The organism is Streptomyces sp. NPDC059851 (assembly GCF_042732005.1).
In the GTDB taxonomy this organism is placed as follows: domain Bacteria; phylum Actinomycetota; class Actinomycetes; order Streptomycetales; family Streptomycetaceae; genus Streptomyces.
Genome location: NZ_JBHWJJ010000019.1, coordinates 1 through 56,471, shown reverse-complemented (window position 1 = coordinate 56,471; position 56,471 = coordinate 1). Strand labels below are relative to the sequence as shown.

Annotated in this window: 49 protein-coding genes, 1 pseudogene and 1 riboswitch (1 of these 51 running past the window's edge); of the genes and pseudogenes, 20 read left to right on the top strand and 30 right to left on the bottom strand. The window is 72.3% G+C overall.

Features of this window, described 5'->3' with window-relative positions; translation table 11 throughout:
* The 6 genes from ACFV7Q_RS09400 to ACFV7Q_RS09375 form a co-directional block, all read right to left on the bottom strand.
* Positions 1–319, bottom strand: the 5' end (the start) of a protein-coding gene (locus ACFV7Q_RS09400; RefSeq protein WP_385425781.1) for a glycosyltransferase family 4 protein. It extends 824 nt beyond the left edge of the window; only the first 319 of its 1,143 coding nucleotides appear in the window; it begins with the start codon at positions 317–319; its stop codon lies off the left edge, out of view.
* Between the two features lie 65 nt (positions 320–384).
* Entirely contained in the window at positions 385–1,590 is a 1,206-nt protein-coding gene (locus ACFV7Q_RS09395) for a hypothetical protein (protein ID WP_385425778.1), read from the bottom strand.
* 25 nt (positions 1,591–1,615) lie between these two features.
* The gene (locus ACFV7Q_RS09390) at positions 1,616–2,668 is read right to left on the bottom strand and encodes an NlpC/P60 family protein (RefSeq protein ID WP_385425775.1); all 1,053 of its coding nucleotides are present in this window, start codon (positions 2,666–2,668) and stop codon (positions 1,616–1,618) included.
* Positions 2,669–2,880: 212 nt separating this feature from the next.
* A complete protein-coding gene (locus tag ACFV7Q_RS09385; protein WP_385425773.1) occupies positions 2,881–3,906 on the bottom strand; it encodes an NlpC/P60 family protein in 1,026 nt (341 codons plus the stop codon).
* 266 nt (positions 3,907–4,172) lie between these two features.
* Positions 4,173–5,537, bottom strand: coding sequence for an NYN domain-containing protein (locus tag ACFV7Q_RS09380; RefSeq protein ID WP_385425870.1), 1,365 nt, complete (start codon positions 5,535–5,537; stop codon positions 4,173–4,175).
* A gap of 42 nt (positions 5,538–5,579) precedes the next feature.
* Positions 5,580–5,819, bottom strand: coding sequence for a hypothetical protein (locus ACFV7Q_RS09375; RefSeq protein ID WP_385425770.1), 240 nt, complete (start codon positions 5,817–5,819; stop codon positions 5,580–5,582).
* Positions 5,820–5,946: 127 nt separating this feature from the next.
* Here ACFV7Q_RS09375 and ACFV7Q_RS09370 point away from each other — a divergent pair, with 127 nt between their 5' ends.
* Positions 5,947–6,669 carry a rhomboid family intramembrane serine protease gene (locus ACFV7Q_RS09370; RefSeq protein WP_385425767.1) on the top strand — a complete coding sequence of 241 codons (723 nt, stop codon included), beginning with the start codon at positions 5,947–5,949 and terminating at the stop codon, positions 6,667–6,669.
* A complete protein-coding gene (locus tag ACFV7Q_RS09365; RefSeq protein ID WP_385425765.1) occupies positions 6,666–6,947 on the top strand; it encodes an Lrp/AsnC family transcriptional regulator in 282 nt (93 codons plus the stop codon). Before ACFV7Q_RS09370 ends, ACFV7Q_RS09365 begins: the two co-directional genes overlap by 4 nt.
* 303 nt (positions 6,948–7,250) lie before the next feature.
* Here ACFV7Q_RS09365 and ACFV7Q_RS09360 read toward each other — a convergent pair whose 3' ends face one another.
* The 6 genes from ACFV7Q_RS09360 to ACFV7Q_RS09335 form a co-directional block, all read right to left on the bottom strand.
* Positions 7,251–8,726 carry an aminotransferase class V-fold PLP-dependent enzyme gene (locus ACFV7Q_RS09360; RefSeq protein ID WP_385425762.1) on the bottom strand — a complete coding sequence of 492 codons (1,476 nt, stop codon included), beginning with the start codon at positions 8,724–8,726 and terminating at the stop codon, positions 7,251–7,253.
* A 243-nt stretch (positions 8,727–8,969) separates the two neighbouring features.
* Positions 8,970–9,086: riboswitch (SAM riboswitch) on the bottom strand.
* A 92-nt stretch (positions 9,087–9,178) separates the two neighbouring features.
* Positions 9,179–10,243 carry an anthranilate phosphoribosyltransferase gene (trpD, locus tag ACFV7Q_RS09355; protein WP_385425759.1) on the bottom strand — a complete coding sequence of 355 codons (1,065 nt, stop codon included), beginning with the start codon at positions 10,241–10,243 and terminating at the stop codon, positions 9,179–9,181.
* Positions 10,244–10,390: 147 nt separating this feature from the next.
* Positions 10,391–12,016 (bottom strand): cytochrome bc complex cytochrome b subunit, encoded by a 1,626-nt coding sequence (locus tag ACFV7Q_RS09350; RefSeq protein WP_385425756.1) that lies wholly within the window; start codon positions 12,014–12,016, stop codon positions 10,391–10,393.
* On the bottom strand, positions 12,013–13,071 hold the full coding sequence (locus ACFV7Q_RS09345; RefSeq protein WP_385425753.1) for a Rieske 2Fe-2S domain-containing protein: 1,059 nt from the start codon (positions 13,069–13,071) through the stop codon (positions 12,013–12,015). Before ACFV7Q_RS09345 ends, ACFV7Q_RS09350 begins: the two co-directional genes overlap by 4 nt.
* Positions 13,068–13,877 carry a c-type cytochrome gene (locus tag ACFV7Q_RS09340; protein ID WP_385425750.1) on the bottom strand — a complete coding sequence of 270 codons (810 nt, stop codon included), beginning with the start codon at positions 13,875–13,877 and terminating at the stop codon, positions 13,068–13,070. The genes ACFV7Q_RS09345 and ACFV7Q_RS09340 overlap by 4 nt, the downstream gene beginning before the upstream one ends.
* 78 nt (positions 13,878–13,955) lie before the next feature.
* Entirely contained in the window at positions 13,956–14,576 is a 621-nt protein-coding gene (locus tag ACFV7Q_RS09335) for a heme-copper oxidase subunit III (protein WP_385425747.1), read from the bottom strand.
* A gap of 187 nt (positions 14,577–14,763) precedes the next feature.
* On the opposite strand from ACFV7Q_RS09335, the gene ACFV7Q_RS09330 reads away from it, so the two are divergent.
* Positions 14,764–15,165: a hypothetical protein gene (locus ACFV7Q_RS09330; RefSeq protein ID WP_360632573.1), complete on the top strand. Its 402-nt coding sequence runs from the start codon at positions 14,764–14,766 to the stop codon at positions 15,163–15,165.
* A gap of 108 nt (positions 15,166–15,273) precedes the next feature.
* Here ACFV7Q_RS09330 and ACFV7Q_RS09325 read toward each other — a convergent pair whose 3' ends face one another.
* The 4 genes from ACFV7Q_RS09325 to coxB form a co-directional block, all read right to left on the bottom strand.
* Complete coding sequence (locus ACFV7Q_RS09325; protein WP_385425744.1) at positions 15,274–16,521, bottom strand: Ig-like domain-containing protein; 1,248 nt, start codon at positions 16,519–16,521, stop codon at positions 15,274–15,276.
* A 129-nt stretch (positions 16,522–16,650) separates the two neighbouring features.
* Positions 16,651–17,049, bottom strand: a complete 399-nt coding sequence (locus ACFV7Q_RS09320; RefSeq protein ID WP_385425741.1) for a cytochrome c oxidase subunit 4 — start codon at positions 17,047–17,049, stop codon at positions 16,651–16,653.
* Positions 17,046–18,770: a cytochrome c oxidase subunit I gene (gene ctaD / locus ACFV7Q_RS09315; protein ID WP_385425738.1), complete on the bottom strand. Its 1,725-nt coding sequence runs from the start codon at positions 18,768–18,770 to the stop codon at positions 17,046–17,048. Before ctaD ends, ACFV7Q_RS09320 begins: the two co-directional genes overlap by 4 nt.
* Complete coding sequence (coxB, locus tag ACFV7Q_RS09310) at positions 18,767–19,738, bottom strand: cytochrome c oxidase subunit II (RefSeq protein WP_385425735.1); 972 nt, start codon at positions 19,736–19,738, stop codon at positions 18,767–18,769. The genes ctaD and coxB overlap by 4 nt, the downstream gene beginning before the upstream one ends.
* A 282-nt stretch (positions 19,739–20,020) precedes the next feature.
* Between coxB and ACFV7Q_RS09305 the strand changes: the two genes are divergently transcribed.
* Positions 20,021–21,400: a cysteine desulfurase/sulfurtransferase TusA family protein gene (locus ACFV7Q_RS09305; RefSeq protein ID WP_385425732.1), complete on the top strand. Its 1,380-nt coding sequence runs from the start codon at positions 20,021–20,023 to the stop codon at positions 21,398–21,400.
* A gap of 112 nt (positions 21,401–21,512) precedes the next feature.
* Here ACFV7Q_RS09305 and ACFV7Q_RS09300 read toward each other — a convergent pair whose 3' ends face one another.
* On the bottom strand, positions 21,513–22,490 hold the full coding sequence (locus ACFV7Q_RS09300) for a carbohydrate kinase family protein (RefSeq protein WP_385425729.1): 978 nt from the start codon (positions 22,488–22,490) through the stop codon (positions 21,513–21,515).
* Between the two features lie 133 nt (positions 22,491–22,623).
* Here ACFV7Q_RS09300 and ACFV7Q_RS09295 point away from each other — a divergent pair, with 133 nt between their 5' ends.
* Both ACFV7Q_RS09295 and ACFV7Q_RS09290 read left to right on the top strand, forming a co-directional pair.
* A complete protein-coding gene (locus tag ACFV7Q_RS09295; RefSeq protein WP_385425726.1) occupies positions 22,624–22,839 on the top strand; it encodes a hypothetical protein in 216 nt (71 codons plus the stop codon).
* An 81-nt stretch (positions 22,840–22,920) separates the two neighbouring features.
* Entirely contained in the window at positions 22,921–24,390 is a 1,470-nt protein-coding gene (locus tag ACFV7Q_RS09290; protein WP_385425723.1) for a hypothetical protein, read from the top strand.
* 201 nt (positions 24,391–24,591) lie between these two features.
* Here ACFV7Q_RS09290 and ACFV7Q_RS09285 read toward each other — a convergent pair whose 3' ends face one another.
* Entirely contained in the window at positions 24,592–25,170 is a 579-nt protein-coding gene (locus tag ACFV7Q_RS09285) for an HD family hydrolase (RefSeq protein WP_385425720.1), read from the bottom strand.
* Between the two features lie 178 nt (positions 25,171–25,348).
* Here ACFV7Q_RS09285 and ACFV7Q_RS09280 point away from each other — a divergent pair, with 178 nt between their 5' ends.
* Together ACFV7Q_RS09280 and ACFV7Q_RS09275 are read left to right on the top strand one after the other, a co-directional pair.
* Positions 25,349–26,593, top strand: coding sequence for a helix-turn-helix domain-containing protein (locus tag ACFV7Q_RS09280; protein WP_385425718.1), 1,245 nt, complete (start codon positions 25,349–25,351; stop codon positions 26,591–26,593).
* Between the two features lie 91 nt (positions 26,594–26,684).
* Positions 26,685–27,017 carry a DUF6415 family natural product biosynthesis protein gene (locus ACFV7Q_RS09275; protein ID WP_385425715.1) on the top strand — a complete coding sequence of 111 codons (333 nt, stop codon included), beginning with the start codon at positions 26,685–26,687 and terminating at the stop codon, positions 27,015–27,017.
* Positions 27,018–27,464: 447 nt separating this feature from the next.
* Here the strand turns inward: ACFV7Q_RS09275 and ACFV7Q_RS09270 are convergent, their stop codons facing one another.
* Entirely contained in the window at positions 27,465–27,821 is a 357-nt protein-coding gene (locus tag ACFV7Q_RS09270) for an iron-sulfur cluster assembly accessory protein (RefSeq protein ID WP_360632526.1), read from the bottom strand.
* Positions 27,822–28,118: 297 nt separating this feature from the next.
* Between ACFV7Q_RS09270 and nadA the strand changes: the two genes are divergently transcribed.
* A complete protein-coding gene (gene nadA, locus ACFV7Q_RS09265; RefSeq protein ID WP_385425712.1) occupies positions 28,119–29,306 on the top strand; it encodes a quinolinate synthase NadA in 1,188 nt (395 codons plus the stop codon).
* A gap of 145 nt (positions 29,307–29,451) precedes the next feature.
* Here the strand turns inward: nadA and ACFV7Q_RS09260 are convergent, their stop codons facing one another.
* The 3 genes from ACFV7Q_RS09260 to ACFV7Q_RS09250 all read right to left on the bottom strand — a co-directional run bounded on the left by ACFV7Q_RS09260 (position 29,452) and on the right by ACFV7Q_RS09250 (position 34,369).
* Positions 29,452–32,586 (bottom strand): efflux RND transporter permease subunit, encoded by a 3,135-nt coding sequence (locus ACFV7Q_RS09260; protein WP_385425709.1) that lies wholly within the window; start codon positions 32,584–32,586, stop codon positions 29,452–29,454.
* A gap of 201 nt (positions 32,587–32,787) precedes the next feature.
* Complete coding sequence (locus ACFV7Q_RS09255) at positions 32,788–33,489, bottom strand: response regulator (protein WP_385425706.1); 702 nt, start codon at positions 33,487–33,489, stop codon at positions 32,788–32,790.
* 46 nt (positions 33,490–33,535) lie between these two features.
* Positions 33,536–34,369 (bottom strand): adenosylcobinamide-GDP ribazoletransferase, encoded by an 834-nt coding sequence (locus ACFV7Q_RS09250; protein ID WP_385425703.1) that lies wholly within the window; start codon positions 34,367–34,369, stop codon positions 33,536–33,538.
* Between the two features lie 113 nt (positions 34,370–34,482).
* On the opposite strand from ACFV7Q_RS09250, the gene ACFV7Q_RS09245 reads away from it, so the two are divergent.
* Complete coding sequence (locus ACFV7Q_RS09245; protein ID WP_385425700.1) at positions 34,483–35,256, top strand: hypothetical protein; 774 nt, start codon at positions 34,483–34,485, stop codon at positions 35,254–35,256.
* A 64-nt stretch (positions 35,257–35,320) separates the two neighbouring features.
* Here ACFV7Q_RS09245 and ACFV7Q_RS09240 read toward each other — a convergent pair whose 3' ends face one another.
* Both ACFV7Q_RS09240 and ACFV7Q_RS09235 read right to left on the bottom strand, forming a co-directional pair.
* A complete protein-coding gene (locus ACFV7Q_RS09240; RefSeq protein ID WP_385425697.1) occupies positions 35,321–35,599 on the bottom strand; it encodes a hypothetical protein in 279 nt (92 codons plus the stop codon).
* A 13-nt stretch (positions 35,600–35,612) separates the two neighbouring features.
* The gene (locus ACFV7Q_RS09235; protein WP_385425694.1) at positions 35,613–36,407 is read right to left on the bottom strand and encodes a PspA/IM30 family protein; all 795 of its coding nucleotides are present in this window, start codon (positions 36,405–36,407) and stop codon (positions 35,613–35,615) included.
* A 268-nt stretch (positions 36,408–36,675) separates the two neighbouring features.
* Between ACFV7Q_RS09235 and ACFV7Q_RS09230 the strand changes: the two genes are divergently transcribed.
* On the top strand, positions 36,676–37,275 hold the full coding sequence (locus tag ACFV7Q_RS09230; protein ID WP_385425691.1) for a DUF3043 domain-containing protein: 600 nt from the start codon (positions 36,676–36,678) through the stop codon (positions 37,273–37,275).
* 101 nt (positions 37,276–37,376) lie between these two features.
* On the top strand, positions 37,377–38,084 hold the full coding sequence (locus tag ACFV7Q_RS09225) for a class I SAM-dependent methyltransferase (RefSeq protein WP_385425688.1): 708 nt from the start codon (positions 37,377–37,379) through the stop codon (positions 38,082–38,084).
* A gap of 170 nt (positions 38,085–38,254) precedes the next feature.
* On the opposite strand, the gene ACFV7Q_RS09220 is transcribed toward ACFV7Q_RS09225, so the two are convergent.
* Positions 38,255–38,467 carry a hypothetical protein gene (locus tag ACFV7Q_RS09220; protein WP_385425685.1) on the bottom strand — a complete coding sequence of 71 codons (213 nt, stop codon included), beginning with the start codon at positions 38,465–38,467 and terminating at the stop codon, positions 38,255–38,257.
* A 93-nt stretch (positions 38,468–38,560) separates the two neighbouring features.
* On the opposite strand from ACFV7Q_RS09220, the gene ACFV7Q_RS09215 reads away from it, so the two are divergent.
* From ACFV7Q_RS09215 to ACFV7Q_RS09195, 5 genes and pseudogenes are all read left to right on the top strand, one after another.
* The gene (locus ACFV7Q_RS09215; RefSeq protein WP_385425682.1) at positions 38,561–39,775 is read left to right on the top strand and encodes a bifunctional adenosylcobinamide kinase/adenosylcobinamide-phosphate guanylyltransferase; all 1,215 of its coding nucleotides are present in this window, start codon (positions 38,561–38,563) and stop codon (positions 39,773–39,775) included.
* 219 nt (positions 39,776–39,994) lie between these two features.
* The gene (gene cobT / locus ACFV7Q_RS09210; RefSeq protein WP_385425679.1) at positions 39,995–41,059 is read left to right on the top strand and encodes a nicotinate-nucleotide--dimethylbenzimidazole phosphoribosyltransferase; all 1,065 of its coding nucleotides are present in this window, start codon (positions 39,995–39,997) and stop codon (positions 41,057–41,059) included.
* 86 nt (positions 41,060–41,145) lie between these two features.
* Positions 41,146–43,125 carry a phosphatidylglycerol lysyltransferase domain-containing protein gene (locus ACFV7Q_RS09205; protein ID WP_385425676.1) on the top strand — a complete coding sequence of 660 codons (1,980 nt, stop codon included), beginning with the start codon at positions 41,146–41,148 and terminating at the stop codon, positions 43,123–43,125.
* Between the two features lie 20 nt (positions 43,126–43,145).
* Positions 43,146–43,618, top strand: a pseudogene (locus ACFV7Q_RS09200) (hypothetical protein); the annotation flags it as partial.
* Positions 43,619–43,822: 204 nt separating this feature from the next.
* Positions 43,823–45,046 carry a sensor histidine kinase gene (locus tag ACFV7Q_RS09195; RefSeq protein ID WP_385425673.1) on the top strand — a complete coding sequence of 408 codons (1,224 nt, stop codon included), beginning with the start codon at positions 43,823–43,825 and terminating at the stop codon, positions 45,044–45,046.
* Positions 45,047–45,090: 44 nt separating this feature from the next.
* On the opposite strand, the gene ACFV7Q_RS09190 is transcribed toward ACFV7Q_RS09195, so the two are convergent.
* The 5 genes from ACFV7Q_RS09190 to ACFV7Q_RS09170 form a co-directional block, all read right to left on the bottom strand.
* On the bottom strand, positions 45,091–45,918 hold the full coding sequence (locus ACFV7Q_RS09190) for an endo alpha-1,4 polygalactosaminidase (RefSeq protein ID WP_385425670.1): 828 nt from the start codon (positions 45,916–45,918) through the stop codon (positions 45,091–45,093).
* A 23-nt stretch (positions 45,919–45,941) separates the two neighbouring features.
* Positions 45,942–46,589, bottom strand: a complete 648-nt coding sequence (locus ACFV7Q_RS09185) for a spherulation-specific family 4 protein (RefSeq protein ID WP_385425867.1) — start codon at positions 46,587–46,589, stop codon at positions 45,942–45,944.
* A gap of 127 nt (positions 46,590–46,716) precedes the next feature.
* Positions 46,717–48,288 carry a hypothetical protein gene (locus ACFV7Q_RS09180; protein WP_385425667.1) on the bottom strand — a complete coding sequence of 524 codons (1,572 nt, stop codon included), beginning with the start codon at positions 48,286–48,288 and terminating at the stop codon, positions 46,717–46,719.
* Entirely contained in the window at positions 48,285–49,871 is a 1,587-nt protein-coding gene (pelF, locus tag ACFV7Q_RS09175) for a GT4 family glycosyltransferase PelF (protein ID WP_385425664.1), read from the bottom strand. Before pelF ends, ACFV7Q_RS09180 begins: the two co-directional genes overlap by 4 nt.
* A 112-nt stretch (positions 49,872–49,983) precedes the next feature.
* The gene (locus tag ACFV7Q_RS09170) at positions 49,984–51,987 is read right to left on the bottom strand and encodes a hypothetical protein (protein ID WP_385425662.1); all 2,004 of its coding nucleotides are present in this window, start codon (positions 51,985–51,987) and stop codon (positions 49,984–49,986) included.
* Positions 51,988–52,372: 385 nt separating this feature from the next.
* On the opposite strand from ACFV7Q_RS09170, the gene ACFV7Q_RS09165 reads away from it, so the two are divergent.
* The 3 genes from ACFV7Q_RS09165 to ACFV7Q_RS09155 form a co-directional block, all read left to right on the top strand.
* A complete protein-coding gene (locus ACFV7Q_RS09165) occupies positions 52,373–53,902 on the top strand; it encodes a leucyl aminopeptidase (RefSeq protein ID WP_385425659.1) in 1,530 nt (509 codons plus the stop codon).
* Between the two features lie 318 nt (positions 53,903–54,220).
* Positions 54,221–55,609: a dihydrolipoyl dehydrogenase gene (lpdA, locus tag ACFV7Q_RS09160; RefSeq protein ID WP_385425656.1), complete on the top strand. Its 1,389-nt coding sequence runs from the start codon at positions 54,221–54,223 to the stop codon at positions 55,607–55,609.
* 55 nt (positions 55,610–55,664) lie between these two features.
* On the top strand, positions 55,665–56,471 hold an 807-nt coding region (locus ACFV7Q_RS09155), incomplete at its 3' end, for a biotin/lipoyl-containing protein (RefSeq protein WP_385425653.1).

Sequence of the window (56,471 nt, the reverse complement as noted above, 5' to 3'; positions counted from 1 at the left end):
GCGCCGGTCCCATCAGGCCGAGCGGGGCGGCGGCTCCGAACCACACCGATTCGCAGCCGTGTTCGCGCAGCAGCCCCACGGCCCGGCGGGTGACCCGCGGCGTCGGCAGGAGCATCGTCGTACGGTCGCGCACGACCTGGAACGGCTGCTCGGCGTCGAAGGCGGCGGTGGCCTCGCGGCCCTCCGCACCGTGCTTCCAGGTGGAGGCGTAGACGACGATCCGGTCGGGGTCCAGGCGCAGTGCCATGTTGTGCAGGAAGGCCTGGATGCCGCCGGGTCGCGGCGGGAAGTCGTTGGTCACGATCAGCGTCTTGTGCATCGCCTGCCGACAGTACCGGACCGTCCCGCCGGCCCCGCCGCTGCCGTCGGGAACGGGCCGCCCCGCTACTGCGCCGGTGCGGCCACGTCGCCGAGCTCGGCCTGCAGGGAGTCCCGCCAGGCCGCGGTCAGGGCGGTCTCGTCCGTCCCGAGGACCTCCCGCAGGGCGTGCGGGAGCGGTGCGCGGCCCGTGCGGGCGTACAGGTCGACGAGGGCGGCGTCGCCCCACCTCCGCGCGACGAGCCGGCAGGCCAGCCAGGCGCCCTCGTACCCGCGGGCCAGCGCCTCCGGGTCGCCGCCGAAGGCGAAGTCCTCGTTGCGCGGCAGCCGGGCGGGCGGTTCCCCGCGCCGCACCGCCCGGCCGAGCGCCGGCGCGGCCCGCCCGGGGGCGGGGTCGGTGCCGCGGTACGCCGCCCAGTCCGCGAAGCCCTCCGACAGCCACAGCGGGGTGGTGGTCGAGGTCGCCGAGCGGGTGGCCACATGGGTGGCTTCGTGGGTCAGGACGACGGCGCGGCCCTCCGCGGTGAGTTCGGCGTACCCCTCAGGGTTGACGACGATCCGGTCGGCGGGGGCGGGGCCGCCCCCGACACGGCCGGTGGTCACCGCGGCCATGCCCCGGTACTCGGCGGCCCGCCGCCCCAGCAGCGCCGCCATCGCGTCCACCGAGCCGGGTACCAGCACCACGATCCGTCCGGCCCACGGCTGCGGCCAGGCGGCGTTCACCGCGGGCACCGCCCGGTCGGCCTCGGCCGCGACGGCGGACAGGGCTCCGGTTCCCCCTCCGGGGCCGGTGCCGAGCACGAGGCTGTGCGCTCCCCGGACCACCGCCACCGGGCCCTGGTCCCACAGCTGCGGCGGCGCTCCGGGGGCGGGCGCGTCGCCGGTGACCCGCCACCGCCCGCCGGTCAGGCTGAGCCGCACCTCGCGGGCGGAGCCGGCGGCGGCGGTGTCGTAGCCGGCGAGGCGGTAGCGCAGCTCAGCGGCGGCGGTGGCCCGGGCTCCGTCCCGCCGAACGCCGGTGACCTCGTACGCCCAGCCCTCCAGCGGGATGCCGGCGAGCTCCGCGGGCGGCTGCCGCGCCCAGGCGGTGACGGCGGCGCGGACGTCCCGGTCGGCGGTGTCGGGCGGCACGGGCGCGGCCGCGGTGCAACCGGAGAGCAGCCCGCACACCAGCGCGCACAGCAGCAGGCACACCGCCAGCGGCTGCAGGGGCAGCAGCACCGGCAGGGGCACCGGCAGCGGCAGCGGGGCGGCTCGGCGGAGCGGGGGCATCCGCCGATCCTAGCCAGGGCTGCGCTCAGGGGCGGGTGACCGAGGACACCGGCATCATGCCGACGGGGTCGTAGCGCACCCTGGCCCCGGGGTACGGGGCGTGCACCACCTGGCCGTTGCCGACGTACATGCCGACGTGGCTGGCGTCGGAGCGGTAGGTGACCAGGTCTCCCGGCCGGGCCTGGGACAGCGGGACCTGGCGGCCCGCGTACCGCTGGGCCTGGGAGGTGCGCGGCAGGGAGACGCCCGCCTGCCGGTACGACCACACCATCAGCCCGGAGCAGTCGAAGCCGGAGGGGCCCGTGGCGCCCCAGATGTACGGCCGGCCCACCGCGGAGCGGGCGGCCCGCACGGCCGCCGCGGCGCGGACCGAGGAGGGGCCGGACGAGCCGGCGGCGGACGGGTCGGGCAGTGCGCCGTCGCGGCCGGCGGAGCGGGAGGCCCGCTCGAAGTCGGCGCGTTCCTCGGCGGGCATCTCGTTCAGCAGCCGCCGGGCCGCGGCGAGCTTCGCCGTCACCACGCGCTTCTGCCGGGCCACGTCGGCCCGTACGGCGTCGAGTTCGGAGAGCTTCTGCGCGGCCTCGCTGCGCTGTTGGCCCAGCCGCCGCTGTTCCTTGCGCAGTTCGTCGAGCTGCCGGGCCTGGTGGTCGGTGAGCCGGCCGAGGGTGGCGGCCCTGTCGAGGTATTCGTCCGGGTCCTCGGACAGCATCAGGGCGACGGACGGGTCGATGCCGCCGGAGCGGTACTGGGCTCCGGCGAAGGCACCGAGGAGGCCGCGCATGGTGTTGATGCGGTCCTGGCCGCGGGCCAGCCGGTCCCGGGCGCGGTCGACCTCGGCGCGGAGCCGGTCGGCCCGCTCCCCGGCCTCGTTGAAGCGCTCGGTGGCCCGCTCGGCCTCTTCGAAGAGCCGGTCGACCTGGGCCCGGATGCTCGCCGAGGGCTCGTTCGGCAGGGCGGGTGCGGCGATGGCGGGCACCGCGGTGATCGCGGCTGCGGTGGCCGCCGCGGCGGCGGTCAGGACGCCGACCTTGGTGTTCCGGTCGAGGTTGCCGGGTCCGGACCGACGGTGGGACGCCATGCGGAACCGCTCCCTTACGCTGCGCGGGACCGGGTCCGTCCCCCGTGGACGGCCGTGTGCCGGGCTTCCGCGCTGGCAGACAGTAGCCGCGCGGCTACGGGCCGGCCAACGACCGCCGCGGGTCGCGCCTGCGGGTGCCCCGCCTCTGACGCAGGTCATCGGCGGGGCGCGAGGTCAGGGCGGGGCCGTGCAATTCGCCCGGATGGGCGGTGTCAGACGCGGACGCCGAACTGGAACGGCATGTTGTTGATCGACTCGTACTTGATGCCGCCGCGGGGGTTCGAGGCGTGCAGCACCGTCCCGTTGCCCGCGTACAGGCCGACGTGGTGCAGGTCCGAGTAGAAGAACACCAGGTCGCCGGGCTGGAGCTGGCTGCGGCCGATCCGGGTGCCGTCGTTGACCTGGGTGTAGGTGGTGCGCGAGATGCTGACGCCCGCCTGCTTGTACGCCCACTGCGTCAGGCCGGAGCAGTCGAAGGCGCTGGGGCCGGTGGCGCCGGAGACGTACGCGTAGCCCAGCTTGGTCTTGGCGGCCGCCAGGGCGGCGCCGGCCCGGCCGGACGCGTTCACGCTGCCGAGGTCGGCGCGGTCGGCCTCGCCCCGGCTGGCGCGACTGTCCTCGTCCTTGAGCTGCTGGCGCTCCTGCGCGGTCAGGGTGTTGAGGAGGGACTGGGCCTCGGCGAGCTTGGCCTGCGAGGCCTTCTTCTTCTCGCCGAGCTCCTTGCGGGTGGCGTCGAGGTCGGCGAGCTTGCCGGCGGCTTCCTGGCGCTGCTGCGCGAGGCTGCGCTGCTTCGCCTGGATCTTCTGGACGGCCTCGACCTGCTTGCCCGTCAGCTGCTGCAGGGCGGACGCCTTGTCGAGGTAGGACTCGGGGTCGTCGGAGAGGAAGAGGGCGACGGACTGGTCCATGCCGCCGGTGCGGTACTGGGCGCTGGCCATCGAACCGAGCGTGGAGCGCAGCTGGTTGAGCTCCTCCTGGCCGCGGGCGACCTGGTCCTGGAGCCGGTCTATCTCCTTCTCCAGCTTGTCCTGGCGCTCTTTGGCCAGGTTGGACTTCTCGGTGGCCTGCTCCGCCTCCTCGTAGAGGGCGTCGACCTTGGCCTTGACCTCGTCCTTGCCCGGCTGGTTCGGTGCGGCGGAGGCGCTGTGGGCGGAGAGGGCGACGGCGGCGGCGGCCGTGGCGGTGAGCACGGTCACCCGTGCACGGCCCGGCTGCTTGGGTCGACGGTGGGACGCCACGAGCCGGGCTCCTTTACTCGCACCGCCGGAAGAGGGGGCGCGTGAGGAGCGCACGGGCCGGCGACACCTCCGCCGACACCCCGAATGAGTGATCTACCGCACGAAGGTTTGAGCAGACCCTAGTGACCCCGTGTGATCACTTCAAACCCCCTCGGCAAAAAACCCGGCCCCCGACCAGGTTCTTTACCTTCAGCGCACGCTCCGTACGGATGAGTTGACGGTACGTTCTCCGGCGGGCCGGCGAAATCCGGCATTCCACCGAGGAGTTAGGAAACGCGCGAAAGCCGCTTCAGGAGCAAAGCGGACGTCACGGGCCGGGCTCCGGCCTTCGCCACCCCGTCGGCCACCTCGCGGTCCGTCGAGACGACGACCACCGGCCGGCCCGGGGGCTCCGCGCGCACCAGCTGGCGGATCAGCTCGTCCGCCGTGACGCCCGGCTTGGAGAAGAGCACCCGGACCCCGCGCGGCGGTGCGAGCAGCACCGGCGCGGCCAGCTCCGCCCCGTCGAACACGCAGGTCATCTCCGCGCCGGTCTGGGCGGCCAGCATCGACAGCCCGCCCAGCAGCCGCAGGCGCTGCTTCTCCAGCGGCATCGTCGGATAGCCGGTCTTGGTGACGTTGTAGCCGTCGACGACCAGGTGCACCTGAGGCAGCGCCAGCAACTGGTCCAGCAGCGCCGGGTCGGTCTCCGACAGCGCCCGCGCCGCGATGTCCTTCGGACTCATCCGGCCCGGCTCCACCGCGTCCACCGTCTCGGCGGGCCGCGTCGACAGCGGCGGCAGCGCCAGCTCCCGGCGTAGCCCCTGGGCCGCGTCCAGCACCGTGTCCAGCAGCAACCGCAGCCGCATGTCCTCGACGCTGCGGCCCTCGCGGGCGGCCCGGCGGGACGTCTCCAGCGCCGCCTCGGCCTCCGCCAGCCGGGACTTGAGCCGGCGCGTCTCGCTCTCGGCGGCCGCCACCTGCCCGGCCGCCTCGGCCCGGATCCCCTCGATCTCGGCAGTGAGCTTGCGCAGGGCCGCTTCACCCCGCTTGACGTCGCTCAGGGCGCTGCGCAGCTTGCGCTGAAGCGATTCGGCTTCCCTGCGGGCCGCCTCCAGCTCACCGCGCACCTGCTCGCCGCCGTGCCGCTGGAGGTCCCGTACGTGGGCCAGCTCCTCGCGGAGCCGGTCCACTTCGCGCCGGGCCTCCTCGTCCGCCCGCTCGGCGTCGACGCGCTGCGCCTCCTCGCCCGCGGCGGCCACCAGCTTCACCCAACCCACGGGTCGCAGGACGTACGCCGCGGCCGCCACGTCCAACGGATCGGCGGCCGCGGGCGGGGCGCCGGAATCCAGCGCCCCGGCCAGCTCCGCCTGTGCCTCGCGCACCTTCTCGGCGACGCGGCCGCGGAAGACGGCGTCCGTCTCCACGGCCGCGGCCATGGCGTTGCCCGCGAACTTGGCGCGCCGGCTCGGGGTGAACCGGGCGTACTGGCGCAGCTGTCCCGGTAGGTCCGCGACCGTCAGTCCGCCGAAGGCCTCCGAGACGAGCGCGACGACCCGGCGCCGCACGCCCTCCGGCAGCGGGCGGTCGAGCACCTCGGCGGCGTCGCCGGCCGCATCGGCCGGGTCAGCGCCGCTTCCTGGCTCCACAATCCGTCACCCCTACCGTGCTCCTCTCGGTGGGGCGCGGCTCCGTCAGGAGTCCGCGCCCGGCCTGTTCACGAGTTCGATCTGGTCCACCGCGTTGCACCAGCGGCAGCGGACCGACTCGATGGTCTCACTGACCACCTCGCGCTCCTCGACCTTGGGCTCCCCGGCAAGATCCAGGTGGACGTACTCCACGACCTTCGACGATCGAGTGACGTCGAAACGCGTGAGGTTGCCGCACAGCGTGCAACGCCACCGGGTGCTGTCGGTCGGCAGGGGAACCGTCATCAGGCCGCACTCTCCTTCGTAGCTCTTTCAATTAAAGCCGCCGTCTGCAGGAATCGGCGGACCGCAGCACGTAACCCTACGGCCTGCCGGGGCGTGGGAAGGGGCCGGTCGGGTCATGCTCAATCGCATGATCGTAAAGTGGCCGGCCGTGCGCGAGGCCGCCCGGGGCCCGGTGGTCACCCACACGTTGATCGCCGCGTGCTGCGTGGTGTTCCTACTCGGTCCCGCCTCGGGCCTGAACCCCTCCTACGGGACCGGCGAGCAGCTGATGGAGACGGGGACCGCGTACTTCCGGCGCTGGGGCGTGGTCCCGGACGAGCTCTTCGGCGGGTCCGTGCGGGCGCTGCTGACGCCGCTGACCGCCCTGTTCGTCCACGGCAGCTGGCTGCACCTCCTGGGCAACCTGCTCTTCCTCCACGTCTTCGGCGCGATGACGGAGGAGCGGATGGGCCGCACGGCCTTCCTCTGCTTCTACGTGTGCACGGGCTACCTCGCGCTCGCGGCGTACGCGGCGGCCAACGCCTCCTCCGGGGAGACCCTGGTCGGGGCGTCCGGTGCGATCTCGGCGGTGCTGGGCGCGTTCCTGTACCTGTTCCCGCGGGCCCGGGTGACGAGCCTGTTCCCGTTCCTGTTCTTCCTGCCGCTGCGGTTCCCCGCCCGGCTCGTGCTGCTGTTCTGGTTCGCCCTGCAGTGGGTGGCGGCGCACCGGGCGGACAGCGGACCGGGGGTGGCGTACCTGGCGCACCTGGTGGGCTTCTCCCTCGGCTTCGTCCACGCGTGGGTGCGCTACCGGCGTGCGACTAGAGTGAGGCGACCAGCGACGGCCACCGAGGGAGACAGTCAGCCATGATCACCGCGATCGTGCTCATCAAGACCAGCGTGGACCGCATCCCCGAGATCGCCGAGTCCATCGCGGCGCTGGAGAACGTCAGCGAGGTCTACTCCGTCACGGGGACGTACGACCTCATCGCCCTGGTCCGCGTGCACCGCCACGACGACCTGGCGGACATCATCCCGGGCCGCATCAGCAAGATCCCCGGCGTGGAGGCGACGGACACCCACGTGGCGTTCCGCACCTACTCCCAGCACGACCTGGAAGCGGCCTTCGCCATCGGCCTGGACGCCTGAGCGCGCCGCGGGAGCCGGGTGCCGCGACGGGCCGGCGACCGCCCGCGGCCCGGTCCTGGCCGGTCGCGCGGTTCCCGGCGCCCCTCCGGGCCGCTGCCGGACCGCCGTCGAGTTCGCCGCGGCCGCTCGGCAGCCGGGCCGACCGCCGCATCCGGCCGCCGCGCCACCGCGTCGCTGGGCCCCGGCGTCAGAGCCGGCCGGTCCTCCAGACCCGGCGGCGACCGGTCCTCCTCGCAGGTCAGGGCGGTGGGCACCGGGCGGCGTGCCGGCCATGACCGGCACGTCTGGTGACCGGCACCCCCGTCACACGGCCGGGACGCAGCGGCCCTCCTCGGTGCGGTACTGCCACTGCGCGCCCTCGCTGACGAGTTCCCCGACCGCCCGGACGAACCGCTCCACGTGCTCGTCGGGGGTCCCGGCGCCGAAGCTGACCCTGATCGCGTTGAGCGACCTCCCCCAGCCTCCGGCCGGGGGGACCCCCACCTCGCTTCGCTCCCCCGGATGCGCCTCCGGGGCCCCGCACGCGCCGGGCTCCTGGGGGGCGCTGCCGAGGAGGGTGCGCACGAGCGGGTGGGCGCAGAACAGGCCGTCGCGGACCCCGATGCCGTACTCGGCCGACAGGGCGGCGGCGAAGTGGGAGCTGTTCCAGCCCTCCACCACGAAGGAAATGACGCCGACGCGCGGGGCGTCGTCCCCGAACAGGGAGAGGATCCGCACCTGCGGGATGCCGGCCAGGCCCGCGCGGACCTGTGCGATCAGCTCCTGCTCGCGGGCGACGAGCCGGTCGAAGCCCGCCCCGGTCAGGGCACGGCAGGCGGACGCGATGGCGTAGGCGCCGATGACGTTGGGGGATCCGGCTTCGTGGCGGGCGGCCGTGGTGTGCCATTCGACGTCCACGCCACCGTCGTCGCGGCGGGCGACGGTGCGCGAGGCCCCACCGCCGGCGAGGTACGGCCGGGCCTGCTGGAGCCAGTCGGCCCGGCCGGCCAGCACGCCCGACCCGAAGGGCGCGTACAGCTTGTGCCCGGAGAAGGCCACCCAGTCCACGTCGAGGGCCTGGACGGAGACGGGGTGGTGGGGGGCCAACTGGGCGGCGTCGAGGACGATCCGCGCCCCGTGGGCGTGCGCGGCGGCGGCGAGTTCCTCCACCGGCCACAGCTCACCGGTGACGTTCGACGCCCCGGTGACGCAGACCAGCGCCGGCCCTTCCCCGGGCTCCCGGTCGGCGAGGGCCCGCTCCAGGGTGTCCACGGCCCCGTCCGGGGTGCGCGGTGCGTCGAGGTACGTGACCTGCGCGCCGTCCCAGGGGAGCAGCGAGGCGTGGTGCTCGGTCTCGAAGACGAAGACCCGGCAGTCGGCGGGGAGGGCCGCGGCGAGCAGGTTGAGGGAGTCGGTGGTGGACCGGGTGAAGATCACCTGGTCGGACGGGCGGCAGTCCAGGAACGCGGCGACCTCGGCCCGGCTCTGTTCGAAGAGGTCGGTGGAGAGCTGCGAGAGGTAGCCCGCGCCGCGGTGCACGCTGCCGTAGTAGGGGGCGTACGCGGCCACGTCGTCCCAGACGCGCTGGAGGGCGGGTGCGCTGGCCGCGTAGTCGAGGGCCGCGTAGGTGACCTCGCCGCCGGTGACGAGCGGGACGGTGACGTCCCGCCCGAGGACCGGGAGCGGCCCGGCACAGACGGCGCCGCCGGCCCCGGCCCCGGCCCCGACGGCGGCACCGGAAGGAGCGGGGGCAGAGGCAGGTGCAGAGACGACGGCGGCGGCGTTGAGGAATGCGGACATGGCGGAATCTCCCGGCGGGCAGGGCGGAACGGCTTCGGATGTCACCCGTCGGCGGGTACGGCGCTGCGGCCGTCCGGCGGACGGGGAAATGCCTCGGAGCACGGGCCGGGGCGCACGCGGCTGACCGGGTACGCAGGGGGAAAGGGCCGCGGTCCGAGGGGGGAAGGAGGGGCGGAGCCGCCCTATCGCATTCGCTTGCTCACGGAAAACGCTCCTCGAAGACCAGGACCCCTGGTGTCGAGGGATCCGCGCTTGCCGCGGACCTTGCTGTCCACAGCCTGGTCATCACCCGGGGCACCCCGCCACGGAAGGAGGGTTGCCGGACAGCAAGCCGGGGCCGAAACGCTGTCACTCGTGACCTGGTCAGTCATCCTGCCACAAGATCCCGCACGCACAAGACCCCGGTCCGCATGCCGGACCGGGGTCTTGGCCGAAAACGATCCGTCAGGTCGTCAGGCGTTGCTGGCGGCCACCCACCGCTCCAGGGCGGCCCGCGCGGCGCCGGAGTCGATGGCCTCCGCGGCGCGCTCGACGCCCGCCCGGACCTGCTCCTCCAAGGAGCCGCTGCCCGGGTCCAGGGCCACCAGGGCGGCGGCCGAGTTCAGCAGCACGGCGTCGCGCACCGGGCCGGTCTCGCCGGCCAGCAGCCGCCGGGCGACGTCCGCGTTGTACGAGGCGTCCGCGCCCCGCAGTTCGGCGACGTCCACCAGGTCGATGCCCACGTCGCGCGGGTCGAAGGCCTGCTCCTGCACGTGCCCGTCGCGCACCCACCACACCCGGGACGTCGCCGTCGTGGTCAGCTCGTCCAGGCCGTCGTCACCGCGGAACACCAGGGCGGAGGAGCCGCGGTCCGCGAGCACGCCCGCCACGATGGGCGCCACCCTGGCGTCGGCGACGCCGGTGGCCTGCGCCCGGACCCGCGCCGGGTTGGTCAACGGCCCCAGGAAGTTGAAGGTGGTCCGGATGCCCAGTTCCCGGCGGGCCGTGGCCACGTGCCGCAGTGCCGGGTGGAACTTCACCGCGAAGCAGAAGGTGATGCCGGCCTCTTCGGCCACGCGCACCACGCCTTCGGGCGTGAGGTCCAGGTTGACGCCGAGCTTCTCCAGCACGTCGGAGGCGCCGCTCGCCGAGGACGCGGCCCGGTTGCCGTGCTTGACCACCTTGGCGCCCGTGCCGGCCACCACGATGGAGGACATGGTCGAGATGTTGACGGTCTTGGCCCCGTCGCCGCCGGTGCCGACGATGTCCACCGTCCGGCCGGGCACCTCGATCAGGTTGGCGTGCGCGTACATGGTCCGCACGAGACCGTTGATCTCCTCGACCGTCTCCCCCTTGGCCCGCAGGGCGACCACGAAACCGGCGATCTGGGCGTCGGTGGCCTCACCGCGCATGATCCGGTCCAGGGCCCACGCCGTGTCCTCGGCGTGCAGGTCCCGGCCCGAGAGCAGCGCGTCCAGTACGGCCGGCCAGGACCGGGCCGCCACGCTGTCGCCGCCTGCCGGGGTCACAACGTTCATGGTCCGCTCCTGAGGGTCCACAGTCGAATGGGAAGGTCTTCAGCCTATCCAGGCCGGGCAGACGGCAAAGAGCCCCGTCCAGACCCTGGACGGGGCTCTCGCCGTGGGCGACACCGGGACTGACCGAAATCAGACCCTCATGCGGGATCAGTGGTGGCCGTGGCCGCTCTGGATCTCCTTGTACTCCTCCACCGTGGGCTTCGGAATCTGGTTGTCGGCGCTGTACATGCCCTGGCTCAGCTTGACGCGGAGCTTCTCCATCATCTTCGGCTTCCGCTCGACGCCGTTCTCGTCGACCGTCGGGCCGAGCTCCAGCGGCTTGTACTGCTCGTGCGCCGTGAGCGTGTGCAGCTTGGCCTGGTCCAGGGGCTCGTGGACCTCGATGAACTCACCGTGCGGCAGCCTCTTGATGATGCCGGTCTCGCGACCGTGCAGCACCTTGTCGTGGTCCCGGCGCTGCAGGCCGAGGCAGATGCGCTTGGTGATGATGAACGCGATCACCGGGACGGCGAAGAAGCCGATCCGCACGAACCAGGTGATGTTGTTGATCGAGAGGTGGAAGTACTGCGCGAACATGTCGTTGCCACCGCCGATGAGGAGCACGATGTACTCCGCGATCCAGGCGACACCGAAGGCCGTGCGGGTCGGGGCGTTGCGCGGGCGGTCCAGGATGTGGTGCTCGCGCTTGTCGCCGGTGACCCAGGACTCGATGAACGGCCACACCGCGATCGCGCCCAGGACCAGCGGGAAGAGCACCAGCGGGATGAACACGCCCAGGACGAGCGTGTGGCCCCACAGGTTGATCTCCCAGCCGGGCATGGCACGGATCAGGCCTTCCGGCATACCCATGTACCAGTCGGGCTGCGCACCGGTGGACACGTGGTCCGGGCGGTACGGGCCGAGCGCCCAGATCGGGTTGATCGAGGCGATCGCCGCGATGGCCGCGATGACACCGAAGACCAGGAAGAAGAAGCCTCCGGCCTTGGCCATGTAGACCGGCAGCAGCGGCATGCCGACGACGTTGTTGTTCGTCTTGCCGGGGCCCGCGAACTGGGTGTGCTTGTGGTAGAAGACCAGGATCAGGTGGGCCACCAGCAGACCCATCATGATGCCGGGCAGCAGCAGGATGTGGATCGAGTAGAACCGGGCGACGAAGTCGCTGCCGGGGAACTCGCCGCCGAAGAGGAAGAACGAGATGTACGTGCCGACGACCGGCACGGACAGGATCGCGCCCTCCATGAAGCGGACACCGGTGCCCGAGAGCAGGTCGTCCGGCAGGGAGTAACCGGTGAAGCCGGTGAACATGCCGAGGACCAGCAGCAGGAAGCCGAAGACCCAGTTGACCTCACGCGGCTTGCGGAACGCGCCGGTGAAGAAGACGCGCATCATGTGCACGATCATGCCGGCGACGAAGATCAGCGCGGCCCAGTGGTGGATCTGCCGGATGAGCAGACCACCGCGGACGTCGAAGCTGATCTCCAGCGTCGAGGCGAACGCCTCGGACATCCGGACGCCCTGCATCGGCACGTACGAGCCGTGGTACACGACCTCGTTCATGCTCGGGTGGAAGAAGAGCGTCAGGTACACACCCGTGAGGATGATGATGATGAAGCTGTAGAGGCAGATCTCACCCAGCATGAAGGACCAGTGGTCCGGGAAGATCTTGCGCATGTTCGCCTTGGCGAGGCTGTAGATGCCCAGGCGGCCGTCCGCCCAGTCAGCCACGCGCTCGCCGGCGGGCGCCTTGCGCTTCGTGTCAGTGGCGGTACTCATCCGCGCTCCCAGAATGCAGGACCGACGGGCTCCTCGAAGTCGCCGAGCGCCTCAAGGAAGCCTTCGCTGTTCACGCCGATGCGCAGCTGCGGAAGGCCGTGGCCGGCGGGTCCGAAGACGACGCGGCCGCCGTCGGAGAGGTCGAAGGTGGACTGGTGGCACGGGCAGAGCACGTGGTGCGTCTGCTGCTCGTACAGGCTGATCGGGCAGCCGACGTGGGTGCAGATCTTCGAGTAGGCGACGATGCCGTCGTGGGACCACTCGAGTTCCCGCTTGTCCTTGATGTCCTCCGGCTGGATGCGGACGATCATCAGGGCGGCCTTGGCGATCTCGTTGTTGAAGTCGTGCGCGTCCTCCTCCAGGCCCTCGGGCATGACGAAGGTGAGCGAACCGACCGGAACGTCCTCGGGACGCAGCGGCTCCATCGTGTTCTGGTTGATGAGCAGCTTGCCCTTGGCCCACAGGGTGTGGCGCAGCTTGTCCTCGGGCAGCGGGCCCAGGTCGCGCATGATCACGACGGCGGAGAGCGGCAGCATGGCCAGCGCGCCGAGCATCGTGTTGCGGATCAGCGGACGGCGGCCGATGCCCGACTCGTTCGCACCGTCGGCGAAGTCCTGCATGACCTTCGCCTTGACCTCGGGCGAGGCCGCGATCTCGTGGCGGTCGTCGGCGACCTCGACGTCGGACATCAGGGTGCGGGCCCAGTGGACCGCGCCCGCGCCGATGCAGAAGAGGGCCGCACCGAGGCTCATGCCCAGGGCGAAGTTGAGCGCGCTGATCTTCCCGAAGGGGAAGATGAACACGATCTTGTCGACCGGGATGACCACGTACGCCACGATGAACGCGACGGTGGCCAGCATCGAGACCGTGAACAGCAGCGCCACGGTGTGCTCGGAGCGCTTCGCGGCCCGCTCGTCGATGTCCTGGATGCGCGGCTTGTGGACCGGCAGGCCCGGGTCGGCGAACGGGTCGTCCGCGACCGCTACACCGGCGTGGTGCTCGTCGCCCTGCTCGCTCGGCAGGTGCTTTTCTTCGGGAATGTCTTGGCTACTCATGACTTCTTGGCCTTAGCGGTGTGGGCCGCGACCCAGACGGCGACAGCGATCAGCGCACCCAGACCGAAGATCCAGCCGAACAGGCCCTCCGAGACGGGGCCGAGGCCGCCGAGCTTCAGACCGCCGGGGTTGACCGACTTTTCGCCGTTCACGTTCTGGAGGTACGCGATGATGTCCTTCTTCTGCTTCTCCGGCATCGTGCTGTCGGGGAAGGAGGGCATGTTCTGCGGGCCGGTGAGCATGGCCTCGTAGATGTGCTTCGGCGAGACGTCCTCGAGGTTCGGGGCGTACTTGCCGTCGGTCAGCGCGCCGCCCTCGCCGGTGAAGTTGTGGCACTGCGCGCAGTTGTTGCGGAACAGCTCGCCACCCTTTGCGACGTCGGCGCCGGCCGGGTCGTACTGCTTCGCGGTGGGCGTGATCGGACCGGCGCCGAGCGACGCGATGTACGCCGCCAGCTGGTCGATCTGCGCCTGCGAGTAGATGTTGGGCTTCTTCGGCACCTGGGCGCCGGGCTGCTGGGCCGGCATACGGCCCGTGCTCACCTGGAAGTCGACGGCCGCGGAGCCGACGCCTACCAGGCTGGGGCCGTCAGTGGTTCCCTGACCGCCGGTTCCGTGGCAGCTTGCGCAACCCACGGCGTAGAGCTTCTTGCCCTCCTCGATGGCGAGGGACTGGGCGGTTTCTTCGGCCTGCGCCTTGCCCGCAGGGGCGAAGGCGGCGTACAGCCCCCCAGTGGCCGCCAGCGCGAGGAGTAGAACGACGACCGCCGCCAGCGGATGGCGTCGTCGTGCGGAGAGCTTTTTCACGGATTACCCCGGTGTCAGGATCTTCTGCGTCGGTGTTTCTGGCTGTCGGTGCCGGGCTCTGGCCCGGTGACGTGCTCGCTACTTGATCAGGTAGATCGTCGCGAAGAGGCCGATCCAGACGACATCGACGAAGTGCCAGTAGTAGGACACGACGATGGCCGACGTGGCCTGTTCGTGGGTGAACCTCTTGGCGGCGTACGTCCGGCCGAGGACCAGCAGGAAGGCGATGAGACCGCCCGTCACGTGCAGGCCGTGGAAGCCGGTGGTCAGGTAGAAGACCGAGCCGTACGGGCCGGACGAGAGCGACATGCCCTCGTGCTTGACCAGCTCGGTGTACTCGAACACCTGGCCGCCGATGAAGATCGCGCCCATGATGAACGTGATGATGAACCACGTACGGAGCTTCTTCACATCGCCGCGCTCCGCGGCGAAGACGCCGAGCTGGCAGGTGAGGGAGGAGAGCACCAGGATCGTGGTGTTGGTCGCCGAGAAGGGCAGATTCAGGGCCGAAGCCTGCTCTGACCAATACTCGGTGCCCGTCACCGATCGCAGGGTGAAGTACATCGCGAAGAGGGCCGCGAAGAACATCAGCTCGGAACTCAACCAGATGATGGTTCCGACGCTGACGAGGTTCGGTCGGTTGACCGTCGGGTGCGCGTGCCCGGTATCTACTGTCGTTGCTGTCGCCACGACCGACATTATGTCGGTCGCTTATCCGGCCCTCACGCCGGGGGGTGCCGTTCGGAGTGTCCGGACCCCGTGCAGGGCCCGAACGGCCCATCAACCGGCCGTGCCCGAGGGTGTGCGAACCGATGTTGACACCGGGTCCGGAGGAGTAGCATCCCGCGCAACACCAACGTGATTCACGGCACCGTGGAGGAACGAAATGCGGTCGACTGCACGGGTTCTGGTCTACAGCGACGACGCGAACACCCGGCAGCAGGTTCGCCTGGCGGCCGGACGCCGGCCGGCCGCGGACCTGCCGCCGGTGGAGTTCACCGAGTGCGCCACGCTGCCGGCGGTCCTGTCCGAGCTGGACGCGGGCGGGATCGACGTGTGCGTCCTGGACGGCGAGGCCGTCCCGGCCGGCGGCATGGGCGTGTGCCGGCAGATCAAGGACGAGGTCTTCCGCTGCCCGCCCGTGCTGCTGCTGATGGGTCGTCCGCAGGACGCCTGGCTGGCCACCTGGAGCCGCGCGGATGCGGCGGTGACCCTTCCGGTCGACCCGGTGGAGTTCGCGGACGCCCTGGCGCGCCTGCTGCGCGCCCGGCTGTCCCTGGACGCGTAGCGGGCGCGGCAGAGGGAGCGGGCGCAGCGGGCTCGGCCGCCGGAGCCGGCGGTGCGCAGGGCCGCGTACGGATCCCTGCGCACCGGTGCCGGGCGGCCGGGCGGCACTTCACACCTGCGGGCGCAGGCGGGTCTGGTCGACGGCGCTGCGGCCGTCCTGGGTGCCCTTGAGCAGGGCGCTGCCCTGGCGCCAGTCCTTCCAGTTCATGTTCCAGTCGCCGTAGCCGTTGCCGAAGGTCGGCATGTCCTCGCCGATGCTGTTGACGACCTGCACGATGTCGCCCTCGGTGATGTTCTCGTAGAACCAGGCCGCGTTCCCCGTGCTCATGCCGGTGCAGCCGTGGCTGACGTTCTCGTAGCCGTGGGAGCCGACGGACCACGGGGCGGCGTGGACGTATTCACCGCTCCAGGTGACACGGGTGGCGTAGTAGACGGGCAGGTCGTAGTTCTCGCTGCCGCTGATGCCCACGGTGTCGCCGCGCATCCGGACGAAGTACTGCTTGCCGAGCACCACCTTGACCCCGTTGCGGGTGGAGAAGCCGGGCTTGCCGGTGGTGATCGGAATGGTGTTGATCACTTCTCCGTTGCGCTTGAACGTCATCTGGTGGGTGGCGGCGTCGGTGAGGACCTCGACGCGGTCCCCGATCTGGAGCGCGATCGGCTTGCTGGCCGCCCCGTGCAGGTCGTCGGAGATCTTGACCCCCTCCAGATTGCTCCGTACGGAGACGGTGGAGTGGGCGGGCCAGTACTCCTTGGGCCTGAAATGCAGGTGCTTGTCGTCCACCCAGTGCCATGCGCCCTCTGTGCCGGGCGGGGTGTCGACGACCAGCCCCTTCTCCACGACGGCGCGGGCGGCCCGGTCCTTGACGGCCTCGTCGAGTTCGGCCGTGACGGGCTGTCCGACGCCGTATTTGCCGTCTGCGGGGCCGAATACGACCTTCAGGACCTTCTTGGCCGGAGTGGTCTCGAACGTCAGCCTCCGCTGCCCCGGGGCGCCGCGCGCGTTCTCCGTGCTCACGGTGACCGTGTAGCGCGTTCCGGCGGCCATGGAGGCGGTGCTGTGCCAGCGGTCGCCCCTGGCGGTGAGTTCGCCCGCGAGGCGCCGGCCGAGGCTGTCCACGGCGGTGACGTCGGTGATGCGGACGCCCCCGGCCGCCTTGGCGGTGACTTCGAGGGGACGGCGGTGGTCGACCGGGCGGCCGCCCTGGGCCTGGTTGAAAGCGACTTCGTCGCCCGCGTCGTAGGGGCGGGCGGACAGCGGGTTGTCGCCGGGCCCGCATGCGGTGGCGCCGGCACCGAGGGACGCGGCCAGCAGGGAGCAGCCGACTACCGTCCAAAGACGCGGTGAGTGCTTCATGGGGCCAACGCTATGAAAATCGGATAAATACGGCGCGCGGTGTGACTGCAAAAGAGGGGCCCGGACTCCTCCGTTCGAGGAGTCCGGGCCCCGGATCACCGGCCTTCCGGCCGGGTACTGCTGTGACCGCTACTGGTTCTGGTTCTCACCGCGGTAGTACTCGTACACCCAGCCCCACAGGCCGATCAGGATGATCGGGGCCGAGAAGTACATGAGCCACCAACCGAAGATGACACCCATGAAGGCGAGCGCACCGCCGATGCCCAGCGAGAGCGGCTGCCAGCTGTGCGGGGAGAAGAACCCCAGCTCGCCGGCCTCGTCGGCGACTTCGGCCTCCAGGTTGTCCTGGGCCATCTCGTCGACGCGCTTGGCCGTGAAGGCCAGGTAGTAGCCGATCATCACGCTCAGGCCGAAGGCCAGGAAGAGCGCGGTGGTTCCCACGGGCTCCTTCGACCACACGCCGTACACGACGGCCATGATCAGAATGAAGGCGGAGAGCCAGAGGAACATCTTGCCCTGGATCTTCACTTGCCGGCCTCCTTGGCACCGGTGACAGCCTTGGCGCCGTGGTCCTCGAGGTGGTCGAGGGCCGCGATCTCCGGGTGGTGGAGGTCGAAGGCGGGCGACTCACTGCGAATACGCGGCAGGGTGATGAAGTTGTGCCGCGGCGGCGGGCAGGACGTCGCCCACTCCAGCGACCGGCCGTAGCCCCACGGGTCGTCGACCTCGATCTTCTTGCCGTACTTGGCCGTCTTCCAGACGTTGTACATGAACGGCAGGAACGACAGGCCGAGCACGAACGAGCTGATCGTCGAGATCATGTTCAGGCCGGTGAAGCCGTCGGCGGCGAGGTAGTCCGCGTAGCGGCGCGGCATGCCCTCGGCACCCAGCCAGTGCTGCACCAGGAACGTGCCGTGGAAGCCGATGAACAGCGTCCAGAAGGTGATCTTGCCGAGGCGCTCGTCCAGCATCTTGCCCGTGAACTTCGGCCACCAGAAGTGGAAGCCGGCGAACATCGCGAACACCACGGTGCCGAAGACGACGTAGTGGAAGTGCGCGACGACGAAGTACGAGTCGGAGACGTGGAAGTCCATCGGGGGCGAGGCCAGGATGACGCCGGTCAGACCACCGAAGGTGAAGGTGACCAGGAAGCCGATCGTCCAGAGCATCGGGGTCTCGAAGGACAGCGAGCCCTTCCACATGGTGCCGATCCAGTTGAAGAACTTCACACCGGTCGGGACCGCGATCAGGAAGGTCATGAAGGAGAAGAACGGCAGCAACACACCGCCGGTGACGTACATGTGGTGCGCCCACACCGTCACGGAGAGACCGGCGATCGCGATCGTCGCCGCGATCAGGCCGATGTAACCGAACATCGGCTTGCGGCTGAAGACCGGAATGATCTCCGAGACGATGCCGAAGAACGGCAGGGCGATGATGTACACCTCGGGGTGTCCGAAGAACCAGAAGAGGTGCTGCCACAGCAGTGCGCCACCGTTGGCCGCGTCGAAGACGTGGCTGCCGAACTTGCGGTCGGACTCCAGCGCGAAGAGCGCGGCGGCCAGGACCGGGAAGGCGAGCAGGACCAGGACACCGGTCAGCAGGACGTTCCAGGTGAAGATCGGCATGCGGAACATCGTCATGCCGGGAGCGCGCATGCAGATGATCGTGGTGATGAAGTTGACCGAGCCGAGGATCGTACCGAAGCCGGAGAAGGCCAGACCCATGATCCACATGTCGGCGCCGATGCCCGGCGAGCGGACCGCGTCCGACAGCGGGGAGTAGGCGAACCAGCCGAAGTCGGCGGCGCCCTGCGGGGTGAGGAAGCCGGCCACCGCGATGGTCGAGCCGAAGAGGTACAGCCAGTACGCGAACATGTTCAGCCGCGGGAACGCCACGTCGGGCGCGCCGATCTGCAGCGGCATGATCCAGTTGGCGAAACCGGCGAACAGCGGCGTGGCGAACATCAGCAGCATGATCGTGCCATGCATGGTGAACGCCTGGTTGAACTGCTCGTTCGACATGATCTGCGTGCCCGGACGGGCCAGTTCGGCACGCATGAAGAGCGCCAGGAGACCGCCGATCAGGAAGAACACGAACGACGTGACCAGGTACAGCGTACCGATGGTCTTGTGGTCGGTCGTGGTCAGCCACTTCACGACCACGCTGCCGGGCCGCTTGCGCCGTACCGGCAGCTCGTTCTCATACGAGTCGGCGGCGGCACCCTGGGATTCGTTGAGGATGCTCACAGTGTGTTCGTCTCCGCATTCCGGGCCGGGTCAGTCTGCTTGATGCCGGCCGGGAGGAAGCCGGTCTGCCCCTTCTCGGCCAGTTCCTTCAGGTGCGCCCGGTATTCCTCGGGCGAGACGACCTTGACGTTGAAGAGCATCCGGGAGTGGTCGACACCGCAGAGCTCGGCGCACTTGCCCATGAAGACGCCTTCCTGGGAAGGCGTGACCTCGAAGACGTTGGTGTGGCCCGGGATGACGTCCTGCTTGAAGAGGAACGGAACCACCCAGAAGGAGTGGATGACGTCGTTCGAGGACAGGATGAAGCGGACCTTCTCGCCCTTGGGCAGGTAGAGGGTCGGGCCCGGGTTGCCGGTCTCCGGGTTCCTGTCACCCGGGATGCCCTTGTCGTAGACGCCTTCGGCGCCCGCCGGGAAGTCCTTGGTGAAGCGGTCCGGGACGGAGGCGAGCTCCTTGGGAGCCTTGCCGCCCTTCGGGGTCGCCGCGTCGCCGTCGACGTTCTCGACGTAGTTGAAGCCCCAGCTCCACTGGAAGCCGACCACGTTGATGGTGTGCGCCGGCTTCGAGAGGGCGAGGAGCTTGGACTCGTCACGCGCGGTGAAGTAGAACAGCACCGAGACGATGATGAGCGGGACCACGGTGTACAGCGCCTCGATGGGCATGTTGTACCGGGTCTGCGGGGGGACCTCCACCTTCGTCCGGCTGCGCCGGTGGAAGATGACGCTCCAAAGGATCAGGCCCCACACCAGGATGCCGGTGACCAGAGCGGCCGCCCAGGACCCCTGCCACAGGGACAGGATGCGAGGCGCCTCCTCCGTGACGGGGTAGGGCATTCCGAGGCGGGGGAAGTCTTCCCAGTTGTACGAGCAACCAGTGGCGGTCGCCAGAACCACGCCCGCAGTCAGCGCCTGCAGCAGCTTCCGCCGCATCGGGCGCCGCGGCGAGCGGTCGGAGCCGTAGGGACTCACGTAGCGCCTTCCCGAGAGTCTCGGCCCGCGCGGCCGGCCGCGGCCGTGTTCGGGTCGGTCGCCGGCCCTGACGCAGGCAGGGGTTTGGATGTTTATGCGGACCAAACCCTACTGGACGCTATTTGGGGTCGCGCGGGGAGGGTGCCCAACGCGCCGCTACTGCCCCCGAAGGGATGGATCCGCCGTACGGGGGACGGGTGGGCACCCGCTGAACGGCGGGCTCCGGGGCTATCTGACGGCCCCTGACCTCCCCTGCGAGCAGTCTCCCGCTAGCGTGATCGGATGCCGTACTTCGACACCGCGTCCGCCGCCCCGCTGCACCCCGTGGCCCGACAGGCGCTCCAGGCCGCCCTGGACGAGGGCTGGGCGGACCCCGCCCGACTGTACCGGGAGGGCCGGCGGGCGAGGCTGCTGCTGGACGCGGCCCGGGAAGCCGCCGCCGAGGCGGTGGGCTGCCGCCCCGACGAGCTCGTGTTCACCCCTTCGGGAACGCATGCCGTTCACTCCGGCATTGGGGGCGCCCTCGGCGGACGCCGGCGCACCGGCGGCCACGTGGTCCTCTCGGCCGTCGAACACAGTTCTGTCCTCCACGCCGTCGAGGCGCACGAGGTGGCCGGCGGCAGTGCGGCCCGGGTGCCGGTGGACCGGACGGGCGCGGTCTCGGCGGCGGGTTACGCCTCCGCGCTGACCCCCTCGACCGCACTGGCCTGTCTGCAGTCGGCCAACCACGAGGTGGGCACGGTGCAGCCGGTCGCGGAGGTGGCCGAGGTGTGCGCGGCGGCCGGGGTGCCGCTGCTGGTGGACGCCGCCCAGTCGCTGGGCTGGGGCCCGGTCGAGGGCGGCTGGTCGCTGCTGGCCGCGAGCGCCCACAAGTGGGGCGGCCCGGCGGGCGTCGGCCTGCTGGCCGTCCGCAAGGGTGTCCGGTTCTCGCCCCAAACCCCCGCCGACGAGCGGGAGTCCGGCCGCTCCCCCGGCTTCACCAACCTCCCGGCCATCGTCGCGGCCGCCGCGTCCCTGCGGGCGGTACGGGCCGAGGCCGACGCCGAGGCGGCGCGGCTGCGGGTGCTGGTGGACCGGATCCGGCGGCGGGTGGCCCGACTGGTGCCGGACGTGGAGGTGGTCGGCGACCCCGTACGGCGGCTGCCGCACCTGGTCACCTTCTCCTGCCTGTACGTCGACGGCGAGACCCTGCTGCACGAGCTGGACCGCGCGGGCTACTCGGTCTCATCCGGCTCCTCCTGCACCAGCTCCACCCTGACCCCGAGTCATGTGCTGCGGGCGATGGGCGTGCTGTCGGAGGGCAACGTACGGGTCTCCCTGCCGCGGGGGACGACCGCGGAGGAGGTCAACGGGTTCCTGGAGGTCCTGCCGGGCCTGGTGGCCGGGGTACGGGCCACGCTCGGCGCGCCCGAGCCGGAGCCCCGGGCCCCGGTCGCCGAGTCGTTGGAGATCGACGCCCTGGGCCTGCTCTGCCCGCAGCCGGTGATCGAGCTGGCCCGGGCCATCGGCACCGTCCCGGTCGGCGGGACGGTCACGGTCCTGTCGGACGACGAGGTGGCCCGGCTGGACATCCCGGCGTGGTGCTCGATGCGCGGCCAGACCTACCTGGGCGAGTCCCCCCGCCCGACGGGGACGGCGTACACCGTCCGCCGCGAACTCTGACGGGACGCGGCCGCGGCCGAGGGGTGCGGCGGCTACCGGGGCCGGGCCGGGGCCCCCGTCGCCGCCGCGGCCCCGCCCCACCCCGTCCCGTCCCGTCCCGTCGTGGCCGGAACTACGCGGCCAGGTGCTCGCGGACCTCGGCGGCGGCGTCCTCGCCGTACGCCTTGGTGAAGCGCTCCATGAAGTGGGCGCGGGCCAGGGTGTACTCCTGGGTGCCCAGCGTCTCGATGACGAGCGTGGCCAGCATGCAGCCGACCTGCGCGGCGCGCTCCAGGCCGACGCCCCAGCCGAGGCCGGCCAGGAAGCCGGCGCGGAAGGCGTCGCCGACGCCGGTCGGGTCGACCTTGGCGGTCTCCTCGGGGCAGCCGACGGTGATGGTCTCCTCGCCGGCGCGCTCGATCCGGACGCCGCGCGAGCCGAGGGTGGTGACGCGGGTGCCGACCTTGCCGAGGATCTCCGCGTCGGACCAGCCGGACTTCGTTTCGATGAGGCCCTTCTCGTACTCGTTGGAGAAGAGGTACGTCGCCCCGTCCATCAGGGTGCGGATGTTGTCGCCGTCCATGCGGGCGATCTGCTGGGAGAAGTCCGCGGCGAAGGGGATGCCGCGCGTACGGCACTCCTCGGTGTGGCGGAGCATCGCCTCGGGGTCGTCGGCGCCGATGAGGACGAGGTCGAGGCCGCCGACGCGGTCCGCGACGGCCTTCAGCTCGATGAGGCGGGCCTCGCTCATCGCGCCCGTGTAGAAGGAGCCGATCTGGTTGTGGTCGGCGTCGGTGGTGCAGACGAAGCGCGCGGTGTGCAGCACCTCGGAGATCCGCACGGAAGAAGTGTCGACGCCGTGCCGGTCCAGCCAGGCACGGTATTCGTCGAAGTCGGACCCGGCCGCGCCGACCAGGACCGGGCGGAGGCCGAGCTGGCCCATGCCGAAGCAGATGTTCGGGCCGACACCGCCCCGCCGGACGTCGAGGTTGTCGACGAGGAAGGAGAGGGAGACCGTGTGCAGCTGGTCCGCGACGAACTGGTCGGCGAAGCGGCCGGGGAAGGTCATGAGGTGGTCGGTGGCGATGGAGCCGGTGACTGCGATACGCACGGCGTGGATGCTCCTGCGAGGAAGGCAAGGGTGACAGTCAACGCTACCCGGACAACGGCCCTGCCGCCGACCCCACGAAACTACCCCGTAGTAGGTCTTTCTTCGCCCGGCGGCCCGAGCCTACCGTGCCCCCATGACCTACACCGATGGATTCGGCTACGGAGAGTACGCGTCCGACACGCGGCCGGGGTTTGCACGGCTGCTGGGGGACTGCGCCAGGATGGCCCCGCACTGGGCGGTTCCGGCGGACCCGCGGCCGGTCAGGGTGGCGCCCTCGCAGATCCACGGGATCAGCGTTCCGCCCGCCTCGGCCCGGCTCATCGCTTCCACCGCCCAGTACGGCGATTAGGGCGCGGGCGGAACCGGTTTCGCCTCTGTTCCGTCACACCCGCATCAGCCAGCCACGGCGGTACGGGCGAAGGAGCATGCGGTGACCACCGAACAACCCGACACATCACGCGGCACACGGCGGCGGCCGGCCTGGGCCATCGGCTCGATCGCGGCCGCCGTCCTGCTCGCGGGCGGCGGCACGGCGTACTGGGCGTCGACGGCGTACGGCGACGGCCGGGCGGGCGGCCGTACGGGGGACAGCGCGGCCGCGGCGCCCCGTGTCGCGCCGAGCCCCTCCGGGCCGGGCATCGCCCCCGGGGAGCCGGACCCCCGGGGCAGCGGCGTGACGTACCGGGCGGCGGTCGAGCTACCGGCCGCCCCGGCGACCGCGCCGTCGTACGCCGCGACCGGCGAGGTCACCGCGGAGGAGGCCGCCCGGCTCGCGGCGGCCCTCGGCCTCGCGGGCGCCCCGCGGCCCAGCGGTGAGACCTGGCTGGTCGGGGAGGGCGCCGACGGCTTCGGGCCCCGGCTCACGGTGAGCCGCAAGGCGCCCGGCAGCTGGACCTTCACCCGCTTCCACTCGGGCGGCGGCGCGGGCGACGACTGCCAACGCGGCAAGGACACCTGCGGGCCCGCCACCCTGCCCCAGGGCGCGGACGGCAGCGGCGGCAAGCCCGCCGCGGGCGGGGGCGGCAGCCCGGTGAGCGAGCAGGCCGCCAAGGCCGCGGCCGCCCCGGTCCTGGCGGCGGTGGGCCAGAGCGGGGCCCGGCTGGACGCCCGCCTCGTGCAGGGCTCCGTCCGCGTGGTGACCGCCGACCCGGTGCTCGACGGACTGCCCACGCAGGGCTGGACCACCAAGATCAGTGTGGGCGCGGACGGCCAGGTCGTGGCCGGCGGCGGCGAGCTGAAGGAGCCGGCCCGGGCCGGCGAGCAGCCGGTGGTCGGGGCGGCGGAGGCCCTCGACCGGCTGAACCGGGCCTCGGGCGGGGGCGGCGGAGCGGACCGCGGCCCGAGCGGCTGCGCGACCTCCGTCCCACTGACCACGGACGTCCCGGGGCCGTCGGACCCCATGCCGTGCAACCCCGAGCCGCGGCCGATCAAGCCGCCGCGGACCGAGACCGTGAAGGGCGCGGTGCTCGGGCTGGCCCCCGGGACCGTGAACGGGACGCGGGGCCTGGTACCGGCCTGGCACTTCGAGGTGGCGGGCAAGGACGGCGCGCCCGGGCACACGGTGGTCCAGTCCGCCGCGGCGGGCGCCCCGGGCAGCGACGGCGGCCCGGCGCAGCCGGCCCCGACGGGCGCCGGTCGGACCGTGCCCGGGTTCTCGTACACGGAGGCCGACCGGAAGCTGACGGTGAACTTCTGGGGCGGGGTGTGCAGCACCTACGCGCTGGAGGCCCGCGAGGAGGCCGGGTCGGTCATGGTGCGGATCACCGACACCCCGAACGAGCCGGGCCGCGCCTGCATCATGATCGCCCAGGAGATGACGGTCACGGCGACGCTGAAGCAGCCCCTGGGCGACCGCAAGGTCATCGACGCCACCACGGCCAAGCCCCTCCCCCGCCAGTAACCGCCCCGCGCACGCATGCGGTGCATACGGTGCATACGGCGAAGTCCCCCTGGAACGACGGCAGTTGACGGTTTCCAGGGGGCCTTCGTGCACCTGCGCCCCGCCCCCGCGTCCCTCCGAGCCGCCGGGGCCCGGGGCGTCGTCGCGGGGAACCGGAGCGCGCGCCGGGCTGCGGACGGACCGCGCACCTTCGCCGCGGACTCAGCCCTTCTCGCCCATGGCTGCCCGCAGCCAGTCCAGCGTGCCCTGGCCGAGCAGTTCCTCGGCCAGCCGCTTCCCGGTCCCCGTCGTGAGCCTGGCACGGCTGTTGTCGATCCACCTTTGGGCGGCCTCGTATCCCTGGGCCTTGTACTCGATGCCCTGGAGCAGGCACTCCAGCTTGTCGGCGTCGCGGGCGCAGACCGCCTCGGGCGAGTCCTGGGCCTCGTACTCGGCGACCAGGTCCCGGATCGCCGACGCCAACGCCTCGGGTATGCCCGCGGTCTGGTCGGCCGTGACGGCCTGCGGGTCGGCACCGGCCGCGTACTTCTTGCCCAGGTGGTTGACGTCCCCGGTGCGGGACTCCTGGGTGTCGTGCCAGACGGCGAGGAAGGCCGCCCGCGCCGGGTCGGCGCCCTCCAGCGTGGCGATGACTGACGCAATGACCGAGGTGCGCCACGAGTGCTCGGCGACGCTCTCGGGGTCGTTGACCCCCGCCATCCACCAGCCCGTGCGGCGGGCGTGCTTGAGCGTCCCCGCTTCGTACAGGAAGTGCGCCACCGCGGACAGGTCGTCAGCCACTGGTTCTCCTTCTCACGCCTCGGCAGGGCGGATCGCGCACCGAATGCCCTCCGGCCCACGCCGCATACCCTCTCGTCCTTCGGTCCGGGCAGGCGGGTTGTGCGTTCTGGATCACACGGATGGGGCCCTGCCCCCTACCCTGTCGGTGACGAGCTGCTAGGAGAGGGGCAAGGCCGCTATGTCCACCGACGCTACCCCGGACCCGTACGCCGACCCGCTGGTGTTCGGCCAGAGAATGCAGATCCTCCGCCAGCGCCGCGGGCTCACCCGCGAACAGCTCGGCGGCCTCGTGGCCCGGTCCGGCTCGTGGGTCAAGGCAGTCGAGACCGGCCGGCTGAAGACACCCGCCCTGCCGGTCATCCTGAGGATCGCCGAAGTGCTGCGCGTTCGGGACCTGTCCGACCTCACCGGGAACCAGTCCATGCGCGCCGACCTCTTCACCGGCCCCGGGCACCCGCGGTTCGCCGCCGTCCGCGAGGCCCTGAACGCATTCCCGGTCACCGGCGGCCGGGAGGCGCCCTCCACCGCCCACCTTGAGGCGCGCCTCGCCCGGGCGTGGTCGGCCCGGCATTCGGCGCCGAACCACCGTGAGGTGGTGGGCGCGCTGCTGCCCGACCTGATCCGGGACGCGCAGGCAGCCGTCCGGCAGGCCAGGACGATCGCCGACCGCAAGGCCGCCCAGGCCAGGCTGGCCGAGGTGTACGCCCTCGCGCAGTTCTTCTGCGCCTACCAGCCTGACGCGCCGCTCCTTTGGCGGGTCGCCGAGCGGGGCATGATGGCCGCCCAGGACTCCGAGGACCCGCATGCGCTGGGCCTGGCCGCCTGGCTCACCACCCACGCGCACCGCGACAGCGGGGCGTACGACGCCGCGGACGCCATCACCCTGGAGACCCTCCGATACCTGGAGCCGCTGCTCCCCGATGCCGGCACGGATGTACGGGCCGTGGCCGGCGCCCTGACCGTCGAGGCCGGCCTGACGGCCGCGAAGCGCGGGGAGACCGGCACGGCATGGCGGTACTGGGATGAGGCCCGCTCGCTCGCGGAGTCGCTGCCGGAGGCGTACTACCACCCGGTGACGTCGTTCTCGCGGGCGGTCATCGGCGCGCACGCGGTCACGGTGGCGGTCGAGCTGCGTGCGGGCCGGGAGTCGGCCCGGCAGGCCGCCCGCGCGGAGGCCGAAGCGATTCCGTCCCGGCCGCGGCGGGCCCGACACCGGATCGAGCAGGCGCGCGGCTACCACCTCGACGCCCAGCCCGACGTGGCGCTGGCCACGCTGGCGCAGGCCCACGAGACCGCGCCGGAGACCGTGCAGTACAACGGCTATGCCCGCCGCATCATCCTGGAAGAGGCCGAGGCGAAGAGCCCGTCCCGACGCCGCCGAGCCTCCGAACTGGCGCAGCGCCTCGGTCTTCTGACGGCCTGAGGCAAGGGGCACAATCCCTGCCCCTGCCGCTACGCACCGCCCCCTACCGTCGTCGCACCACCACCCGCTGACGACGGCAGGGAGCACCGGCATGGGTATGCCGCAGGATCACGTGGGAGCGACCGCCCTGGTCGCCCGGGCGCTCGCCCCATACGGGGAGCGGCCTGGTCCGGAGGGCGTCGCGGCGCTCCTCGACGCCCTGATCACCTGCGGGCAGAAGCTCCACGACACCCTCTGCGAGACGCCTTCGGAGCAGCGCCCCGCCGGGGCGTTCGCGGCTCTCGCCGAATGGGAGTACTTCGCGGCGGTCGGCCCGCTGGGGTCCGGCCCCCACCCGAACTGGAACCACGCCCGCGGCCTCGCCCGGATCATCCGGCAGCTCATGCGCGCACTGGAGCACCCGGCCGCGGCGAGCGCCACGTGACCCGGCGCTCGATCTGTTCCACTCCCCCTACAGTCGGGTGACTACGTTCCGCGCGTGAGGAGTTGCGGTGAGTGAAGACCCTCAAGAGGGGCCACGAGGAGTGTGGGTCGACCCTCGGTACCAGGACCTGGTGGCGAGCTGGAGCGCGTGGCGGGTCGAGCGCCGGCCCGGCAAGCGGCCTCGCCGAGTCTGCCCGCACGGGCTCGGAGTGACCGTCATGGTCGATCCGGGATCGCACGCGCCGCGGAACATCCAGTGCGGAGCCTGCTCCCCGGCTGAGGCCTGAGGCAGGCGCCGCTCCCCGGCAGTGGCCGGCCCGTGCGCTCCCGCATCCGCATCTGCATCCGGATGCGGCGAGGCCCCCGGCGCCGCGTAGGTGCCGGGGGCCTGCCGCTGCCCCGTGCGGGCCCCGGATCGGGCCGGGGTCCCGCCGCTCGGGCTTGGGGCTTAGCTGAAGGAGTCGCCGCAGGCGCAGGAGCCGGTGGCGTTCGGGTTGTCGATCGTGAAGCCCTGCTTCTCGATGGTGTCGACGAAGTCGATCGAGGCGCCCTGGAGGTAGGGGGAGCTCATCCGGTCCGTGACGACCTTCACGCCGCCGAAGTCCTTGACGACGTCCCCGTCGAGGGAGCGCTCGTCGAAGAAGAGCTGGTAGCGCAGGCCGGAGCAGCCACCGGGCTGGACGGCGACGCGGAGCGCGAGGTCATCGCGGCCCTCCTGCTCCAGCAGGCTCCTGACCTTCTCGGCGGCGGCGTCGGACAGGAGGATGCCGTCGCTCACAGTGGTCTTGTCGTCCTGTACGGACATCTGCATTCACTCCCGAAGTGGGGCGGCTCCCCGCCTCAGGCAGGGAAACGTCGGACTCTTGCCGTCGATGGCAACGAGGGGGGCCGCGGATTCATTCCGGACCCGACGCGTGTTTCAGTCATTCATGCTCGCACACCGGGGCGGACCGGAGGACCGGGCGCGGCGACGGGTTCGTCACGGGCGAATGCGTCACATCGACACTATGGCCATCGTCAAAGTGACGTGAACCGGCTATCATAGATAGTGTCAAATAGACGAGAAGTCGAACCGAAGTCTCGTAGTCGCAGAACAGAAAGGGTGCGTGTCGTGACCACCGCCCAGCCTTTGGACGTCCAGCCGACGCCCCTTGCCCTGCTGCTGCTCGGCCGCGAAGCCGACCCCAAGAGCGAGCGTGGGGTGGAGTGCCCCGGCGACCTGCCCTCGCCGTCGGACCCGGACCTGGTGGCACGCGCCCGAGCGGCCAAGGAGAAGCTCGGCGACAAGGTCTTCATCCTCGGCCACCACTACCAGCGGGACGAGGTCATCGAGTTCGCCGACGTCACCGGCGACTCCTTCAAGCTGGCCCGTGACGCGGCCGCCAAGCCGGAGGCCGAGTACATCGTCTTCTGCGGCGTGCACTTCATGGCCGAGTCCGCGGACATCCTGACCGGCGACGACCAGAAGGTCGTCCTCCCGGACCTGGCGGCGGGCTGCTCGATGGCCGACATGGCCACCGCGGAGCAGGTCGCGGAGTGCTGGGACGTGCTGACCGAGGCGGGCGTCGCCGACGCGACGGTCCCCGTCTCGTACATGAACTCCTCCGCCGACATCAAGGCCTTCACGGGCAAGCACGGCGGCCTGATCTGCACCTCGTCCAACGCCAAGCGGGCCCTGGACTGGGCGTTCGAGCAGGGCGAGAAGGTGCTCTTCCTCCCGGACCAGCACCTCGGCCGCAACACCGCCGTCCGCGACATGGGCATGTCCCTGGACGACTGCGTGGTCTACAACCCGCACAAGCCGAACGGCGGCCTGACCGCCGAGGACCTGCGCGGCGCGAAGATGATCCTGTGGCGCGGGCACTGCTCGGTCCACGGCCGCTTCTCGCTGGACTCGGTCAACGACGTGCGCGATCGCATCCCGGGCGTGAACGTGCTGGTCCACCCCGAGTGCAAGCACGAGGTCGTGGCCGCCGCGGACTACGTCGGCTCGACGGAGTACATCATCAACACGCTGGAGGCGGCCCCGGCCGGCTCCAAGTGGGCCATCGGCACCGAGCTGAACCTGGTCAAGCGCTTGGCGAACCGTTTCGCCCCGGAGGGCAAGGAGGTCGTCTTCCTCGACAGGACGGTCTGCTTCTGCTCCACGATGAACCGCATCGACCTGCCGCACCTGGTCTGGGCCCTGGAGTCCCTCGCCGAGGGCACCCTGGTCAACCAGATCCAGGTCGACAAGGAGACCGAGAGCTTCGCCAAGCTCGCCCTGGAGCGGATGCTCGCGCTGCCGTAGCCTCCGCCTCCCGCAGTCTCCGCGTGCGGATTCCGCGTACGGGTTCCGCGTACGCCCGAAGGGCCGCCCCTCCACGAGGGGCGGCCCTTCGGTTTCGGTGCGCCCGGCCCGCTCGCGCGGGTCGGGCGTCCGGGTGGTCGGCCGGTCAGACCCCGGCCGGGGTCTGGTCGCCGGCCCCGGCCTGGTGCGGGGCCGGGACGACCCTCAGGGGGGCCGTGCCCTTGGCGCGGCGGCGCTCCTTGCGCAGCTCGATCATCGTGTACAGGGTCGGCACGAGCAGCAGCGTCAGCAGGGTCGAGGAGACCAGGCCGCCGATCACGACGACCGCCAGCGGCTGCGAGATGAAGCCGCCCTCGCCGGTGACGCCGAGCGCCATCGGGAGCAGCGCGAAGATCGTCGCCAGGGCCGTCATGAGGATGGGCCGCAGACGGTGCCGGCCGCCTTCGACCACGGCCTCGATGACGCCCATGCCCTGGGCCCGGTACTGGTTGACCAGGTCGATCAGGACGATCGCGTTGGTGACGACGATGCCGATCAGCATCAGCATGCCGATCATGGCCGGGACGCCCATCGGGGTCCCGGTGACCAGCAGCAGGCCCAGGGCGCCGGTCGCCGCGAACGGGATCGAGACGAGCAGGATCAGCGGCTGCACCAGCGACCGGAACGTGGCCACCAGCAGCATGAACACGATCGCGATGGCCGCGAGCATGGCCAGGCCGAGCTGGGCGAAGGCCTCGCCCTGGTCCTCGGAGACGCCGCCGATGGTGGCGGTGGCGCCCTCGGGCAGCTTCAGCGCGCTGATCTTCGTCTGGAGTTCGGCGCCGATGGCGCCGGTGTTGTCGCCGACCGGCTTCGCGGTGACGGTCGCGGCGCGGGCCCCGTCGATGCGGGTCATCGACACCGGCCCGGGCACGACCTTCACCTCGGCGATGTCGCCGAGCCGGGCCGGGCCGACGGGGAGCGCCTGGAGCTGGGCCAGGGTGGTGGCCGGCTGCGCGGACTTGATGACGATGTCCCGCTCGGTGTTGTCCAGGACGGCCTTGCCCGCGGGGGTGCCCCGTACGGCCTGGGCGACGATCCCGCCGAGCGCGGCCTGGTTCAGGCCGGCCTCGGCGGTCTTCGGGGTGGCGGTCACCGAGATGCGGGGGACGGACTGGGAGAGGTCGCTCTGGACGTCGGTGACGTCGTCGAGGGTGGCCATCTCGGCCCGGACCTGCTCGGCGGCCCGGGCGAGGACGCCGGGGTCGCCGGCCTTGACGATCACGCTGAGGTTCTGGCTGCCGAAGCCGCCGCCCGCGGAGATGCCGGTGTCGCCGATGCCGTCGAGCGTGCCGAGGGTCTCCTCGATCCGCTTCTTGACGGCCTCGCTGTCACCGGCGTCGTCGAGCACGACCTGGTAGGTGGCCTGGTTGGAGCCGGTGCCGCCGCCGAAGGCGGCCAGGAAGCCGGAGGAGCCGACGGTGACCTGGTAGTCCTTGACGCCCTTGACCCCGGTCAGGGCCTTCTCGACCCGGCGGCTCGCCTCGTCGGAGGCGGCCAGCGAGGTGCCGGCGGGCAGCTGCTGCTTGACGGTCAGGACGGCCTGCTCGCCCTGGTCGAAGAAGTTGGTCTTCAGCAGGGGGGTCATGCCGAGGGTGGCGACGAAGACCACGGCGGCCAGGACGAGGGTGGTGGCCCGGCGGCGGGTCACCAGGTGCAGGGCCCGGACGTAGCCGCGCTGGAGGCGGCTCTTCGCCTCCTTCTCCTCGGCCTCGCGGCGCGCCTTCTCCGCGCTCTCGGCGTCCCCGGCCGTCACGCCCTTCGGGGCGCGCAGGAACCAGTACGAGAGCACCGGCACGACCGTCAGGGACACCAGCAGCGAGGCCAGCAGGGCCGCGGCGACGGTGAGGGAGAACGGTCCGAAGAACTCGCCGACCATGCCGCCGACGAAGCCGATCGGCAGGAAGACGGCCACGGTGGTGAGCGTGGAGGAGGTGACCGCGCCGGAGACCTCCTTGACGGCGGTGAGGATGGCGGCCTCGCGCTCCTCGCCGTAGCCGAGGTGGCGCTTGATGTTCTCCAGGACCACGATCGAGTCGTCGACGACGCGGCCGATCGCGATGGTGAGGGCGCCCAGGGTCAGCATGTTGAGCGACAGGTCCTCGACCCACAGCACGATCAGCGCGAGCACGACGGACAGCGGGATGGAGACCGCGGTGACCAGCGTCGAGCGCAGCGAGGCGAGGAAGACCAGGATGACGATCACCGCGAAGAGCAGGCCGAGCATGCCCTCGGTGGTGAGGCTGGAGATGGACTTGGCGACCGGCGGTCCCTGGTCGGCGACGACGGTGAGCTCCGCGCCGGAGCCGAGTGAGGTGCGCAGCTCGGGCAGCTTCTCCTCGACGGCGTCCGAGATGGCGACGGCGCTGCCGTCCTTGTCCATGGTCAGGGCGAGGGCGAGGCTGGGCTTGCCGTTGGTGCGGGTGACCGAGACGGCCTTGGCGGGCTCCTGCTTGACCACGGCCACGTCGCCGAGGCGGACGGCCTGCTTGCCGGGGCCGGGGCTCAGGCGGAGGTCCTCCACCTGGGCGAGGGAGCTGTAGCCGGCGCCGACGCGGACGGTCCGGTTCTTGCCCTCCTCGTCGAAGGAGCCGGCGGGCACGGCAGCGCCGCCCGCCTGGAGTCCCTGGGCGAGGGCGGCGCCGTCGAGGCCGGCCGCGGCGAGCTTCGCGTTGTCCGGGGTGACGGTGACCTGGATCTCCTGGGCGCCGTCGACGGTGACCTGGCCGACGCCCTTGATGTCCTCCAGGACGGGGACGACGCTGCGGTTCAGCTGGTCGGCGAGCGCCTGCTGGTCCTTGTCGGAGGTGACGGCGAGGACGACGGTGGGGATGTCGTCGGTGGAGCCGGCGACGACCTGCGGGTCGACCTCGGCGGGCAGGCGCACGCGGGCCCGGTTCACGGCCTGCTGGACGTCGGCGACGAGCTGCTTGGTGCTGCTGTCGCCGTAGTCGAACGTGGCCATGATGAGGGCGTTGCCCTCGCTGGCGGTGGACGTGATGCCGGTGATGCCGTCCACGCCCTTGAGGTTGGCCTCGATCGGCTCGATGACCTGCTTCTCGACCACGTCGGGGGAAGCGCCCTGGTACGGGGCGAGCACGGAGACCATCGGCAGTTCGATGGACGGCAGCAGCTGCTGCTTGAGCTGCGGGATGGCTATGGCGCCGAAGAGCAGCGCGGTGATCGAGACGAGGCCGATCAGCGCTCTTTGGGCCAGGCTGAATCGGGACAGCCAGGACATGGGCGTCGGTATCTCTCTGCAGTCGGTCTGGGCGGGGCCGCGAAGTCCGCGGAAGCCCGCGGCCGGCACTCAAGCCTCGCCCATGCCGGAAGGCCGCTGCGTCGCCCCCAGGTCCCGTCCTTATCCACGGCATACCGCGTCTGTAGTAGACCCACGAGTACAAGTGGACGCGTCGGACCCGTCCCGGCCCGGCGGGTGCGGCTACTCGGAACGCGGCCGGACCAGCCCCGATTCGTAGGCGATGACGACGAGTTGTGCCCGGTCGCGGGCGCCGAGCTTGGCCATGGCGCGGTTCACGTGGGTCTTGACGGTGAGCGGGCTGACCTGGAGCCGCCCGGCGATCTCGTCGTTGGACAGCCCTCCGGCGACCTGGACGAGGACCTCGCGCTCCCGCCCGGTCAGCGCGGCGAGCCTGTCCGCATCCTCCGCGGCCGGCGCGGCCGGCCCGGCGCCGCCGCCCTGGGCGAGGAAGGTGGCGATGAGCCCCTTGGTGGCGGCCGGAGAGAGCAGGGCCTCGCCGGCGGCGGCCACCCGGATGGCGTTGAGCAGCTCCTCGGGCTCGGCGCCCTTGCCGAGGAAGCCGGAGGCGCCGGCCCGCAGGGCCGAGGCGACGTACTCGTCGACCTCGAAGGTCGTCAGCATGACCACGCGGACGGCGGCGAGCCCGGGGTCCTGGCTGATCAGGCGGGTGGCGGCGAGGCCGTCGGTGCCGGGCATCCGGATGTCCATGAGGACCACGTCGGGCAGGGTCCGCCGGGCGAGCTCGAAGGCCTGCGCCCCGTCGCAGGCCTCGCCCACGACCTCCATGTCGGGCTCGGAGTCGACGAGCACCTTGAAGGCGCTGCGGAGCAGGGCCTGGTCGTCGGCGAGCAGGACCCTGATGGGAGTCGGTGTCTCTTCCACGGCCCGACCCTATGCGTCCGGGGTGCCCGCCGGGCGGCCGGGGCGGTCAGCCCAGGGACAGGACGATCAGCGCGGCGGCCGCGGAAGTCTCGGCCAGGGCGCCGAAGACGTCCCCCGTGACCCCGCCGAAACGGCGCACGCAGCGGCGCAGCAGCAGCTCCGCCACCACGAGGCCCACGAGGACCGCGGCCGCCTGCCGGGCGGCGGCGAGCGGACCCAGCGGCAGGGCGGCGGCCGCGGCGAGGGCCGTGACGAGGGCGGTCGCCACCGCGGCCGCGGTCCGCGGGACCACCGCGGCGACCGCGGCGCCCAGCCCTTCGAGGCGGGCCGGCGGCACTCCGTCCCGGGAGGCCAGCGTCATCGCGAGGCGGGCGGTGACGGCCGCCACCACCGCGGCGGACGCACCCCGGACCCAGCCGTCGGCGTAGGCGTCGGCCAGCGCCCCCACTTGGACCAGCAGCAGGAGGAGCAGGGCGACCACCCCGAAGGGGCCGATGTCGGACCGCTTCATGATGCGCAGGGCCTCGGCGGCCGGTTTGGCGCAGCCCAGCCCGTCGGCGGTGTCGGCGAGGCCGTCCAGGTGCAGGCCCCGGGTCAGGGCGGCCGGTACGGCGACGGTGACGGCGGCGGCGAGCAGCGGGCCGCCGCCGAGCACCAGCAGGAGGGTGCCCGCGGCGGCGGCGAGCACGCCGACGACGAGGCCGGCGAGCGGCGCGCAGGCCATGCCGGTGCGGGCCGCGGGCCGGTCCCAGCGGGTGATGCGGGCGGGCAGCACGGTGAGCGTGCCGAAGGCGAAGCGGATCCCGTCGGGCAGCGAGGCCCGCTCGGCGGGCGGGACCAGGCGCGATGGCGGCGGCTGGTCATCGTACGTATCTGTCATCGGCGCGAACGCTACCCGCTCACCCGTGCCGGTAAATTGCCGCATACGGGGCGAACGGGAAGCTGTCGCGACGAAGCTGCCACGACGAAGCTGCCACGACGAGGAGCCGGCGCATGGGTGACTGGTGGTATCGGAACATCGTCGAGCCGGGAAAGCTCCCGCTGCTCCTGGCCCTGCTGTCGTTCGTGACGTCGTTCTTGGTCACCCGTGTCATCACCCGCTTGATCCGGGCCGGCCGGGGGCCGTTCAGGAACGTCACGCCGGGCGGCCTGCACGTCCACCACGTGGTGCCCGGGGTGGTCCTCGTGATCATCGGGGGCTTCGGGGCCGTCGCCAGCGGCGCGCACGGCGTCGGCTCGTTGATCTCCGCGGTGCTCTTCGGGCTGGGCGCGGGCCTGGTCCTGGACGAGTTCGCGCTGATCCTGCACCTCGACGACGTCTACTGGAGCGAGCAGGGCCGCAAGAGCGTGGAGATCGTGGTGCTGACGGCCGCGCTGGTGGCGCTGGTGCTGGGCGGGTTCCTGCCGTTCGGGGTCAACGACCTGACGGCGGACGAGCGGCAGAACCGCGGCCTGCTGGTGATGAACACCGCCGGGAGCTTCTTCCTGGCCCTGATCGCCCTGTGGAAGGGCAAGGCGCGGACCGCGCTCTTCGGGGTCGTCATCCCGTTCGTGGCGCTCATCGGCGCGGTCCGGCTGGCCCGGCCGGGCTCCCCGTACGCGAAGCGGTTCTACGCGAACCGGCCGCGGGCCCGTGCCAAGGCGGCCCTGCGGGCCTTCCACCACGACCGGCGCTGGGCGGCCAAGCGCCGCCGGTTCGAGAACTTCATCGGGGGGACCCCGGACGCGGCGCGGGCGGCGGCCCCCAAGGAACCGCCGCCGCACTGAGGTGTCGCCCGTGCCGGGTGCCGGCCCGGGGCGAGCCCGTCGTCACCCCGGGCCGAGCCCGTCGTCAGCCGGGGATGAGCCCGTCGTCACTGAGCATCTCCCGGACCTCGGCGAGCGAGGCGTCGGGCGCGGGCAGGATCAGCTCGGACGGCTCCAGCGCGTCGTCGGGCAGCGGGACGCCGAGCCGCCGTACGGCGTCGAGCAGCGCGTGCAGCGTGCGCCGGAAGCCCGCCTCGTCGCCGCCCTCCATCTCCTCCAGCAGCTCGTCGTCCAGCGCGTTGAGCTCGGCGAAGTGGCTGTCGGCCACCGTCACCTGACCTTCCCCCATGATGCGGACAATCATGACGGGCCCCGTCCTACTGCTTGTCGAACCGGTGCTGGGTCTGCGACTGCTGGGCGTTGCCGGGGGTGCCGCCCTCGATGGCCTGCTGCTGTGCGGAGGGGCCGCCGGCCAGCTCGGCCTTCATCCGCTGGAGCTCCAGCTCCACGTCCGTACCGCCCGAGAGGCGGTCCAGCTCGGCCTGGATGTCGTCCTTGGCGCCGAGGCCGCTCTGGTCGTCGAGGGCGCCGGAGGCCAGCAGCTCGTCGATCGCGCCCGCGCGGGCCTGGAGCTGGGCGGTCTTGTCCTCGGCCCGCTGGATGGCCAGGCCGACGTCGCTCATCTCTTCCGAGATGCCGGAGAAGGACTCGGCGATCCGGGTCTGCGCCTGGGCCGCGGTGTAGGTGGCCTTGATGGTCTCCTTCTTCGTACGGAAGGCGTCCACCTTGGCCTGGAGGCGCTGGGCGGCCAGGGTCAGCTTCTCCTCCTCGCCCTGCAGGGTCTCGTGCTGCACCTGAAGGTCGCTGACCTGCTGCTGGAGCGAGGCGCGGCGGGACAGGGCCTCGCGGGCCAGGTCCTCGCGGCCGAGCGCCAGCGCCTTGCGGCCCTGGTCCTCCAGCTTCGCGGACTGCGTCTGGAGCTGGTTGAGCTGCAGTTCCAGGCGCTTGCGCGAGGTGGCGACGTCCGCGACGCCGCGACGCACCTTCTGGAGCAGCTCCAGCTGCTTCTGGTAGGAGTAGTCGAGGGTCTCGCGCGGGTCCTCGGCCCGGTCAAGGGCCTTGTTCGCCTTCGCGCGGAAGATCATCCCCATACGCTTCATGACACCGCTCATGGGCTTCGCGCGCCCCCTTCTGACGGACTTCGCTCCAGGTCACCAACAGAACCCACAGTACGGGCCCCGCCTCCATTACCGCACTGTTCGTGAGGGGATGCGCTCCTCCTCCAGGACGACTGTTCCCCCGCCCCTGTCAGGCGGAAGGAGGAGACGGCCCCCGAGGCGGGCCCTGCACGAACCCTGCACTGGTCCAGACGCCCGCCGTTGCCGGATCGTTCCCCGACGGGGTGGGGTACCGGTGCGCAACCACGTACGCTTGGTTTTTGTGTTTGGTAGCCGTTCCTCCAAGGAAGAGAAGGCCGCCGCCACCGACAAGGTGAGCGCAGACCTCTCGAAGCCCCGTGACCCGCAGGCCCCCAAGGGCCGCCCGACGCCGAAGCGCGCCGTGGCCCAGTCGCAGCGCAAGGCTGCGGTGGTCTCCACCGGCAACCGCAAGGAGGACGCCCGACGGGCCCGAGAACGGCGCCGCGTGGAGCTGGCCAAGCAGCGCGAGGCGCTGGCCAGCGGCGACGAGCGCTACCTGCCGGCCCGTGACAAGGGCCCGGTGCGTCGCTTCGTCCGCGACTTCGTCGACTCCCGCTTCTCGGTCGCCGAGATGTTCCTGCCGCTGGCCGTGATCATCCTCGTGCTCAGCATGATCCGGCAGCCGCAGATCCAGAACGCCGCCCTGCTGCTGTGGCTCGCGGTGATCGCCCTGATCATCCTCGACTCCATCGGCCTGGCGTTCCGCCTGCGCAAGGCCCTCAACGAGCGCTTCGCGGACCAGCCGCGTCGCGGCGCCGTCGCCTACGGCCTGATGCGAACCCTCCAGATGCGCCGCCTGCGCCTGCCGAAGCCGCAGGTCAAGCGCGGGGAACGGCCCTGAGCGCAGGAGGGCCCGGGGGGACGGGGGACGGATTCGCACAGGGCGCCAGGCTGTGGCTCGAAGGCCTGGGCGGCCTCCGCAACGCCGTCCGTCAGGAACTCGTGGGCCGGCAGGTCGATGAGCAGATCGCGCAGCGCTTCCCGGTCGGGCAGCGGCTGCGCGTCCTCGACGTGGGCATGGGTCAGGGCACCCAGGCGCTGCGGCTCGCCCGCGCCGGGCACCGGGTGACCGGCCTTGAGCAGGATCCCGGCATGCTGGCCGTGGCCCGGCAGGCGTTGGACGCCGAGCCGCCCGGCATCCAGGACCGGGTCGAGCTGCTGGAGGGGGACGGGCGCGAGACCGGCGCCCACTTCACCCCGGGCAGCTTCGACATCGTCCTGTGCCACGGCGTACTGATGTACGTGCCCGAGCCGGACGCGATGCTGGCCGGGCTGGCCCGGATGCTCGCCCCCGGCGGCCTGCTGTCGCTGCTGGTGCGCAACGGCGACGCGCTCGCGATGCGCCCCGGTTTGGACGGCGACTGGTCGGGCGCCCTGACCGCGTTCGAGACCGTCGACTACACGAACCGGCTGGGCCTGGAGGTGCGGGCCGACCGGCTGTCCGATCTCACGGCCACGCTGTCGGGGATCGGCGCACCGCTGCACACCTGGTACGGCGTGCGCGTCTTCACCGACGGCACCGAGGCCGGCGAGACGCTTCCCCCCGACGAGGAACTGGAGCGGCTCCTGGCCGCCGAGGACCGCGCCGGGCGGACCGACCCCTACCGCGGGGTGGCGGCGCTGCTGCACTTGTGCGGCGTCCGCGGCTGACCCCCGCGCACTCCCGTATCCCCTGCACCACCCCCACCACGACACGTGCACCAACTCCCGGACGCCCCGGGCACGAGGAGGCCCCGGGCCCCTGACGGGACCCGGGGCGCACCCGCCGCTCACGCGGAGCGTTCACATCGGGCCGGGTCGGTCCGGCTGGGTCGACCGGGTCAGGCGTCCAGCGCCTCGCGCAGGCTCATCGCGTACAGCTCGGTGCCGCTGTCGTCGGACAGCTTCACCCGCTCGGTGCCGCCCTCCAGCAGTTCCTTCCAGTACTCGCCGATCCACGATTCCGCATCGCCCTGCGTGGTGAACTCCTCCGGGGTGACCGCAGGGGTCGTCTCGGTGCCGTCGGCCGTCTCGAACCGCCACGTCCACGCCATGTCCGCCTCCGTTGCTCGTCCGCTGCTCGCCTTGAGTCTGCCCGCAGATTAGCCGGGCGCGCACCAGTCCCGGCGACGCGGGAGGATCTTCTTGTGGAACTCACTCTGCTCGGCACCGGAACACCCGAAGGACTGCCCCGCCCCGGCTGTCCCTGCGCCGCCTGCGCGGTCTCCGTGGGCACCCGGGCGCGCGCCGCGACGTCCCTGCTCGTCGACGGGGCGGTGCTGCTCGACCTGACCCCGGGGGCGGTCCTGGCCGGGGCCCGCGCCGGGCACTCGCTGGCCGGCGTACGGCAGGTCCTGCTGACCCACCCGCACGAAGGGCCCTCGGTGGAGCTGCCGCCCGGGCTGCCCGCGGCCGTACGGGTGCCCGACGGGCGGGAGCTCGCGGTGATCAGCGGCCACCGGGTGCGGGCGGTGCCGATGGACGCGCCGGGCACCGGGTACGAGGTGACCGGCCCCGACGGCAGCCGACTGCTGTACCTCCCCCCGGGGGCGGCGCCGGCCGGGCAGGAGCGCGGCGGGCTCGGGTTCCCGCAGCGCCCGTACGACATGGTGCTCGCGGACGTGCTGGGCCGGCCGGAGGCGCTGGCCCGGCTCCGGGCCACCGGCGCGGCCGGGCCCACCACGGACGTGATCGCCGTGCACCTGGACCACGACACCCCTCCGGGGCGCGAGCTGGAGCGGCGCTGTGCGGCGGCCGGGGCGCGCGCGGTGCCGGACGGGACGACGGTGACCGTGGGCGAGTACCACGCGGTGCCGGACCTGCCGCGGCGGACGCTGGTGCTGGGCGGCGCCCGCTCCGGGAAGTCCCTGGAGGCGGAGCGGCGGCTGGCGGGCTTCCCGGAGGTGGTCTACGTGGCCACCTCCGGGACGCGCGAGGGCGACCCGGAATGGGCGGCCCGGATCGGCTTGCACCGGGACCGGCGGCCCGGGAGCTGGCGGACGGTGGAGACCTGCGAGCTGGCGCCGCTGCTGGCGGAGGGCGGGCCGCCGCTGCTGATCGACTGCCTGGCGCTGTGGCTGACGGACGCCATGGACCGGGTGGGCGCCTGGGACGACGCCGTCTGGGCGGGCCGGGGCCGCAAGGAGCTGCAGGAGCGGATGGCCGAGCTGGTGGGGGCCCTGCGGGCGACCCGCCGCACGGTGGTGGCCGTCAGCAACGAGGTCGGCTCGGGAATCGTCCCCGCCACCGCTTCGGGCCGCCGCTTCCGCGACGAACTGGGGCGGCTGAACGCTGCGGTGGCGGCCGAAAGCGAGCACGTGCTGCTGGTGGTCGCCGGGCAGGCGCTGGTCCTGAAGGACTGATCCGGGCGACCGCTGCGCCGGGCCCGTGACGGTGCCACGAGCAGGGCGGCGACGGCCCCGCACCCGGAGCCCGTGGCGGCGCCGCCCGGGGCCCGCGCCGGGGCCGGGAACGGGGCCGCGGGCGGGCCGGGAACGGGGCCGGGGCAGGTTGGGAACGGGGCCGGGGGCGGGCCGGGAACGGGGCTTGGGCAGGGCCTTACCGGCTGTACGCTCTGGCAGATGACCACGCTGAATCTCGACGACTTCTCCGATCTGATCGAGCGCCCCGACGGCGGCGTCCGCCGCGATGCCGAGGAACGCCGTGCGCGGCTGGCCGTCCCGGCCGGGGCGCTGGGGCGGCTCGACGAGCTCGCCGAGTGGCTCGCCGCCGCGCAGGGGCGGGTTCCGGTCAAGCCGATCGAGCGGCCCCGGGTCGTGCTGTTCGCCGCCGACCACGGGATCGCCGCCGCCGGGGTCTCCGCGCGGGCCGCCGGCAGCGCCCACGCGCTGGTGCGCTCCGTACTCGACGGGGCCGGCCCCGTCCCGATCCTCGCCGGGCGGTTCGGGGCTTCGGTGCGGATCGTGGACGCGGGACTGGACTGCGACCCCGACCTGCTGCCCGAGGACGTGGCCCGGCACCGCGTGCGCCGCGGCAGCGGCCGGATCGACGTCGAGGACGCCCTCACCCGCGAGGAGGCCGAGGAAGCGATCCGGCTCGGCATGCGGATCGCCGACGAGGAGGCCGACTCCGGCACGGACCTGGTCGTCCTCGGGGACCTGAGCGTCGGCGGCACCACCGTCGCCGCCGTGCTCGTCGCCGCGCTGTGCGGCACCGACGCGTCCGTGGTCACCGGGCGCGGCGGGGTGCCCATCGACGACCTGACCTGGATGCGCAAGTGCGCGGCGATCCGGGACTCGCTGCGCCGGGCCCGCCCCGTACTCGGCGACCAGGTGGCCCTGCTCGCGACCGTCGGTGGGGCGGACGTCGCCGCGATCACCGGCTTCCTGCTGCAGTGCGCGGTCCGCCGTACGCCGGTCATCCTCGACGGGGTCGTCTCGGCGGCCTGCGGACTGGTGGCCCAGCGGGCCGCGTTCCGCTCCCCGGACTGGTGGCTGGCCGGCCAGGCGAGCGGCGAACCCGGCCAAGCGAAGGCCCTGGACCGGATGGCACTCAACCCTGTGCTCTCGCACGGCGTCACCGTAGGGGAGGGAACCGGGGCATTGCTGGCGCTTCCCCTGGTCCAGGCGGCCGCCGCGCTCGCGGCGGAGCTGCCGGAGCGGGTCGAGCCGGAGCCGGAGGACTGACGGCGCCGGGGAGCCGCGGCCACGACCGGCCACGGCTCCCCGGCCCGGCCAGCCGTGGTCGGCGGCGCCCCATATGATCGCGTTTCATGGGAGAGGCCCGCTTGACCAGCGCAGATATTGACCGGAATGCCGCAAAGACGGCACAGCCACCGCACGCCAGACAGGCCGAGCACGACCGGCAGGACCAACAGGGCCGACAGCCCGCGAAGACGGGCCAGCCCCCCGGCCGGGACAACGCCAAGGACAGCTCCAAGGACAGCTCCAAGGACGGTTCCAAGGACAGCGCGAAGGGCGACGGCGGTCGCGGATCCGTCCGCTCCCGCCGCAGCGCCGCCTTCGCGGTCTGGTACCTGCGCGCCGTCACCTTCGTGAACTTCCTCAGCGCGGTGTGGGTTTCCCTCGGCCAGGACCTGCGCCGGCACAACACCGAGGACTTCTACACCCCTTACCTGCTCACGGCAGGCTTCGCGTCCGGCCTGTTCTCGCTGCTCCTCGCCGTCACCATGGGCCGGCGCAAGCGTGCCGCGTGGATCCTGAACCTGGTGCTGGCCGGACTGCTCCTGCTGGCCTTCGCCGTCGCCGCCTTCGCCCCGTGCACCGGCGGCGAATTCGACGTCTGCTACCCGGAGTTCCGCGACCACACCCAGAACTGGGTCTCGCTCGTCCTGACCGCGGCGTTCGTCGGCGCCCTGCTGCTGGGCCGCAAGGAGTTCTACGCCAAGGGCGACCGCTCCAACCCGAAGCTGGCCACCGCCGTCGCCGCCGTCGGCCTGCTGGTCACCTCGCTGCTCGCCGCGCTGCTCGTCGGCGCCGCGAACACCGACCCCGACGCCTCGCAGGCCACGTTCCTCGCCCGCTGGCGCTACGGCGCGATGCGGCTGATCACCCTGGACCCCGACGCCCGCGACTACGCGGCCATCACCACCCCCGCCTGGGTGGACGTCGTCGTCAACGTCATGTCGATGGTGCTGCTGCTCGCGGTGCTGCTGGCCGCGTTCCGCTCCCGCCGGGCCGTGGACCCGCTCACCGAGGAGGACGAGGAGAAGCTGCGCGCGCTGCTGGCCAAGCAGGGCGACCGCGACTCCCTCGGTTACTTCGCGCTGCGCCGCGAGAAGTCCGTCATCTGGTCCCCCACCGGCAAGGCCGCCGTCACCTACCGCGTCGTCGGCGGCGTCTCCCTGGCTTCCGGCGACCCGATCGGCGATCCGGAGGCCTGGCCCGGGGCCATCGACCCGTGGCTCGCCGAGGCCCGCGAGCACGGCTGGGTGCCCGCCGTGATGGGTGCCAGCGAGGAGGCCGGGCAGATCTACGCACGGCACGGCCTGGACGCCCTGGAGCTGGGTGACGAGGCGATCGTCGAGACCGCCGAGTTCACCCTGGAGGGCCGCGCGATGCGGACCGTCCGGCAGGCGTTCAACCGGGTCAAGCGGGCCGGCTACAGCGTCCGCATCCGCCGGCACGCCGACATCCCCGCCGAGGAGATGGCCGAGCTGGTCCGCCGCGCCGACGACTGGCGGGACGGCGCCACCGAGCGCGGCTTCTCCATGGCGCTGGGCCGGCTGGGCGACCCGGCCGACGGACAGTGCGTGATGCTGGAGTGCACCGACGGCAACGGCGACCTGCGGGCGCTGCTGTCCTTCGTGCCGTGGGGCCCCAAGGGCCTGTCGCTGGACCTGATGCGCCGTGACCGCGACTCCGAGAACGGTCTGATGGAGTTCATGGTCATCGAACTCCTGGAACGCTCCAAGGAGATCGGCGTCACACAGGTCTCGCTCAACTTCGCCATGTTCCGCTCGGTCTTCGAACGGGGGTCCAAGCTCGGTGCGGGGCCGGTGCTCCGCATGTGGCGCTCGATGCTGAGCTTCTTCTCCCGTTGGTGGCAGATCGAGTCCCTCTACCGGGCCAACGCCAAGTACCGGCCGATCTGGGAACCGCGGTTCATGCTCTTCGAGAAGAGCTCCGACCTGCTGCGGATCGGCATCGCCGCGGGCCGGGCCGAGGGCTTCCTGGAGGCTCCCGGGCTGCCCAAGTGGCTCAACCGCAGGCATCTGGAGACCAATCGTTGACGGCGTGGACGGCTACCCCACTGCGGCGGTTCGCCCGCCGTGAGTGGGGCCCCTGTTCGGGACCGTCCGGGAGGCCCTCGTCCGCGACCGCCTCCGGGCCCTCCCGATGACCTCGGGGGCCGTCTTCCTGACCACGCTCTTCCAGATCGTCCAGAACGCGTCCTGGGGGTTCCGGCCCGTCCGGGACCTCGGGGCGGTCAAGGCCGCCGCCCCCTTCTGACGTGGCCCTGCTGCGGACCCCGCTGTCCCTCTTCGTCCCCGCCCCCGACCTGCCCGTGTGGGGGCCTCGGCCAGCTCCTGCTGGTGTTCGGCATCGCGGAGACCTGCATCGGCTGGTGGCGCACCCTGGCCGTCGGCTACGTCGCCACCCTCGCCGGGACCACGTACGCCCGGCTGGGGCTCGCTGGGGCCCGACCATCCCCTCGGCCTGCCGCTGTCCGACCGGGTCGTGGGCGACACCGGCCCGTCGGCGGCGGCCGTCGGCCTCGCCGTCGTCCTCGGCCTGTGCCTGGTCCGTACCGCGCGGGGGTCCGCAGCGCACCGCCGTCCCCCTGTGACGGCGGCCGCCCCTGCCGGCGCCCGCGGCCCCGCGGCCGCACCACCCCACCGCTGACCCCGTCCCGCCCCGCCCTGCCGCCCCCGCTCCCGCTCCCGCCCGACGGACCGCCCCTGACGGAGCAGGCCGTACCGTATCGGGGTGACGACAGACCTCGGGCCGTTCCCCGCCACCCGGAAGTGGCTGCGGGCCCATCCGCTGGCCACCGACGCCGTGCTCGCGCTCGGGGCGCTCGTCGCGATGGTCCTCGGCTCCTTCGTCGAGCCGCGCGGCCCGGACGGGCCGACCTTCGGCACCCGCACCCCCGAGCCGCTCTCCCTGGTGCTGATGCTGCTGGCCGCGGCGGCCCTCGTCTTCCGCCGGTCGCGCACCCGCGCGGTGCTCGCGGCGACCCTCGGCCTGTCCGTGGTGGAGCTCGTCTCCGGCGAGCCCCGGGCGCCCGTCGCCATGGCCGCCGTGATCGCCCTGTACACGCTGGCCTCCCGCACCGACCGGCCCACGACCTGGCGGGTCGGCCTGCTCACCATGGCGGGCCTGACCGGAGTGGCCATGCTGGCCGCTGGCCCGCTGCCCTGGTACTCGCAGGAGAACATCGGCATGTTCGCCTGGACCGGGATGGCCGCGGCCGGCGGCGACGCGGTCCGCAGCCGGCGGGCCTTCGTCGACGCCATCCGGGAGCGGGCCGAGCGGGCCGAGCGGACCCGGGAGGAGGAGGCCCGGCGGCGGGTCGCCGAAGAGCGGCTGCGGATCGCCCGCGACCTGCACGACGTCGTCGCCCACCACATCGCCCTGGTCAACGTGCAGGCAGGGGTCGCCGCGCACGTCATGGACAAGCGTCCCGACCAGGCCAAGGAAGCCCTGGCCCACGTACGGGACGCCAGCCGCTCGGCGCTGAACGAGCTGCGGGCCACGGTCGGCCTGCTGCGCCAGTCCGGCGACCCGGAGGCGCCCACCGAGCCCGCCCCGGGGCTGGCCCGGCTCGACGAGCTGGTGGACACCTTCCGGCACGCCGGGCTGCCGGTGAAGGTGATGGTGGAGCTGGACGGGAACGGCGGGGCGCTGCCGGCCGCCGTGGACCTGGCGGCGTACCGGGTCATCCAGGAGGCTCTGACCAACGTGCGCAAGCACGCGGGTCGCGGCGCCAGCGCCGAGGTCAGCGTGGTTCGGGTCGGTGCCTCGGCCGAGGTCACCGTCCTCGACGACGGCGGCGACAGCCCGGATCCCGCGGCCGCGGCGTCCGCCCCGGGCGGCGGCCACGGGCTGCTGGGGATGCGGGAGCGGGCCGGCGCCCTGGGTGGCTCCTGCTTCGCCGGGCCCCGCTACGGCGGCGGCTACCGGGTGCACGTCATCCTGCCGGTGAATTGACTGGCGCGACCGCGGGGAGCGGGAGGAGCGGGGGAGCCGGGGGCTCAGCAGGTCTTGCGCCAGGCCCCCAGCTCGTACTCCTTCTGCATCGAGCTGAGCTTCAGCTTGCGCGCGAGACCGCAGAACCGGCTCGTGGGAAGCTCGTACTCGACGTGGAAGACGGCCTTCCCCGCCTTGATGAACGGGGTCAGCCGCTCGCACTCCTCGTACTCGGCGCACTGCTCGTTGACCGCGAAGTCGAAGTCACCCACCAGCTGCGGGATCTGGTCCAGGTCGTTCTTCAGTCCGACCGCGAGGCCCCGCTCGTGGGCGAGCCGCGCGATCAACCGGTTGTAGAGCAGTTGGTCCTCGGCGGTCAGCGGGAAGCCGGAGTCGTTGGTGTAGCCGTCCATGTTGTCCGGTTCCACCGCGTCGAAGCCCTTGTCCCGGCACATGTCGAACCGCTTGGCCATCAGCGGCTCCAGTTCGGCGCGGCGCCGGATGTCCAGCCAGCGCTCGCCCTCCCAGCCGTTGCCCTTGCCGAGGAGCTCCTCGGGGAAGGCCGCCGCGTCGGGCCGGAAGTCCTCCCAGGCCCCGGTGGACAGGTAGCAGATGGTCCTGCGCCCGGCCTTCTTCAGCGTCTCGACCTGCTCCGCGGTCGTGGTGAATCCGTCGACGTCGTACACGGGCGCCTTCACGGAGGTGTCGAGCTTCCCGGTGAGCTGCCACTGCCAGCCGGTGCCCGGCCGCGGCTGCCAGCGCCCCTCCGGTGCGGGGGCCAGGCCCGGGTCCGGTTCCCCGCCGTCCGGCTCCGCGGTGCAGGCAGCCAGGAGCAGCAGCGGTACCAGCAGCAGCGCCGCCACGCCCCGGCCCCGCAGCGGCCGCTTCCGCACCGGGCGCCCCGCCGCCGGGGGCGTCACCGGGCGTCCCGGAGCGCGTTCGGGAGGGTGCCCCACGGGTGCGCGCCGGTCCCCGGGACCGCGCAGTGCACCGCGGCCCGCCGCTGCCGGGCCAGCTCGGCGGCGGGCGCGCCCGGCGGGGCGGCGTACACGAGGTGGCAGAACCGGCCTGCGGGGTGGTCGGCGGTCCAGGAGGGCACGGCCGCCTCCCGGTAGGCGTCCCAGGGCCCTTCGAAGGTGACGAGCAGGTCGGCGAGTTCGGCGTAGCCGGGGTCCGGGTGGATCCCGTGGTTGAGGACGAGGGTGCGGGCGCCCGCGGCCCGGGCGGCGACGGCCAGCCGGCCGTAGTGGCCGAGCTGCGCCGGCTCGGCGGCGGCCTGGTCGAGGAAGGCACCGTCGGCGCCGTACCAGTCGCGGTGGCGCAGTAGGTCCCGCACCACGTCGGCGTGGGGGCGGCGCCCGTAGTCGGTGTCGGTGTAGCCGAGGACAGGCACGCCGGCGTCGCGCAGCCGCTCGGCGACGACGGCGAACCGCGCGTCGCGGGCCTCGCCCGGCCCGCTGGCCGGGTTGAGGACCACCGAATGCAGCCGGCCCGCGGAGCGGATCAGCAGCTCCCAGTCGTCGGGCCGGTCGTCGGGGTGCTCGTAGAGCGGCACCAGCAGCATGAGGTCCTTCTTCTCGGACGGGTCGGACGGGTTCTCGGACGGGTCGTACGGGTCACGGGGGTCGCACGGGTCACGGGGGTCGCACCGGGTCCCGGTCGGCACCGGCGGGGCGGTCAGTGGCGGCACGTCAGCGGTGTGCCGTGGCCCGACCGAGGAGGACGCAGACCAGCGCGGCGAGGGCGGCCGCGGCCGTGCCCGCCACGACCAGCTGCACCAGCCGCGGCTGCCCCACCCCCAGCAGCAGGGCCAGGCTCTGCGCGACGGCGGCCGAGGCGCAGACCGCGGCGGCGGCCCTGACCGCCCCGAAGGACTGGAGCAGCAGTCCGGCCCACATCACGCCGCCGAGCAGCAGCAGCGTGGCGACCCGCACCCCGGTCATGCCCGGCGCACCGGGCCAGAACAGGGTGCCCACCAGGCCGAGGGTGAGCAGCACCACCAGGTACACGGCCATGCAGCGGGCCAGCGTGCCGAGCATCCGCAGCCGGAACTGCCGGGGCGAGCGGGCCGCCCGCAGCCCTGCGAGGCTCCCGCTGCGGAACCGGTGGAGCAGCCACTCGGCGGGGCCCATGCTGAGCGTGAGCGCCACCGCGGAGGGCGCGGCGACCGCCTCGGCCGGGCCTCCGGCGAGCACCTCGCCGAGGGCGGCGTACAGCACCAGCAGGCCGGTGCCGAGGCCGAAGACCCCGTACGGCACGGAGTCGCCGAGACGCGGCGCGGGCGGCCCGTACTCCTCCTCGGCGCCGCGCAGCATCCGCCAGCGCACCGGACCGCCCGGCCCGCCCGCGCCGCCGCAGCCGCGGAACCGGCCCGGGCGGTGCTCCGACGCCCCGCGGATCCGGCGCGCGGCGGCCCGTACGCCCGCGGCCAGCGGCAGCTCGCGGACCGCCAGCGTGCAGGCGGCCAGCAGGGACACCACGAGCAGGCCGACCCGCAGCAGCAGCGGCAGGTCGGTGAACAGCGCGAGGACGGCACCCGCCGCCATCGGCGCGAGTGCGGCGATGAGCAGCCGCTCCCGGCCGAGGACCAGGAGGACGGTGGCGGCCCCCACGTAGACGGCTTGCCCGGCGGCGAAGGCGTAGCTGAACGGCGGCCCGCCGGGGACGGTGAGCGCGGCGGCGATGCCGAGCAGGGCCCCGGTGGGGGCGCCGACGAGCAGGGTCCGCCCGGCGGCGGCCCGGTCGCCGAGGCCCAGCCAGGAGTAGGCGCGGTGGGACAGGGTCTGGTCCCACACCCAGCCGATGAGGGCGCCGGCGAGCAGGGTGAGGGTCCCGGCGGGCAGTCCGAGCCGGTCCGGGGGGCCCTCCAGCAGGGGTGCGCCCAGGACGTAGGCGAGGCCGGGGAGGGCGAAGATCACCCCGCGGAGCAGGCAGGCCGCGAGGGGGACCTTCCACGGGTCGGGCTGCTCCGGCGGCTCGGGGAAGGCCCGGGGCACCCGGGCGTACAGTTCCTCGGCGAGGTCGAAGGAGTCGCGGCGGCCGTAGGTGAGCCGGATGTGCTCGTCGGTCATCCCGTCGGACTCCAGGACTGCGGCGATCTCGTCCGGGTGGACGGCGGCGGCGAGGAACGGGTCGAGGCGTTCGGCGAGTTCGTCCATGGGGTCGGCCGCCGGTGCCCCGGCCCCCGCCACGGTGCGGCCGGGGCGCGGGAGGGCGGGCAGGGTGTCCCCGCCGGGGACGCGCAGCCAGAGGGATCCGCTCACCACAGGCTCCCGTCGGCCGCGAGCTCCCGGTACCAGGGGTCGGCGAGCCGCTGGGTCCAGTCGTCGCCCTCGTGGACGGGGAGGACGGGCTGGCCGGCGAGTTCGCGGTAGATGTGCCGGAAGCCGTCCACGGACTGGTGGAGGGTGAACTTCTCGACGACCCGTTTGCGGGAGAGCCGGCCCAGCTCGGCGCGGCGTTCGTCGTCGCGGAGCAGGGCGAGGGCGGCGCGCGCCATGGTCTCGGGTTCGCGCGGGGGGACGACGAGGCCGGTGTCCCCGACGGCCTCGCGGACGCCGCCGACGTCGGTGGAGACGGTGGTCCGGCCGCAGGACATGGCCTCGATGATGCTGAAGGGGAAGCCCTCGCTGATGCTGGACAGCATCACGATGCTGCCGGCGGCGTACGCCTTGGCGACCTCCGCGATCCGGCCCTCGTACGTGATCCCGTCCCCGACCCCGAGTTCGGCGGCGAGCTTCTCCAGACGGAGCTTGTAGTCCTCGCAGCCGGCCGGGACCGGGCCGAACAGGCGCAGCCGCAGGGCGGGCAGCTCGGCGCGCATGGACGCGTAGGCCCGGATGAGGGTTTCGAGGTCCTTGATGGGGTCGATGCGGCCGCACCAGCTGAGGGTGGGTACCTCGGGCTCGGGGCCGGCCTCGGGGAAGGCGTACGGGTCGACGCCGTTGTAGACGGTGCGGATCCGGTCGGCGGCGGCCCCACCGCGCTCCTCCCAGCGACGGTTGTACTGGTTGCAGGGGGTGATCAGGTCGGCGTTCCGATAGCCCTCGGTGTTGAGCTCGCGGTAGAAGCCGAGGACGAGGGCCTTGACGGGCCAGCGCTCGACGGCCCTGCGGTAGCCGAGGTAGCGCTCGCGCAGGTAGATGCCGTGCTCGGTGAGCAGGAAGGGCACCCCGTCGAGGTACTTGGCGGCGAGCGCGGGCAGGGTGGCGAGGCCGCTGCTGACGGCGTGGGCGACGCTGTCGGGCGGGATCCGCACGGACAGCGGGCGCAGGGCGTGCTCCAGCAGGTCGGTGGCGGTGAGCGCGTCGTGGACGGTGGGCGCGGCAGCGGCCGTGGCCAGCCCCGGGCGGGTCCATACGGCCATCATCAGGCGCAGGACCGTTTCGGAGCGCAGGGCGGGGGCGAGCCGTCCGGAGCGGGCGAGGGCGGCGAATTCCCGCAGGGCCTCGGAGAACCCGCTGTGGCCGGGGGCACCGGCACCCGCGGCACCGGCGGGGGTGCCGGTGCCGCCGGTGCCGGCCGGGGCGGGGCCGAGGAGGGAGAGGAGGAAGGCCTCGTAGGTCTCGGTGAAGCGGCGGAGCGCCTTGCCGCGCAGGGCCGGTCCGCGGCCCCGGCCACGGCCGCGCCCGGGGGCGGGCCCCCACAGCGGGACGGCGGTGTGCCGGTAGACGTTGCGCGGCAGCTCCCAGGTGACCGGCTCGCGGCCGGTACCGGTCAGGGCTATGACGTTGAAGTCGACCTCCGGCATGCCCCGGACCAGCTGGTCGCACCAGGTGCTGACTCCCCCGTGGACGTGCGGATACGTGCCTTCGGTGAGCATGGTGACGTGGCGCCCATGGCTCATTGCGGTATGTCCCCCCGGACTGTGACGTTGTGAGGCGCTCGCTCGCGCAGGGATGCGGCCGAGCGGGGGTCGGAGCCCGCTCGGCCGGACGGAAAACGGTGTGTGCGTCGGGTCAGCCGGGCAGCTTGAGCGTGACGGTCGACTGGAGGACCTCGGGGCCGGTCCAGGCCGAGCGGTTCCCGGCGTAGGCGGTGCCGAAGTCGCTCGTGCCCAGCAGGAGCTGCTTCTTGGTGCCGTTCGGGGCGGTGATCGGAGCCAGGACCCCGGAGGGGGCCTTCACGGTGACGGTGGTGCCGATCCGGTACGCGGTGACCCGGCCGGCGGCGAGCGCCTTGTCCCAGGCGGCGCGGCGGCCGAGCTCGATGCCGATCTCCTTCATGCTCCGGTTCACGATCGGCGTGTTGGGCGCGTACAGGGTGCGGTACGTGTCGAGGACCCGGTCGAGCACGGGGTAGAGGGTGCGGTCCTCGGCGAGGTTGGACTGGTGCACGTAGTGCGGCCGCGGGTCGTTGGCCAGGACGTGCCGCAGGGCGGTGCGGGCCTCGGCGGGCACGATGTGCTGGAGGTAGCCGGTGGCGGTGTCGAGCGGGGCGGGCAGGCAGGTGGAGGTCGCCGGGTTGTCCTCGCAGATGCCGCTTCCGCCGTGGGCGCGGCTGGTGTAGATCCAGTTGTACTCGTCGGCCATTTCCGCGTTGGTGCCCGTGTTGTAGTACACGTTCATCGGGTGGCGGGGGACGGTCAGGGCGGATCCGACCGAACGCTGCGCCGGCTCGCGCGAGTTGTCGCTGCCGACCCACTTGACGCCGTTGTCGGCGAGCGCGCCCGCGAGGTTGGGGTTGTCCTGCGGCTGCTGCGGGAGGGTCTTGAGGCCGGAGTGCTCGCCGGTGACGAGTTCGGTGCGGTCGAGGGCGATGCCCTTGGACGCGGCCCAGTTGACGTTGTCGCGGATCTGGGCGGAGATCTCGGCGCGGCTCATCCAGTTGACGGCGCCGCTGGCGTCCTTCGTGCAGGTCCACGGCACGGTACTGGTGTCCTGGGTGCAGCCGAGGAACGGGTGGGTGTAGGTGTGGTTGAGCCAGCGGTACTTGGCCCGGTCCGCGACGAGCTGTGCGGTGAGGGCGTCGGTGCCGCCGTTCTCCGCCTTCCACTCCTCGCCGGCGCCGCCGTTGAAGAGCATGTCGAGCTTGAAGTCCTTGTTCTGCTGCCACTGCGCCGCGTACTGGGCGTCGGCGGCGGTCATCCGGATGGTGCTCTCCTTGCCCTCGCCGCCCGGGCAGGCGTAGTCGCCGGGGGTGCAGTTGAGCTGCGTGTTCCAGCGGGCGTCGGGGGCGAAGACGTCGTCGACGTGGACGGCGAACCAGCTGCGGCTCTGGCCGAGGTGGACGCCCTGGGTCAGCCAGTCGACGATGCCGCGGGCGAGCAGCCGGAACTGCTGCTGGTACTGGTTGTAGCCGAAGGTGACGACCAGTTCGCTGCGGCCGTCGTGCGTGTACTCGCCCACCAGCGAGGCCCGGCCACCGGAGCCGACGGGTGCGTCGACGTAGCTGGTGTAGCCCGCCCGCGGCTTGCCCATGAAGCCGTAACTCTCGGGGATCAGGGCGGAGTTGTCCTCGAAGGCGACCTGGCCGCCGAGGTAGCCGAAGGGGCCGGCCCTGCCCGCGTCCGTGACGGCCGCCTGGACGCCGTCGAGCTGTCCGCTGTAGCCCCCGTTGTCGGTGTACTCCAGGCCCACGCCCGGGTGCGCCCAGGTGTAGGCGTCGACCTGGCGGATCCCGTACGCGGTCTCGTACGCGGTGAGCGCCGCCATCTCGGCCGAGCCCTCCCCGAACGGGTTCTCGTTCGGCAGCACGACGCCCTGGTACTTCGCCCGCGGCCGGCCGGTCGCACTGTCGGAGGGTTCGCTGAGGAACGCGGCGTCGATCACCGGACGGCTGCTGCTACCCAGCTCGACGCGGGTGTAGGGCACTCCGGTGTCGCGGAGCTCGGCGGTGATCGCCTCGACCGAGCTGCCGCCGTCGTCGACGACGAGGACTTTCAGGTCGATCCGCGGTGTGGCGGCCGCCGCCTGGGCGGACGCGCCGGGCAATGCCACGGATACCAGTGCTGCGACTGCCATTGCGGCCGCAACCCTGTTCATCCGGTTTTTGTTGACCATTTCGGCCTTTCCCCCCGCAGGCACCACTCGACTACGGCCCTTGGCGGTAGGCCGGGCCGAGGAGGCTCTGTGGAAATCATGCAAAGGGACCCCGCGTCCCCTTGCGAGAGTGGCTCGAGTCTCTCGGACCTCGTCAGGTCTAACGGGCAAACCTGGAACGAAGACCACAGATGGGTGAACCTTCGAGCGGCCGAGTCGAACAACTTGCCAAACCTGGGAATGGCGTACGGTCTGGCCGCTACGCGTAGGCTCATTTCTGGCAGCCGTCGGGCCGGAATACGATCGCTCCGGATGGCCGTCCCACCCACTCGGCCCACAACACAAACGGAAGCGAGACTTCACCACCGTGACTGCTCTGACTCTCAGCACTGCCGGCGCGGCGACGCTGCGCGCCGACGCCCTCGTGGTCGGCGTCGCGAAGGGCCCGAAGGGCCCCGTCGTGGCCCCGGGCGCCGAGGCCGTGGACAACGCCTACGACGGGAAGCTCGCCGCCGTGCTCGACGCCCTGGGCGCCTCCGGCGCCGAAGGCGAGACCACCAAGCTGCCGGCGCCGGACGGCCTCAAGGTCCCGGTCGTGCTGGCGGTCGGCCTCGGCCCGGTGCCGGGCGGCGAGGAGTCCTACGACGAGGAGGCGCTGCGCCGTGCCGCCGGCGCCGCCGCCCGCGCCCTGCACGGCAGCAAGAAGGCCGCGTTCGCGCTCCCCCTGGAGGACGCCTCCGCCGTCACCGCGGTCGCCGAGGGCGCGCTGCTGGGTGCCTACGCCTTCACCGCCTACCAGGGCGGCGAGAAGAAGGGCGCCAAGAACGGCGGCCCGAAGCTCCCGCTCGCCGAGGTGGCCCTGCTGGGTGCCAAGCCGCGCGACAAGGAGCACAAGGCCGCGGCCGAACGCGCCGCCGTCGTCGCGTCCGAGGTCAACACCGCCCGCGACCTGATCAACACCCCGCCGAACGACCTCACCCCCGCCTCCTTCGCCTCCATCGCCTCGGCGACCGGCAAGGAGCACGGCCTCAAGGTCCAGGTCCTGGACGAGAAGGCGCTGGTCAAGGGCGGCTACGGCGGCATCATCGGCGTCGGCAAGGGCTCCGAGAACCCGCCGCGCCTGGTGAAGATCGTCTACACCCACCCGGACGCGGAGAAGCACCTCGCCTTCGTCGGCAAGGGCATCACGTACGACTCGGGCGGCATCTCCCTGAAGCCGGCCGGCCACAACGAGACCATGAAGTGCGACATGTCCGGCGCCGCCGCCGTGTTCGCAGCCGTCGTCGCCGTGGCCCGCCTCGGCCTGGCCGTCAACGTCACCGGCTGGCTCGCGCTCGCCGAGAACATGCCGTCCGGCTCCGCCACCCGCCCCGGCGACGTGCTGCGCATGTACAGCGGCAAGACCGTCGAGGTCCTCAACACCGACGCGGAGGGCCGGCTCGTCCTGGCCGACGCCCTGACCAAGGCCTCCGAGGACGACCCGGACGCGATCGTCGACGTCGCCACCCTGACCGGCGCGATGGTCCTGGCCCTGGGCAACCGCACCTTCGGGATCATGGCCAACGACGACGCCTTCCGCACGTCGGTCCACGAGATCGCCGAGGAGGTCGGCGAGGCCTCCTGGCCGATGCCGCTCCCGGCCGACCTGCGCAAGGGCATGGACTCCCCCACCGCCGACATCGCCAACATGGGCGAGCGCATGGGCGGCGGCCTGGTGGCCGGCCTCTTCCTCCAGGAGTTCATCGGCGACGGCATCACCTGGGCCCACCTGGACATCGCGGGCCCGGCCTTCCACGAGGGCGCCCCGTACGGCTACACCCCCAAGGGCGGCACCGGTTCGGCCGTGCGCACCCTGGTTCGGCTGGCCGAGCGGACGGCCACCGGCGACCTGGGCTGAACGCCCCGCACCCACAGGCGCGGTGTGACACCTGACATGTGATGCACGACGCACACCCGGCCCCTAGAGCAACCGATCAAGGGGCCGGGTGTTCACCCACAACGAAATCCGTAGGTTTCTACGCTTCGGTAACCCCCTTTCCGGCAGAACGACCTGCCACAGTCCGGGCCCGGCGTCCCGCGTTCCCGCGACAAATGCGAAGATGGGTTCTCGGCAGGACAGGGCCCACCACAGGGCCGAAGAAACAAGCGGCCGAACACCAGCCGCCGCCCGGTCACAGAGGACCGGTGCCCGGCGCACATGCATGGAGGACGTGACGTGGCGAACGACGCCAGCACCGTTTTCGACCTAGTGATCCTCGGCGGTGGCAGTGGCGGTTACGCCGCGGCTCTGCGCGCTTCCCAGCTGGGTCTGGACGTTGCCCTGATCGAGAAGAACAAGCTCGGCGGCACCTGCCTGCACAACGGCTGCATCCCCACCAAGGCTCTGCTGCACGCGGGCGAGATCGCGGACCAGGCGCGCGAGGCCGCGCAGTTCGGTGTCAAGGCCTCCTTCGAGGGCATCGACATCGCCGGTGTCCACAAGTACAAGGACGACGTGATCGCCGGCCTGTACAAGGGCCTGCAGGGCCTGGTCGCCTCCCGCAAGGTGACCTACATCGAGGGTGAGGGACGCCTGTCCTCCCCGACCTCCGTCGACGTGAACGGGCAGCGCATCCAGGGCCGCCACGTCCTGCTGGCGACCGGCTCCGTACCGAAGTCCCTCCCGGGCCTGACCATCGACGGCAACCGGATCATCTCCTCCGACCACGCGCTGGTCCTGGACCGCGTCCCGGAATCGGCGATCATCCTGGGCGGCGGCGTGATCGGCGTCGAGTTCGCCTCGGCGTGGAAGTCGTTCGGCACCGACGTCACCATCATCGAGGGCCTGAAGCACCTCGTCCCGGTCGAGGACGAGAACAGCTCCAAGATCCTGGAGCGCTCCTTCCGCAAGCGCGGCATCAAGTTCAACCTCGGCACCTTCTTCGACAAGGCCGAGTACACCGAGAACGGCGTGCGGGTCACCCTGGCCGACGGCAAGACCTTCGAGGCCGAGGTGCTGCTGGTCGCCATCGGCCGCGGCCCGGTCTCCCAGGGCCTGGGCTACGAGGAGCAGGGCGTCGCGATGGACCGCGGCTACGTCCTGGTCGACGAGTACATGCAGACCAACGTCCCGACCATCTCGGCCGTCGGTGACCTCGTCCCGACCCTGCAGCTCGCGCACGTCGGCTTCGCCGAGGGCATCCTGGTTGCGGAGCGCCTGGCCGGCCTGAAGGTCGTTCCGATCGACTACGACGGCGTGCCGCGCGTGACCTACTGCCACCCCGAGGTCGCCTCCGTCGGCATCACCGAGGCCAAGGCCAAGGAGATCTACGGTGCGGACAAGGTCGTGGCCCTGAAGTACAACCTGGCGGGCAACGGCAAGAGCAAGATCCTGAAGACCGCGGGCGAGATCAAGCTCGTCCAGGTCAAGGACGGTGCCGTGGTCGGCGTCCACATGGTCGGTGACCGGATGGGCGAGCAGGTCGGCGAGGCCCAGCTGATCTACAACTGGGAAGCCCTGCCGGCCGAGGTCGCGCAGCTCATCCACGCGCACCCGACCCAGAACGAGGCGCTCGGCGAGGCCCACCTGGCCCTGGCCGGCAAGCCGCTGCACGCACACGACTAATTCAGTCACGGGCGCGACGACCACTACCGCACATTCGTAAGGAGCAACTGAAACCATGGCGGTTTCCGTAACCCTTCCGGCGCTCGGCGAGAGCGTCACCGAGGGCACTGTCACCCGCTGGCTGAAGGCCGAGGGCGAGCGCGTCGAGGCCGACGAGCCGCTGCTCGAGGTCTCGACCGACAAGGTCGACACCGAGATCCCCTCCCCCGTGGCCGGCATCCTGGCCTCCATCAAGGTCGCCGAGGACGAGACCGTCGAGGTCGGCGTCGAGCTGGCCGTCATCGACGACGGCTCCGGCGCCCCCGCCGAGGCCCCCGCCCCGGCTGCCGAGACGGCCGCCGCCCCGGCGCCGGTCGCCGAGGCGCCTGCCGCTGCCCCGGCCCCGGTGGCCGAGGCCCCTGCCGCCGCAGCTCCTGCCGCGTCCGGCACCGACGTCGTACTGCCCGCCCTGGGCGAGTCCGTCACCGAGGGCACCGTCACCCGCTGGCTGAAGGCCGTCGGCGAGACGGTCGAGGCCGACGAGCCGCTGCTCGAGGTCTCCACCGACAAGGTCGACACCGAGATCCCCGCGCCGGTCTCCGGCACGCTGCTGGAGATCCTGGTCGGCGAGGACGAGACCGCCGAGGTCGGCGCCCGTCTGGCCGTCATCGGCGTCGCGGGCGCTGCTCCGGCCGCCGCTCCGGCCCCGGCCGCCCCAGCTCCGGCTCCGGCCGCCGCTCCGGCCCCGGCCGCCCCAGCTCCGGCTCCGGCCGCCCCGGCTCCGGCCGCGGCGGCTGCGGCCGCGGAGGCTGCGGCGCCGGTGGAGTCGGACACGTTGCCTCCCAACGCCCCGGGCGACACGGAGGACACTGTCGGTCAGGAA

What these genes read in the sequence shown, in the direction of transcription:
- ACFV7Q_RS09350 (WP_385425756.1), bottom strand. Translation starts at nt 12,016, where the DNA reads ATGAGTACCGCCACTGACACGAAGCGCAAGGCGCCCGCCGGCGAGCGC.
- ACFV7Q_RS09280 (WP_385425718.1), top strand. Translation starts at nt 25,349, where the DNA reads ATGTCCACCGACGCTACCCCGGACCCGTACGCCGACCCGCTGGTGTTC.
- ACFV7Q_RS09335 (WP_385425747.1), bottom strand. Translation starts at nt 14,576, where the DNA reads ATGTCGGTCGTGGCGACAGCAACGACAGTAGATACCGGGCACGCGCAC.
- ACFV7Q_RS09220 (WP_385425685.1), bottom strand. Translation starts at nt 38,467, where the DNA reads ATGGCGTGGACGTGGCGGTTCGAGACGGCCGACGGCACCGAGACGACC.
- ACFV7Q_RS09370 (WP_385425767.1), top strand. Translation starts at nt 5,947, where the DNA reads ATGATCGTAAAGTGGCCGGCCGTGCGCGAGGCCGCCCGGGGCCCGGTG.
- ACFV7Q_RS09275 (WP_385425715.1), top strand. Translation starts at nt 26,685, where the DNA reads ATGGGTATGCCGCAGGATCACGTGGGAGCGACCGCCCTGGTCGCCCGG.
- pelF (WP_385425664.1), bottom strand. Translation starts at nt 49,871, where the DNA reads ATGAGCCATGGGCGCCACGTCACCATGCTCACCGAAGGCACGTATCCG.
- ACFV7Q_RS09170 (WP_385425662.1), bottom strand. Translation starts at nt 51,987, where the DNA reads ATGGCAGTCGCAGCACTGGTATCCGTGGCATTGCCCGGCGCGTCCGCC.
- cobT (WP_385425679.1), top strand. Translation starts at nt 39,995, where the DNA reads ATGACCACGCTGAATCTCGACGACTTCTCCGATCTGATCGAGCGCCCC.
- ACFV7Q_RS09235 (WP_385425694.1), bottom strand. Translation starts at nt 36,407, where the DNA reads ATGAGCGGTGTCATGAAGCGTATGGGGATGATCTTCCGCGCGAAGGCG.
- ACFV7Q_RS09250 (WP_385425703.1), bottom strand. Translation starts at nt 34,369, where the DNA reads ATGACAGATACGTACGATGACCAGCCGCCGCCATCGCGCCTGGTCCCG.
- ACFV7Q_RS09185 (WP_385425867.1), bottom strand. Translation starts at nt 46,589, where the DNA reads ATGCTGCTGGTGCCGCTCTACGAGCACCCCGACGACCGGCCCGACGAC.
- ACFV7Q_RS09330 (WP_360632573.1), top strand. Translation starts at nt 14,764, where the DNA reads ATGCGGTCGACTGCACGGGTTCTGGTCTACAGCGACGACGCGAACACC.
- ACFV7Q_RS09390 (WP_385425775.1), bottom strand. Translation starts at nt 2,668, where the DNA reads ATGGCGTCCCACCGTCGGTCCGGACCCGGCAACCTCGACCGGAACACC.
- ACFV7Q_RS09240 (WP_385425697.1), bottom strand. Translation starts at nt 35,599, where the DNA reads ATGATTGTCCGCATCATGGGGGAAGGTCAGGTGACGGTGGCCGACAGC.
- ACFV7Q_RS09205 (WP_385425676.1), top strand. Translation starts at nt 41,146, where the DNA reads ATGGGAGAGGCCCGCTTGACCAGCGCAGATATTGACCGGAATGCCGCA.
- ACFV7Q_RS09375 (WP_385425770.1), bottom strand. Translation starts at nt 5,819, where the DNA reads ATGACGGTTCCCCTGCCGACCGACAGCACCCGGTGGCGTTGCACGCTG.
- ACFV7Q_RS09345 (WP_385425753.1), bottom strand. Translation starts at nt 13,071, where the DNA reads ATGAGTAGCCAAGACATTCCCGAAGAAAAGCACCTGCCGAGCGAGCAG.
- ACFV7Q_RS09295 (WP_385425726.1), top strand. Translation starts at nt 22,624, where the DNA reads ATGACCTACACCGATGGATTCGGCTACGGAGAGTACGCGTCCGACACG.
- ACFV7Q_RS09270 (WP_360632526.1), bottom strand. Translation starts at nt 27,821, where the DNA reads ATGTCCGTACAGGACGACAAGACCACTGTGAGCGACGGCATCCTCCTG.
- ACFV7Q_RS09325 (WP_385425744.1), bottom strand. Translation starts at nt 16,521, where the DNA reads ATGAAGCACTCACCGCGTCTTTGGACGGTAGTCGGCTGCTCCCTGCTG.
- ACFV7Q_RS09395 (WP_385425778.1), bottom strand. Translation starts at nt 1,590, where the DNA reads ATGCCCCCGCTCCGCCGAGCCGCCCCGCTGCCGCTGCCGGTGCCCCTG.
- trpD (WP_385425759.1), bottom strand. Translation starts at nt 10,243, where the DNA reads ATGAACGTTGTGACCCCGGCAGGCGGCGACAGCGTGGCGGCCCGGTCC.
- ACFV7Q_RS09360 (WP_385425762.1), bottom strand. Translation starts at nt 8,726, where the DNA reads ATGTCCGCATTCCTCAACGCCGCCGCCGTCGTCTCTGCACCTGCCTCT.
- ACFV7Q_RS09365 (WP_385425765.1), top strand. Translation starts at nt 6,666, where the DNA reads ATGATCACCGCGATCGTGCTCATCAAGACCAGCGTGGACCGCATCCCC.
- ACFV7Q_RS09245 (WP_385425700.1), top strand. Translation starts at nt 34,483, where the DNA reads ATGGGTGACTGGTGGTATCGGAACATCGTCGAGCCGGGAAAGCTCCCG.
- ACFV7Q_RS09305 (WP_385425732.1), top strand. Translation starts at nt 20,021, where the DNA reads ATGCCGTACTTCGACACCGCGTCCGCCGCCCCGCTGCACCCCGTGGCC.
- ACFV7Q_RS09260 (WP_385425709.1), bottom strand. Translation starts at nt 32,586, where the DNA reads ATGTCCTGGCTGTCCCGATTCAGCCTGGCCCAAAGAGCGCTGATCGGC.